Origin of the sequence: Pseudomonas sp. MB-090624 (assembly GCF_003205245.1) — a bacterium.
GTDB lineage: Bacteria > Pseudomonadota > Gammaproteobacteria > Pseudomonadales > Pseudomonadaceae > Aquipseudomonas > Aquipseudomonas juntendi.
This window is the reverse complement of record NZ_QJRK01000011.1, coordinates 52767-103769: the sequence shown is the minus strand read 5'-3', so window position 1 is coordinate 103769 and position 51003 is coordinate 52767. Positions and strand designations below refer to the sequence as shown.

The 51003-nt window shown below is 60.7% G+C and carries 73 protein-coding genes, 1 tRNA gene and 1 pseudogene (2 of these 75 running past the window's edge); 31 read left to right on the top strand and 44 right to left on the bottom strand.

What is annotated here, in order from left to right; translation table 11 throughout:
• The 4 genes from nhaA to DMX12_RS29455 form a co-directional block, all read right to left on the bottom strand.
• Nucleotides 1-845, bottom strand: partial view of a Na+/H+ antiporter NhaA gene (nhaA, locus tag DMX12_RS08540; protein WP_110677135.1) — the 5' portion only. It extends 517 nt beyond the left edge of the window; 845 of the gene's 1362 nt are visible here — the first part of the coding sequence; the start codon lies at nt 843-845; the stop codon falls past the left edge of the window.
• 176 nt (nt 846-1021) lie between these two features.
• Nucleotides 1022-1663, bottom strand: coding sequence for a 3-oxoacid CoA-transferase subunit B (locus tag DMX12_RS08535; RefSeq protein WP_110677133.1), 642 nt, complete (start codon nt 1661-1663; stop codon nt 1022-1024).
• An 8-nt stretch (nt 1664-1671) separates the two neighbouring features.
• Nucleotides 1672-2367, bottom strand: a complete 696-nt coding sequence (locus DMX12_RS08530; protein WP_009682100.1) for a 3-oxoacid CoA-transferase subunit A — start codon at nt 2365-2367, stop codon at nt 1672-1674.
• Nucleotides 2368-2580: 213 nt separating this feature from the next.
• On the bottom strand, nt 2581-2841 hold the full coding sequence (locus tag DMX12_RS29455; RefSeq protein WP_177411249.1) for a hypothetical protein: 261 nt from the start codon (nt 2839-2841) through the stop codon (nt 2581-2583).
• Here DMX12_RS29455 and DMX12_RS08525 point away from each other — a divergent pair.
• A complete protein-coding gene (locus DMX12_RS08525; protein WP_371928253.1) occupies nt 2735-4921 on the top strand; it encodes a methyl-accepting chemotaxis protein in 2187 nt (728 codons plus the stop codon). The two genes, DMX12_RS29455 and DMX12_RS08525, sit on opposite strands and share 107 nt — an antisense overlap.
• Before the next feature lie 25 nt (nt 4922-4946).
• Here the strand turns inward: DMX12_RS08525 and DMX12_RS08520 are convergent, their stop codons facing one another.
• Together DMX12_RS08520 and DMX12_RS08515 are read right to left on the bottom strand one after the other, a co-directional pair.
• The gene (locus DMX12_RS08520; RefSeq protein ID WP_110677129.1) at nt 4947-6164 is read right to left on the bottom strand and encodes an amidohydrolase family protein; all 1218 of its coding nucleotides are present in this window, start codon (nt 6162-6164) and stop codon (nt 4947-4949) included.
• A 206-nt stretch (nt 6165-6370) separates the two neighbouring features.
• Nucleotides 6371-6556: a hypothetical protein gene (locus DMX12_RS08515; protein WP_110677127.1), complete on the bottom strand. Its 186-nt coding sequence runs from the start codon at nt 6554-6556 to the stop codon at nt 6371-6373.
• 495 nt (nt 6557-7051) lie between these two features.
• Between DMX12_RS08515 and DMX12_RS08510 the strand changes: the two genes are divergently transcribed.
• Both DMX12_RS08510 and DMX12_RS08505 read left to right on the top strand, forming a co-directional pair.
• Nucleotides 7052-7405 carry an SH3 domain-containing protein gene (locus DMX12_RS08510; RefSeq protein WP_029885003.1) on the top strand — a complete coding sequence of 118 codons (354 nt, stop codon included), beginning with the start codon at nt 7052-7054 and terminating at the stop codon, nt 7403-7405.
• A gap of 410 nt (nt 7406-7815) precedes the next feature.
• Nucleotides 7816-8010 carry a hypothetical protein gene (locus DMX12_RS08505; protein ID WP_029885002.1) on the top strand — a complete coding sequence of 65 codons (195 nt, stop codon included), beginning with the start codon at nt 7816-7818 and terminating at the stop codon, nt 8008-8010.
• 130 nt (nt 8011-8140) lie between these two features.
• Here the strand turns inward: DMX12_RS08505 and DMX12_RS08500 are convergent, their stop codons facing one another.
• The gene (locus tag DMX12_RS08500) at nt 8141-9046 is read right to left on the bottom strand and encodes a LysR family transcriptional regulator (protein ID WP_110677125.1); all 906 of its coding nucleotides are present in this window, start codon (nt 9044-9046) and stop codon (nt 8141-8143) included.
• 98 nt (nt 9047-9144) lie between these two features.
• On the opposite strand from DMX12_RS08500, the gene DMX12_RS08495 reads away from it, so the two are divergent.
• On the top strand, nt 9145-9906 hold the full coding sequence (locus DMX12_RS08495; protein WP_110677123.1) for a TSUP family transporter: 762 nt from the start codon (nt 9145-9147) through the stop codon (nt 9904-9906).
• A 1-nt stretch (nt 9907) separates the two neighbouring features.
• Here DMX12_RS08495 and DMX12_RS08490 read toward each other — a convergent pair whose 3' ends face one another.
• From DMX12_RS08490 to DMX12_RS29450, 4 genes are all read right to left on the bottom strand, one after another.
• A complete protein-coding gene (locus DMX12_RS08490) occupies nt 9908-11329 on the bottom strand; it encodes a GGDEF domain-containing protein (protein ID WP_110677121.1) in 1422 nt (473 codons plus the stop codon).
• 134 nt (nt 11330-11463) lie between these two features.
• On the bottom strand, nt 11464-13296 hold the full coding sequence (locus DMX12_RS08485; RefSeq protein ID WP_029884999.1) for an SLC13 family permease: 1833 nt from the start codon (nt 13294-13296) through the stop codon (nt 11464-11466).
• Nucleotides 13297-13440: 144 nt separating this feature from the next.
• A complete protein-coding gene (locus DMX12_RS08480; RefSeq protein WP_009682112.1) occupies nt 13441-13833 on the bottom strand; it encodes a glycine zipper domain-containing protein in 393 nt (130 codons plus the stop codon).
• A gap of 77 nt (nt 13834-13910) precedes the next feature.
• On the bottom strand, nt 13911-14084 hold the full coding sequence (locus tag DMX12_RS29450; protein ID WP_177411252.1) for a hypothetical protein: 174 nt from the start codon (nt 14082-14084) through the stop codon (nt 13911-13913).
• Nucleotides 14085-14305: 221 nt separating this feature from the next.
• Here DMX12_RS29450 and DMX12_RS08475 point away from each other — a divergent pair, with 221 nt between their 5' ends.
• Complete coding sequence (locus DMX12_RS08475; RefSeq protein WP_110677119.1) at nt 14306-15466, top strand: GGDEF domain-containing protein; 1161 nt, start codon at nt 14306-14308, stop codon at nt 15464-15466.
• Between the two features lies 1 nt (nt 15467).
• Here DMX12_RS08475 and DMX12_RS08470 read toward each other — a convergent pair whose 3' ends face one another.
• Nucleotides 15468-15758: an RcnB family protein gene (locus tag DMX12_RS08470; RefSeq protein ID WP_009682115.1), complete on the bottom strand. Its 291-nt coding sequence runs from the start codon at nt 15756-15758 to the stop codon at nt 15468-15470.
• A 116-nt stretch (nt 15759-15874) separates the two neighbouring features.
• On the opposite strand from DMX12_RS08470, the gene DMX12_RS08465 reads away from it, so the two are divergent.
• Entirely contained in the window at nt 15875-16225 is a 351-nt protein-coding gene (locus tag DMX12_RS08465; RefSeq protein WP_110677117.1) for a hypothetical protein, read from the top strand.
• A 119-nt stretch (nt 16226-16344) separates the two neighbouring features.
• On the top strand, nt 16345-17166 hold the full coding sequence (locus tag DMX12_RS08460) for a bifunctional 2-polyprenyl-6-hydroxyphenol methylase/3-demethylubiquinol 3-O-methyltransferase UbiG (RefSeq protein WP_110677114.1): 822 nt from the start codon (nt 16345-16347) through the stop codon (nt 17164-17166).
• On the opposite strand, the gene DMX12_RS08455 is transcribed toward DMX12_RS08460, so the two are convergent.
• From DMX12_RS08455 to DMX12_RS08440, 4 genes are all read right to left on the bottom strand, one after another.
• Nucleotides 17167-17934: an SDR family oxidoreductase gene (locus tag DMX12_RS08455; RefSeq protein ID WP_054913018.1), complete on the bottom strand. Its 768-nt coding sequence runs from the start codon at nt 17932-17934 to the stop codon at nt 17167-17169.
• Nucleotides 17935-17967: 33 nt separating this feature from the next.
• A complete protein-coding gene (locus DMX12_RS08450; RefSeq protein ID WP_009682120.1) occupies nt 17968-19035 on the bottom strand; it encodes a phosphotransferase family protein in 1068 nt (355 codons plus the stop codon).
• A gap of 202 nt (nt 19036-19237) precedes the next feature.
• Nucleotides 19238-19555 carry an SCP2 sterol-binding domain-containing protein gene (locus tag DMX12_RS08445; protein WP_028633561.1) on the bottom strand — a complete coding sequence of 106 codons (318 nt, stop codon included), beginning with the start codon at nt 19553-19555 and terminating at the stop codon, nt 19238-19240.
• A 56-nt stretch (nt 19556-19611) separates the two neighbouring features.
• On the bottom strand, nt 19612-20322 hold the full coding sequence (locus DMX12_RS08440) for a histidine phosphatase family protein (protein WP_110677112.1): 711 nt from the start codon (nt 20320-20322) through the stop codon (nt 19612-19614).
• 196 nt (nt 20323-20518) lie between these two features.
• Between DMX12_RS08440 and sohB the strand changes: the two genes are divergently transcribed.
• Together sohB and DMX12_RS08430 are read left to right on the top strand one after the other, a co-directional pair.
• Nucleotides 20519-21544, top strand: a complete 1026-nt coding sequence (sohB, locus tag DMX12_RS08435) for a protease SohB (RefSeq protein ID WP_009682123.1) — start codon at nt 20519-20521, stop codon at nt 21542-21544.
• 153 nt (nt 21545-21697) lie between these two features.
• A tRNA-Cys gene (locus DMX12_RS08430) sits at nt 21698-21771 on the top strand.
• A 100-nt stretch (nt 21772-21871) separates the two neighbouring features.
• On the opposite strand, the gene DMX12_RS08425 is transcribed toward DMX12_RS08430, so the two are convergent.
• From DMX12_RS08425 to DMX12_RS08405, 5 genes are read right to left on the bottom strand one after another with little or no spacing between them, the layout of a single operon-like run.
• On the bottom strand, nt 21872-22921 hold the full coding sequence (locus DMX12_RS08425; RefSeq protein WP_110677110.1) for a site-specific integrase: 1050 nt from the start codon (nt 22919-22921) through the stop codon (nt 21872-21874).
• A gap of 1 nt (nt 22922) precedes the next feature.
• Nucleotides 22923-23168 (bottom strand): DUF4224 domain-containing protein, encoded by a 246-nt coding sequence (locus tag DMX12_RS08420; protein WP_110677108.1) that lies wholly within the window; start codon nt 23166-23168, stop codon nt 22923-22925.
• Nucleotides 23169-23207: 39 nt separating this feature from the next.
• The gene (locus DMX12_RS08415) at nt 23208-23708 is read right to left on the bottom strand and encodes a hypothetical protein (RefSeq protein ID WP_110677106.1); all 501 of its coding nucleotides are present in this window, start codon (nt 23706-23708) and stop codon (nt 23208-23210) included.
• A gap of 54 nt (nt 23709-23762) precedes the next feature.
• Nucleotides 23763-24683, bottom strand: a complete 921-nt coding sequence (locus tag DMX12_RS08410) for a DHHA1 domain-containing protein (protein ID WP_256598408.1) — start codon at nt 24681-24683, stop codon at nt 23763-23765.
• Between the two features lie 57 nt (nt 24684-24740).
• Complete coding sequence (locus DMX12_RS08405; RefSeq protein WP_110677104.1) at nt 24741-25238, bottom strand: hypothetical protein; 498 nt, start codon at nt 25236-25238, stop codon at nt 24741-24743.
• 68 nt (nt 25239-25306) lie between these two features.
• Here DMX12_RS08405 and DMX12_RS08400 point away from each other — a divergent pair, with 68 nt between their 5' ends.
• A complete protein-coding gene (locus DMX12_RS08400) occupies nt 25307-25492 on the top strand; it encodes a hypothetical protein (protein ID WP_110677102.1) in 186 nt (61 codons plus the stop codon).
• Between the two features lie 16 nt (nt 25493-25508).
• On the opposite strand, the gene DMX12_RS08395 is transcribed toward DMX12_RS08400, so the two are convergent.
• From DMX12_RS08395 to DMX12_RS29445, 6 genes are read right to left on the bottom strand one after another with little or no spacing between them, the layout of a single operon-like run.
• The gene (locus DMX12_RS08395; RefSeq protein WP_139137832.1) at nt 25509-25760 is read right to left on the bottom strand and encodes a hypothetical protein; all 252 of its coding nucleotides are present in this window, start codon (nt 25758-25760) and stop codon (nt 25509-25511) included.
• 52 nt (nt 25761-25812) lie between these two features.
• Nucleotides 25813-26088 carry a hypothetical protein gene (locus DMX12_RS08390; RefSeq protein WP_110677098.1) on the bottom strand — a complete coding sequence of 92 codons (276 nt, stop codon included), beginning with the start codon at nt 26086-26088 and terminating at the stop codon, nt 25813-25815.
• Complete coding sequence (locus DMX12_RS08385; RefSeq protein ID WP_110677096.1) at nt 26085-26477, bottom strand: DUF2591 domain-containing protein; 393 nt, start codon at nt 26475-26477, stop codon at nt 26085-26087. Before DMX12_RS08385 ends, DMX12_RS08390 begins: the two co-directional genes overlap by 4 nt.
• Nucleotides 26474-26785: a DUF551 domain-containing protein gene (locus tag DMX12_RS08380; protein ID WP_110677094.1), complete on the bottom strand. Its 312-nt coding sequence runs from the start codon at nt 26783-26785 to the stop codon at nt 26474-26476. The genes DMX12_RS08385 and DMX12_RS08380 overlap by 4 nt, the downstream gene beginning before the upstream one ends.
• Nucleotides 26782-26991 carry a hypothetical protein gene (locus DMX12_RS08375; RefSeq protein ID WP_110677092.1) on the bottom strand — a complete coding sequence of 70 codons (210 nt, stop codon included), beginning with the start codon at nt 26989-26991 and terminating at the stop codon, nt 26782-26784. The genes DMX12_RS08380 and DMX12_RS08375 overlap by 4 nt, the downstream gene beginning before the upstream one ends.
• Nucleotides 26988-27260, bottom strand: coding sequence for a hypothetical protein (locus tag DMX12_RS29445; protein ID WP_070085979.1), 273 nt, complete (start codon nt 27258-27260; stop codon nt 26988-26990). Before DMX12_RS29445 ends, DMX12_RS08375 begins: the two co-directional genes overlap by 4 nt.
• A 511-nt stretch (nt 27261-27771) precedes the next feature.
• Here DMX12_RS29445 and DMX12_RS29860 point away from each other — a divergent pair.
• From DMX12_RS29860 to DMX12_RS08350, 3 genes are all read left to right on the top strand, one after another.
• Complete coding sequence (locus DMX12_RS29860; protein ID WP_083281675.1) at nt 27772-28071, top strand: hypothetical protein; 300 nt, start codon at nt 27772-27774, stop codon at nt 28069-28071.
• Nucleotides 28072-28652: 581 nt separating this feature from the next.
• Nucleotides 28653-28910 carry a hypothetical protein gene (locus tag DMX12_RS29440; protein ID WP_110677086.1) on the top strand — a complete coding sequence of 86 codons (258 nt, stop codon included), beginning with the start codon at nt 28653-28655 and terminating at the stop codon, nt 28908-28910.
• A gap of 290 nt (nt 28911-29200) precedes the next feature.
• Nucleotides 29201-29482: a hypothetical protein gene (locus tag DMX12_RS08350; RefSeq protein ID WP_070085858.1), complete on the top strand. Its 282-nt coding sequence runs from the start codon at nt 29201-29203 to the stop codon at nt 29480-29482.
• Between the two features lie 3 nt (nt 29483-29485).
• Here DMX12_RS08350 and DMX12_RS08345 read toward each other — a convergent pair whose 3' ends face one another.
• Complete coding sequence (locus DMX12_RS08345; protein ID WP_146226819.1) at nt 29486-30151, bottom strand: hypothetical protein; 666 nt, start codon at nt 30149-30151, stop codon at nt 29486-29488.
• Between the two features lie 47 nt (nt 30152-30198).
• Between DMX12_RS08345 and DMX12_RS08340 the strand changes: the two genes are divergently transcribed.
• Complete coding sequence (locus tag DMX12_RS08340; RefSeq protein ID WP_110677082.1) at nt 30199-30633, top strand: hypothetical protein; 435 nt, start codon at nt 30199-30201, stop codon at nt 30631-30633.
• Here the strand turns inward: DMX12_RS08340 and DMX12_RS08335 are convergent.
• The 4 genes and pseudogenes from DMX12_RS08335 to DMX12_RS08320 form a co-directional block, all read right to left on the bottom strand.
• Nucleotides 30605-31527, bottom strand: a pseudogene (locus tag DMX12_RS08335) (DNA cytosine methyltransferase). The gene DMX12_RS08340 and the pseudogene DMX12_RS08335 sit on opposite strands and share 29 nt — an antisense overlap.
• A 17-nt stretch (nt 31528-31544) precedes the next feature.
• Entirely contained in the window at nt 31545-32417 is an 873-nt protein-coding gene (locus DMX12_RS08330) for a hypothetical protein (protein ID WP_256598407.1), read from the bottom strand.
• Nucleotides 32417-33196 carry a DUF2786 domain-containing protein gene (locus DMX12_RS08325; RefSeq protein WP_110677079.1) on the bottom strand — a complete coding sequence of 260 codons (780 nt, stop codon included), beginning with the start codon at nt 33194-33196 and terminating at the stop codon, nt 32417-32419. The genes DMX12_RS08330 and DMX12_RS08325 overlap by 1 nt, the downstream gene beginning before the upstream one ends.
• Nucleotides 33197-33279: 83 nt before the next feature.
• Nucleotides 33280-33693: a hypothetical protein gene (locus tag DMX12_RS08320; RefSeq protein ID WP_110677077.1), complete on the bottom strand. Its 414-nt coding sequence runs from the start codon at nt 33691-33693 to the stop codon at nt 33280-33282.
• A gap of 146 nt (nt 33694-33839) precedes the next feature.
• On the opposite strand from DMX12_RS08320, the gene DMX12_RS08315 reads away from it, so the two are divergent.
• A complete protein-coding gene (locus tag DMX12_RS08315) occupies nt 33840-34037 on the top strand; it encodes a hypothetical protein (RefSeq protein WP_110677075.1) in 198 nt (65 codons plus the stop codon).
• Nucleotides 34038-34139: 102 nt separating this feature from the next.
• Nucleotides 34140-34622 (top strand): hypothetical protein, encoded by a 483-nt coding sequence (locus tag DMX12_RS08310; protein WP_110677073.1) that lies wholly within the window; start codon nt 34140-34142, stop codon nt 34620-34622.
• On the opposite strand, the gene DMX12_RS08305 is transcribed toward DMX12_RS08310, so the two are convergent.
• The 10 genes from DMX12_RS08305 to DMX12_RS08260 all read right to left on the bottom strand — a co-directional run bounded on the left by DMX12_RS08305 (nt 34612) and on the right by DMX12_RS08260 (nt 38705).
• Nucleotides 34612-34989: a hypothetical protein gene (locus DMX12_RS08305; protein ID WP_110677071.1), complete on the bottom strand. Its 378-nt coding sequence runs from the start codon at nt 34987-34989 to the stop codon at nt 34612-34614. The two genes, DMX12_RS08310 and DMX12_RS08305, sit on opposite strands and share 11 nt — an antisense overlap.
• Nucleotides 34964-35329, bottom strand: a complete 366-nt coding sequence (locus DMX12_RS08300; protein ID WP_110677069.1) for a hypothetical protein — start codon at nt 35327-35329, stop codon at nt 34964-34966. The genes DMX12_RS08305 and DMX12_RS08300 overlap by 26 nt, the downstream gene beginning before the upstream one ends.
• Nucleotides 35330-35410: 81 nt before the next feature.
• Nucleotides 35411-35599: a hypothetical protein gene (locus DMX12_RS08295; protein ID WP_110677066.1), complete on the bottom strand. Its 189-nt coding sequence runs from the start codon at nt 35597-35599 to the stop codon at nt 35411-35413.
• A gap of 2 nt (nt 35600-35601) precedes the next feature.
• Nucleotides 35602-36114, bottom strand: a complete 513-nt coding sequence (locus tag DMX12_RS08290) for a single-stranded DNA-binding protein (protein WP_110677064.1) — start codon at nt 36112-36114, stop codon at nt 35602-35604.
• Entirely contained in the window at nt 36111-36449 is a 339-nt protein-coding gene (locus tag DMX12_RS08285; RefSeq protein ID WP_110677062.1) for a hypothetical protein, read from the bottom strand. The genes DMX12_RS08290 and DMX12_RS08285 overlap by 4 nt, the downstream gene beginning before the upstream one ends.
• A 17-nt stretch (nt 36450-36466) precedes the next feature.
• Nucleotides 36467-36850, bottom strand: a complete 384-nt coding sequence (locus tag DMX12_RS08280) for a response regulator transcription factor (protein ID WP_110677060.1) — start codon at nt 36848-36850, stop codon at nt 36467-36469.
• Between the two features lie 127 nt (nt 36851-36977).
• Complete coding sequence (locus DMX12_RS08275; RefSeq protein WP_110677058.1) at nt 36978-37283, bottom strand: hypothetical protein; 306 nt, start codon at nt 37281-37283, stop codon at nt 36978-36980.
• Between the two features lie 63 nt (nt 37284-37346).
• Nucleotides 37347-37652, bottom strand: coding sequence for a hypothetical protein (locus DMX12_RS08270; protein WP_110677056.1), 306 nt, complete (start codon nt 37650-37652; stop codon nt 37347-37349).
• A gap of 63 nt (nt 37653-37715) precedes the next feature.
• Complete coding sequence (gene csrA / locus DMX12_RS08265; protein ID WP_070085870.1) at nt 37716-37895, bottom strand: carbon storage regulator CsrA; 180 nt, start codon at nt 37893-37895, stop codon at nt 37716-37718.
• Nucleotides 37896-37922: 27 nt separating this feature from the next.
• On the bottom strand, nt 37923-38705 hold the full coding sequence (locus DMX12_RS08260; RefSeq protein WP_070085871.1) for a hypothetical protein: 783 nt from the start codon (nt 38703-38705) through the stop codon (nt 37923-37925).
• A gap of 714 nt (nt 38706-39419) precedes the next feature.
• On the opposite strand from DMX12_RS08260, the gene DMX12_RS08255 reads away from it, so the two are divergent.
• The 3 genes from DMX12_RS08255 to DMX12_RS08245 all read left to right on the top strand — a co-directional run bounded on the left by DMX12_RS08255 (nt 39420) and on the right by DMX12_RS08245 (nt 41927).
• Nucleotides 39420-39746, top strand: a complete 327-nt coding sequence (locus tag DMX12_RS08255; protein ID WP_110677054.1) for a DUF1654 domain-containing protein — start codon at nt 39420-39422, stop codon at nt 39744-39746.
• A gap of 295 nt (nt 39747-40041) precedes the next feature.
• On the top strand, nt 40042-40743 hold the full coding sequence (locus tag DMX12_RS08250; protein WP_110677052.1) for a hypothetical protein: 702 nt from the start codon (nt 40042-40044) through the stop codon (nt 40741-40743).
• Nucleotides 40740-41927: an ImmA/IrrE family metallo-endopeptidase gene (locus DMX12_RS08245; RefSeq protein ID WP_110677051.1), complete on the top strand. Its 1188-nt coding sequence runs from the start codon at nt 40740-40742 to the stop codon at nt 41925-41927. Before DMX12_RS08250 ends, DMX12_RS08245 begins: the two co-directional genes overlap by 4 nt.
• A 687-nt stretch (nt 41928-42614) precedes the next feature.
• Here the strand turns inward: DMX12_RS08245 and DMX12_RS08230 are convergent.
• On the bottom strand, nt 42615-43421 hold the full coding sequence (locus DMX12_RS08230) for a LexA family transcriptional regulator (protein WP_110677049.1): 807 nt from the start codon (nt 43419-43421) through the stop codon (nt 42615-42617).
• 104 nt (nt 43422-43525) lie between these two features.
• Here DMX12_RS08230 and DMX12_RS08225 point away from each other — a divergent pair, with 104 nt between their 5' ends.
• The 10 genes from DMX12_RS08225 to DMX12_RS08180 all read left to right on the top strand — a co-directional run bounded on the left by DMX12_RS08225 (nt 43526) and on the right by DMX12_RS08180 (nt 49824).
• Complete coding sequence (locus DMX12_RS08225; protein ID WP_110677047.1) at nt 43526-43750, top strand: helix-turn-helix transcriptional regulator; 225 nt, start codon at nt 43526-43528, stop codon at nt 43748-43750.
• Between the two features lie 216 nt (nt 43751-43966).
• Entirely contained in the window at nt 43967-44674 is a 708-nt protein-coding gene (locus tag DMX12_RS08220; protein WP_110677045.1) for a Rha family transcriptional regulator, read from the top strand.
• A gap of 1 nt (nt 44675) precedes the next feature.
• The gene (locus DMX12_RS08215) at nt 44676-45656 is read left to right on the top strand and encodes a hypothetical protein (RefSeq protein WP_054904005.1); all 981 of its coding nucleotides are present in this window, start codon (nt 44676-44678) and stop codon (nt 45654-45656) included.
• Nucleotides 45643-46422 (top strand): hypothetical protein, encoded by a 780-nt coding sequence (locus tag DMX12_RS08210; RefSeq protein WP_110677043.1) that lies wholly within the window; start codon nt 45643-45645, stop codon nt 46420-46422. Before DMX12_RS08215 ends, DMX12_RS08210 begins: the two co-directional genes overlap by 14 nt.
• Nucleotides 46423-46549: 127 nt before the next feature.
• Entirely contained in the window at nt 46550-46846 is a 297-nt protein-coding gene (locus tag DMX12_RS08205) for a DUF1364 domain-containing protein (protein ID WP_110677041.1), read from the top strand.
• Nucleotides 46843-47271, top strand: coding sequence for a VRR-NUC domain-containing protein (locus tag DMX12_RS08200; RefSeq protein WP_110677039.1), 429 nt, complete (start codon nt 46843-46845; stop codon nt 47269-47271). The genes DMX12_RS08205 and DMX12_RS08200 overlap by 4 nt, the downstream gene beginning before the upstream one ends.
• Nucleotides 47268-48566 (top strand): site-specific integrase, encoded by a 1299-nt coding sequence (locus DMX12_RS08195; protein WP_110677037.1) that lies wholly within the window; start codon nt 47268-47270, stop codon nt 48564-48566. The genes DMX12_RS08200 and DMX12_RS08195 overlap by 4 nt, the downstream gene beginning before the upstream one ends.
• Nucleotides 48563-48811 (top strand): hypothetical protein, encoded by a 249-nt coding sequence (locus tag DMX12_RS08190; protein ID WP_110677035.1) that lies wholly within the window; start codon nt 48563-48565, stop codon nt 48809-48811. The genes DMX12_RS08195 and DMX12_RS08190 overlap by 4 nt, the downstream gene beginning before the upstream one ends.
• Nucleotides 48808-49125 carry a hypothetical protein gene (locus DMX12_RS08185; RefSeq protein ID WP_054913610.1) on the top strand — a complete coding sequence of 106 codons (318 nt, stop codon included), beginning with the start codon at nt 48808-48810 and terminating at the stop codon, nt 49123-49125. Before DMX12_RS08190 ends, DMX12_RS08185 begins: the two co-directional genes overlap by 4 nt.
• Nucleotides 49126-49137: 12 nt before the next feature.
• Entirely contained in the window at nt 49138-49824 is a 687-nt protein-coding gene (locus DMX12_RS08180; RefSeq protein WP_054913609.1) for a hypothetical protein, read from the top strand.
• Between the two features lie 100 nt (nt 49825-49924).
• On the opposite strand, the gene DMX12_RS08175 is transcribed toward DMX12_RS08180, so the two are convergent.
• Nucleotides 49925-50326, bottom strand: a complete 402-nt coding sequence (locus DMX12_RS08175) for a hypothetical protein (protein WP_054913608.1) — start codon at nt 50324-50326, stop codon at nt 49925-49927.
• A 149-nt stretch (nt 50327-50475) separates the two neighbouring features.
• On the opposite strand from DMX12_RS08175, the gene DMX12_RS08170 reads away from it, so the two are divergent.
• Nucleotides 50476-50847: a hypothetical protein gene (locus DMX12_RS08170; RefSeq protein ID WP_054913607.1), complete on the top strand. Its 372-nt coding sequence runs from the start codon at nt 50476-50478 to the stop codon at nt 50845-50847.
• Nucleotides 50847-51003, top strand: the 5' portion of a protein-coding gene (locus DMX12_RS08165) for a hypothetical protein (RefSeq protein WP_110677033.1). 173 nt of this gene lie beyond the right edge of the window; the window shows 157 of its 330 coding nt (coding positions 1-157); it begins with the start codon at nt 50847-50849; its stop codon lies beyond the right edge, outside the window. The genes DMX12_RS08170 and DMX12_RS08165 overlap by 1 nt, the downstream gene beginning before the upstream one ends.

The following is a 51003-nucleotide window of genomic DNA, read 5'->3' as shown; positions in this document are numbered from 1 at the left end:
CGCTCTGGCGCTTTGGCGCGGCCCAGCAACTCGTTGGTGAAGCGGCTAATGGCGTCCAGAGGGCGCTCACGCATCGGCATGGCGGCTACCGGGGTCATCAGCCCGAGCACAACGCCGGCGAGGGTCGGGTGGGCACCGGTCAACAGGATGCCTAGCCAAACGATCGCACCGGGCACGATATAGGCGTAGGCCGATCCCACACCAATCTTCTGCAGCGCGATTACCATCAGCAGGCCGATCGCCGCGACGCCGAAACCGCTGTAGTCGAGGCCGCCCGAGTAGAAGACCGCGATGATCAGCACAGCGATAATGTCATCGATGATCGCCAGGGCAAGCAGAAACACACGTACGTTGGACGGAATCGACTTGCCCAGCAGGGCCAAGACGCCTACCGCAAAAGCGATATCGGTGGCCGTTGGCACTGCCCAACCCTGTTGGTCGGCTGGCGAATGAACGATACCGAGGTAGAGAAGCGCCGGTGCGGCTACGCCGCCGACCGCAGCGGCCATGGGCAGCATGGCCTGGCGCAGGCTGGCCAGGGCACCCTCGTGGATTTCGCGGCGGATCTCCATGCCCACCACCAGGAAAAAGATGGTCATCAGCCCATCATTGACCCAGAAATGCAGCGACTGCGCATACACGTGCGAGCCCACGCCGAACGTTATCGGGGCGTGCCACAGGGCTTCATAACTGTCGGCGGCAGGGGAATTTGCCCAGACAAGGGCGGCGATAGCGGCAACCAACAGCACGATGCCACTGACTGCTTCGATGTGCAAAAAGCGTTGAAGGCTGGCGAAGGCGCGCTCGGCCAGTTTCTGGGCGCGAGGCAAATCTGTTTTAGGCATAGGCGCAAGTACTCCCGCATGGCGGCCCGACCTGCGCTGTTCTTTAACCTGCCTCACTGCACCATGCAGCAGACACCCGGGCGCTAGTCTACCGAATAACCGCATTCAGATGAACCCGAATACGGTTATCGATCATTTGCCGCGAGGCTGCCTGTACAGCGGGCGCCTGCGCTCGATCACTGGATCAGTGGCACACCGCTGAGTTTCTGCAGTTCATCGAAGTCGATGTCTGCGCATATTTCGATCACTTTCAACCCATCAGCCGTAACTTCCAGCACTGCCAGGTCGGTGTAGATACGGCTGACGCAACCAATACCAGTCAGCGGGTAGGTGCATTCAGGCACCAGCTTGCTTTCGCCTGTCTTGGTCAGGTGGTCCATCATCACGAACACCTGGCGCGCGCCGGTGGCCAGGTCCATCGCGCCGCCCACCGCCGGGATCGAACCCTCGGCGCCGGTGTGCCAGTTGGCCAGGTCGCCCTTGACCGAAACCTGGAAGGCACCCAGTACCGCGATGTCCAGGTGGCCACCGCGCATCATCGAGAACGAGTCGGCATGGTGGAAGAAAGCGCCACCGGTCAACAGCGTCACGTGCTGCTTGCCGGCATTGATCAGGTCATCGTCTTCTTCGCCCGGGGCCGGGCTAGGGCCCATGCCCAGCAGGCCGTTTTCGCTGTGCAGGAATACTTCCTTGTCACCCAGGTAATTGGCCACCAGGGTCGGTGCGCCGATGCCGAGGTTTACGTAGGCACCTTCCTGAATGTCTGCGGCCACGCGCTGGGCCATCTCGGTACGGGAGAGCTTTTTGGTGATGGTCATGGCAGGCCTCATTCAGCGGTGGCAAGCGAAGCAGCGCTGGTGCCGGTGACGGCGACGACGCGCTGGACGAAGATACCCGGGGTGATGATGTGTTCCGGGTCCAGTTCACCCAGTTCGACAACCTGGTCGACCTGGGCGATGGCCGTCTTGGCGGCCATGGCCATGATCGGGCCAAAGTTGCGCGCCGCCTTGCGGTAGACCAGGTTGCCCCAACGGTCGCCTTTGTGCGCCTTGATCAGCGCAAAGTCGGCGTGCAGCGGCATTTCCAGCACGTACATGCGGCCGTCGATTTCACGGGTTTCCTTGCCTTCGGCCAGCAGCGTGCCGTAGCCGGTCGGCGAGAAGAACGCACCAATGCCCGAGCCCGCTGCGCGGATACGCTCGGCCAGGTTGCCCTGGGGTACCACCTCCAGTTCGATCTTGCCGGCGCGGTACAGTTCGTCGAACACGTACGAGTCGGACTGGCGCGGGAACGAGCAGATCACCTTGCGCACGCAGCCGGCCATCAGCAAGGCTGCCAGGCCGATCTCGCCGTTACCGGCGTTGTTGCTGATGATGGTGAGGTCGCGGGCGCCGGTGGCGATCAGGCCATCGATGAGCTCGGACGGCATGCCGGCAGTGCCGAAGCCACCGACCATGATGGTCGATCCGTCGGTGATCCCTTCCACCGCGCTGGCGATGGACTCGTACGTTTTATTGATCAAGGCGAGCTCCTGGTTGTTCCTGGAGTTGGAGTTGTCGGGCTGGCCGGCGCCTGTAAAGCGATTGGCCTGTCAGCATGTGCAATTGCTTGCTGACTTTGGCCATAGCGTGCCGCAAGACAGGGCTACAGTAGAGGGGGTTTGGCGGAATTCGTGCGATTATCGAACTGTTGTGCGATCTGCGAGCACCCCGAACGGCGGTGCAGTCGCGTGCGCTCAGGGGCTTGGCGCCTCCCTTTGCCCCTGCATGGTGCAATCCGCCACCAGACTGGCGTGTTTTTGCACCCTAAGCGGGCGGGATGCGGTGGTAAACCGTGATTCTACCCCGATGCCTCTATTGGCCTGCGACTTGCTATCAAATTGCCATTCGATGTCGCTTATGGTGAAGATAATGTCGCTTTCCAGTGCTTCTATGCAGTTGTCATCCCAAGAGAAGGGCTGGCTGCCCTGGTTTGGCAGAACCGGCAAGTTCAGCATGGGCTGGGCATGTCACTTGAACCGGGCAAATTATCCGCAAATCGAGCAAACCTTCGAGGCCATTGCCCAGACCCGCGTCCGTTTGCTGCAGGAGTGGGCGCACGAACAATGGGAGCACCTGGCCGAGCTGGCCGAGCAACTGGCCCCCGGCTTCGACCGGCTGTGCAGCGCGCAATTGCAGGACAAGCTGGCCCAGGCCGAGGACTTCTCCGAGCTGTTCGTCGTCGACCCCACTGGCAAGGTGCTTGCCTCGACCTGGCCGCAACGGGCAACAGCGCCCATCGAGCACACCCGTGCGCTGGCGCAGGGGCTGAAGGCGCCATTTTTGCACGGCCCCTATTGCGACCCGCTGACCTTGAGCATCGGCCCGTCCTCTTCGAGCTTTCACGATGAGGTAACCCTGATGTTCTACCAGCCTGTGAAGGTTACCGGCAACGTCGTGGGTTGCCTCTGTGGTCGCGTACCCAACGATGTGCTGGGCGATCTGATCCAGCGCGAGGCCGGGCATATTTACGCCGAATCGGGTGACAACTACCTGTTCATGGCGCAGTCGCGCTTCGACCCGACGATCCAGCCGGGTACGGCGTTGTCGCGCTCGCGTTTCGAGGATGCCACCTTCACCCACGGCGAGAACCTGAAAAACGGCGTTCACACCGCGTGGGGCACCGTGCAGGTGCAGCGCCATACCGAGCTGGAGCTGCGTTTCACCGACCCATCCACCCGCGAGCTGCACCCGGGGGTACGCGAAACCATCCGTTGCGGCGCCAATGTGTTCGTTACCTACCCCGGGTATTCCGACTACCGCCATGTGCCAGTGGTGGGCAAGGGCGTGACCTTCCAGCTGCCGGGCTCGCCGGACCGCTGGGGAATGATGTGCGAGGCAGACCTCGAGGAAGTGTACCGGCGCCGCTCGCTCAGTTATGGCTTGATGAAGCCCTACCTTGCGACGATGGTCGGCCTGTTCGGTTGCAACTACCTGGTGCAGCACTACGCGGGCCTGCCGCAGGGCCTGAACGAGGTGGTCGAAGCCTTGGCCATGCTCGCCGCCGCGGTGCTGTTCGGCATGCTCGGGCCGCGCCGTGTGGCGGCGCGCCTCAATGGCATGAGCAATGTGCTGCGGACCATCGCCGAGGGTGAGGGCAACCTGCGCCAGCGGCTGGATACCCACACGGTGGGTAACGATGAAAGCGGCGACATGGCCCGCTGGATCAACAGCTTCATCGACCGCCTGGATGCAGTGATAGGGCAGGTGGTCAAGGCCAGCCACACGGTGGGCGTCACCAACCAGATGATGCTGGGCCGTAGCCAGGATGCCAGCGTCACTTCGGCTGACGTGGCCGAGGCCGTGCATCAGATGATGATCATCATGGAAGAGCAGTTGGGCGAATTGCAGCAGGCCTCGGTCAGCGCCGAGCAGATGAAGCAGGCCATGGACGAAGTGGTCACCCGCGCCCGGGAGCAGTTCCAGGCGGTGCAGGCCGGTACGCAGTCGATCCGCGACGTGGTGGCGCGCTCGTCCTCCAGTGTGCAACGCCTTGACAGCCGCATGGTCGAGATCGACAACATCACCGGGTTGATCAGTGACATTACCAACCAGACCAACCTGTTGGCGCTCAATGCTGCGATCGAGGCGGCGCGCGCTGGCGAGCACGGCCGTGGTTTTGCCGTGGTGGCCGACGAGGTGCGCAGCCTGGCGGCGCGAACGGCGCGGGCTGCCGATGACATACGCACCATGGTCGAGAGCCTGCAGGGTGAGACCCGTCAGGCCGTGAGTTTCATGGAGCGGGGCGTGCAGGACGTGGACAGCAGCCTGCGCCTGGCCGAGGACGCCTCGTCCGAAAACGTGCAACTGCACCAGGCGGTGGAGGGTATGTTCGCGATCATCCAGCAGCTCAACCGGCGCAGCCTGGAATATGGCAAGACCATCGAGCAGGTCAACCAGTCTTCCCACGAGATGCGCCAGACTGCGGTGGTGTTGCAGAGCAGTGCGCAGAAGGTGCGGGTGGATGCCGGCAAGTTGCAGAAGCTGGTCGGGCAGTTCGAGACCAGCGAAGAGGGCAAACGGGCGGCTGCCGCTTGAGTGCCGAAGCCGGCCAGGGCTGTTGTCAGCGCCGCAGTTCGGCAGCGAACTGGCCAGCCTGCAGGTGCACCTGTGCAGGCCCGCCCCAGAACGCGCCGTGGCGGACGATCACCCGTTCATGAATGGCAGCCGCCACCGCGGCCGCCGCATTGGGCGCCCTCAACAACACGAAGCTGGCCTCGTTACCCAGGTGCAGGCCGTAATCCTGCTTGCCCATGACCGCAGCACTGGCCTCGGTCGCCATCTGCAGCGCCACCCGCAGCTCTTCGTCGGTGTTGAACCCCGAGCGGTAACCGACCAGCATCGCCCGCTGCAGCATGTCGCCATTGCCATACGGCCACCAGGCATCCTGGATGTTGTCGTTGCCGGTGAACACCTGCACACCCCCGGCGCGCAAGCGCAGCACCGGCGGAAAGGCACGGTCGCCCGGGGCATTGGTCATGATCGAGATACCTGCGCCCGCCAACGCTTCGGCGGTGTGGTCGACCACCGCGTCGGTGACGTCGCCCAGGCCGTAGGCGTGGCTGACCGCAACCAGGCCTTGCATGCCCAGGGCCTGGGTGCGCGCGGCAATGCGCTGAAGTTGGGCGATGCAGATATCGCCGGGTTCATGCAGGTGGATATCGACTTTAACGCCATGCCGCTCAGCGATGCCGAAGACGATATCCAGCTGGGCGTCAGCGTCGCCGTCCAAGGTGGTGGGGTCGATGCCGCCAACCACCTGAGCCCCTTCGCCGATAGCGGCCTCCATGACCTGGGCGGTGCCAGGGCTGGTGACCACGCCGGCCTGGGGGAAGGCCACCAGCTCGATGTCGAGCAGGTGTTTCCAGTTGTCTCGGGCTTCGAGCATGGCGTGCAGGTGACTCAGGCCCGTGGTGGCGTCCACGTCCACATGGCAACGCATGGCCAAGGTGCCGTACGCAGCTGCCTGACGCATCAGCGCGTCGGCGCGCTCGATGATGGGCGGTGCGCTTGCCAGCTCACGTTTTTCCACGGCCAGGCGCTCGCGCAGGCTGGCGACAGGTTGGTGCGGGCGCCAGCGATCACCCACGAAGCTCTTGTCCAGGTGAATGTGGCCATCAACGAAACCCGGCAATACCAGCAAGCCTTCCAGGTCGATCGTTTCGCGGGCCGGGGTGCCGGCGCGCTGCGCGCCAATGTGGCTGATGCGGCCGTTGCTGACGGCAATGTGCAGGGGCAGGCCATCGGCATCGATGGCATTGATGAACTCACGGTCGTTCATGGAACTGGCCTTTTCTACTGGGGCTTGGTGGCTTGCCACGGTAAGGCGGATGAGCGCTTGCCTCCAATTAATTAATAGGATCAAGGCCAGTGGAATTGTGGATGCGGGGCAGCGTCAGCCGGCCGCAGGGGATCGTTGTGCGGGCCCCCAGGCCGCGCTTTTCAGCCCGGCAGGCTTCACCGGCTGGGGGCACCGCGTGGGTATTCTTACTGCAAGGTGTTTGGTTTGAGGTCATCTGGCAACTGCTGCAGAGCCGCCTCCAGTTGCGCGATAGACTGGGCAAGTTGATCAGCTTCCTGGTGTTTGCCCGCACTTCTCAGGCGGTCCCGCTCAATGCGCAGGTTCAGCAGGTTTTTCTGCAGTTTCAGGGCTGAAGCGTTGAAAGGGTCCATGGGCTTCTCACACTGTGGGCTTCCGTGCCGTTGTAGGAAACATGGACCGTAGCAGCTCGAATTACCTCTAGAAACTGATGTTTCATACAGGAAAATCTGGTGTTCGCGGTATTTCCTACATTGAGCGGTAAATTTTCCTACAAGATGCATTTCTGTATATGTCGCCACGTGCCGTCTGGCATCCGGTATCCGCTGGGTTGGGCCGGTTCTCCCTCGGCAGGCCCACTGCGCAGGGCTCGATCAGCTTTGGAAATGTTATGTTGCACTTACCTTGCACAGCCAGCAGGTGCCGGGCCTTCAGCGACCTGCGCGGGACCTACCCCGGGCCGGTGCAACTTCTGCAAAACAGGGGCTGTCACAATGCTCTGCATGCCGCAGGAAACACCGTGGCATTTGGTATGTATCATTGCCGTTGTCGCCCCATACATGCGCCGATGACGGGCGGTATCTGCCGCCTGAGCCTGGCGCGAAGGTTTTCCGGCCAAGGAGAGGCCCATGCACTACGTCGTGATCGAATCCCACCGCAGTGAGTACCCGCGGCCTATCCGCTTTGCCAAAGGCACTTTGCTGGAGATTGGCCCGCGCTATGAAGGCGAGCCTGGCTGGCAGGACTGGTATTTGTGCAGTTGCACCGGCCAGGAGCCCGGCTGGGTGCCCGCGCAGCTGATTGAACGGCTCAGCGTTTGCCAGGGGCGGGCGCTCGATCATTACTGTGCGCACGAACTGGACGCCGACCCGGGGCAACTGGTGCAGATGGTGCGGCCGCTCAATGGGTGGCTGTGGTGTCGGCGCCATGGCAACGGCGAGCTGGGCTGGTTACCGGCAGAGAAGCTTCAGCAATTGGGCTGAGGGGCGCCCCAACGCTGCCACGTGTCGTGCGCTGCATCTGATACGCTTTTTTTGCACCAACCTGAATCTGTAACCGTATCAGCCCAGGCCCGACAATACGCCCATTCCCGCTTCACAACTGTCGAGGTTCCAATGGGCAAGCTGGCGCTGTTCCTGGGGGGTTTTCTGCTACTCACTATTCTGATCGGTCTACTTGGCACCATTCCGCCAAGCTGAGGGTGATCGGTTTTTTCTGCGCGGCCCGTCTACCTCAAGCTCGGGCCCAATTTCCTGGCAAATGGCCACTATTCCCTTCGTCAGCATCGCTGGACCAGCGGTCGCTGCATGGCATTTTCAAGCATTAATACCTCGTGTAGTCTCCCGCCGCCGCTCATTCGGGTCGGCCTTTTCCGCTGGGAGTCGACACATTAATGGAATGCAAGAAAGGCGCCTGCGCCGCGCTGGAGTGGCGTAGCCGTTTCCTCGCCGAGGGCACGTTGGATGAGCAGGGTTACGAGCAGGCGCTGCGCAATGCACAAGCGCTGGAGCAGGCTGGGGATATCAGCACGTCAGAGTGGATCGAGCTGGTAAAGCTGGCCAATGCGGCATTGCTGGGTGTGGGATAAGTCATTCTTTGCGTTGGGAAATCTGTCCACAAAAAACGTGGGTAGGTCTGTGGATAAAGTGCTGTAAGCCATGCCGGTGGCGGGCTCTGTTAAATTGAGCAGAAATTGAACAGCCTTTTCGAAGGGCTGTTCATGGCGCCCGGCCGGCCTGGCGCAGCGCTATCAGCAAGTCGCGCACCCGGGCGGGCAGCTCGCCAGCCGGGTATACCGCGTGCATCTGCGGGTCCTGGCCAGTGCTGGAGGTCAGGCGGTATGGCGCGCATACCCGCACCAGGCGCCCGGCCTTGACCTGCGCCTCGCCTACCCAGGCTGCCAGGCGCGCGATACCGGCACCCGCCAGGGCGCCGTGGTACACCGCAGTACCCGAGGCCAGGCGCAACCGCGGCCTGGGCCGCACGCTGGTGATCTGGCCATCGCGGCAAAAGTGCCAGGCTTTGAGGATGCGCGGTGCGGTATGCAGGATAAGCGAGTGGCCTTCCAGCTGTTCGGGATGCGCCGGCGTACCGGCCAAGGCCAGGTACGCCGGGCTCGCATACAAGTGCCGCTGGTAGGGCCAAAGCGGGTAGCCGATCAGTTCGCTGGACTGCGGGAAGGCGCCGCGTACTGCGAAATCCAACTTGCCCAGCAGTGGGTCGAGCGCTTCGTCGCTGTACTGCACATCCAGCGTGACTTGGGGGTGGCGACGGGAAAAATCCGCGAGCACCTGGGGCAACAGGTGTTCGGCCAACAGTTGCGGCACGGCGAAGCGGATCCAGCCTTGTGCGTTCCCGCTGAGCGCAGCCAGTTCGTCGGCTGCATCACGTTGCACATCCAGCAAGCGCTCGGCGTGCGGCAGCAAGCGTTCGCCCGCTGCGGTCAGGGTGACCGCATTGGCGTTGCGGTTCAGCAACTTGCTCCCGGCGTTGTCTTCCAGGGTTTGCACCGCGCGTGTAACCGCGCTGTGCGAACGCCCTAACGCCCGGGCCGCGGCGACAAAACTGCGCTTGTGCGCGACGCTGACGAACGCCTGAATTTCCCGCAGCATGTCCAATGCCATGCGCTGCTCCTTGTTGCAGTTTTCGCAATATGGCATTTCAACACAGCCACGCCCTTTTGGTTAGCCTTGCACCTGTACCCACTGCCTGGAACCGCGTCATGATGGATATCGCTGTACTTTCTGTATTCGCCTTTGCCGCCGGCCTGATCGATGCGGCCGTGGGCGGCGGCGGCTTGATCCAGATTCCCGCGTTGTTCAACGTGCTACCCACCGCGCAACCGGCGGCATTGCTAGGCAGCAACAAGCTGGCTTCGGTGTGTGGCACGGCCTTCGCAGCGCGTTCGTTCATCCGCAAGGTCACGTTGGACTGGGGCTTGATCGTGCCCGCGGCGGTCAGCGCCTTTGTCATGTCGTTCGCCGGTGCTGCCACGGTGTCGCTGCTGCCACCGGGGGTAATGCGCCCGGCGGTGTTGGTGCTGATCGTGCTGATGGCGGTGTACACGTTCTGCAAGAAAGACTTCGGCACCCTGCACAAACCGGCCCTGATCGGCCGCAAGGAGCAATGCCTGGCAGTGCTGATCGGTGGGGCGATCGGTTTCTACGATGGCCTGTTCGGCCCTGGCACCGGCAGCTTCCTGATCTTCCTGTTCATCCGCTTCTTCGCCCTGGATTTCCTGCACGCATCGGCCTCGGCCAAAGTCGTGAACATTGCCACCAACCTGGCGGCGCTGGTGTTTTTCGTGCCGTCGGGCAACGTGCTGTACGCCATTGCCCTGCCCATGGCCCTGTGCAATATCCTTGGCGCGTTGACTGGCACCTGGCTGGCCGTGCGCAAGGGCGCGGGCTTCGTTCGCGGGCTGTTCCTGGTGCTGTTGTGCGTGCTGGTCGCCAAGCTGTCGTGGGATGTGTTCGTCGGCTGACTCACACCACCTGGCGCTGCGGGTCGGCATGCTCCACACAGTTGCGGCCGTGGGCCTTGGCCCGGTACAGCGCCTGGTCGGCGCTGGCCAGCAGCAGGTCCAGGCTGGGTGACGGCATGTGCGCTTCGCAGCCGGCCACGCCAATGCTGACCGTAATTTGCAGGCATTTGTCGCCCTGGACCACGTGCAGGTCCTGCACGGCACGGCGCAGCCGTTCGGCGGCGAACGTGGCCCGCTCGGGCGCAAGGCCTGGCATCACCACGACGAACTCCTCGCCGCCCAGGCGGGCAAACAGTTCATTGTTGTGCAACTGGTCTTGCAGGGCGCCGGCGAACTGGCGCAACACCTGGTCGCCCACGGCATGGCCATGGGCGTCGTTGATCGACTTGAAATGGTCGATGTCCAGCATCATCAGGGTCAGTGGCAGTGCCTGGGCCTGCTGCCGGCTGTCCAGCAGCGCGTTCGCGCGGCGGGTGAAGGCGCTGCGGGAGAGCGCGCCGGTGAGGTGGTCGATGGTGGCCTGGTGGGCCAGGCGGGCCATGAGGCTGCGGTTGGCCTGGCTGACGCAGGCCACCACCAGCGGCCCGAGCACCAGCATGGCAATGCCCAGGCGCGCGGACAACAGTGTCGTCACCCCCGGCGCACTTTGCGGCACGCTGAAATGCATGAGGTTTTGTGCCACGGCCACGATCAGCGTACTCCCAGCGGTAAGCGCCAGCAGCGACACCAGAAACGGCGAGTAGGTCCAGGCACACCACAGCAGTGCGGCGATGGGGAAGGCGATGGCGCCAGGGCCGCCGAAGGCAATGCTGAACGCCAGTGAGGCCAGCAGCCCCAGCAGCGGTGCCAGCCGTACAGGCTGCGCGCCACCGCGTATAAGGGCTCGCATCGAGGGTGCAGTGAGCAGCACGGGCAGGATCAGCACGCTGGTCGAGAACTGTTCGCTGAACCACGCCCGCCAGGTGGCGCCAAGGGACTGTTCAAACCAGGGCGCGGCCATGGCTGCTGCCATGCTGGCCGCGACCACGGCGCCGGCGGCACAGGCGGCGAACACGCTGAGTACACCCTGGGGGGTGCGCAAGCGCCGGTGCACACGGGGCAGGCGCGATAGCAGCAGCCAGAGAGTGACCACGAGACCCAGGTTGCACAGGTTGAACCACAGTGCGGGCAGCCAGGCGCTTCCGCACAGCAGGTCGGCGCCGACCATGGCCAGCCACACCAGGCTGAAGCCGGCCAGCGTGGCTTGGCGCGGGTGCCGCAGCAACACGCCGGCCAGTACCGCATTCACAGGCCAGAACAATGACAGGGACTCGATCGGGCGCGCAAGAATGCCGCCCAAGGTAAGGCCGAAGGTCAGGCATATCAGAGCAACGTAAGGCAACAGGCGCGATGGGGCTGGGAAAACCATGGGCTCGACCGGCAAGCGGAGACGAAATCCAGGACAACGCCTTGTAGCACCTGGGACTTTGCTCGGCAGTGTGTTTCGTCATGGCAGTTGATGTCAATCTGCCGCGGCCGGTCGTAATAATGCCAAATTGCCGCTAATGCTTGGCGTTTTTACTGCAGGCCGAAGAACCACGGCACCATCAGCACGGTGACCAGCATCACCAGCACGGTGAACGGCACACCGATCTTGACGAAATCGGCGAAGCGGTATTGGCCCGGGCCCAGCACCAAGGTGTTGACCGGCGAAGACACCGGCGTCATGAACGCCGCCGATGCAGCCAGCGCCACGGTCATGGCAAACGGGTAGGGCGACATGCCCAACTGCGCCGCCGTGCTGACCGCAACGGGTGCCATCAGCACGGCCGTGGCGGTGTTGGAGATGAACAGGCCGATCACCGCGGTAACCGCAAACAGGCAGGCCAGAATGGCACTGGGGCCGGCTCCGCCCAGCACGCTGACCAGGCCGCCCACGGCCAGGTCGATGCCGCCGGTTTTCTGCAGTGCCTGGGCAAATGGCAGCATGCCCACGATCAGCACCAGGCTTTGCCAGTGGATGGCGCGGTAGGCGCTGTTCATGTCGATGCAACGGCCTGCGCCCATCAGCAGGCAGCCGATCAGCGCGGCGATGACATTAGGTACCACGCCGCTGACCATCAGCCCCACCATGACTGCCAGGCTCAGCAACGCCTGCGGTGCGCGAGTGCGGGCTGGTGCTACCTGGTCGATCTCTGCAGGCAGGCTCAGTACCAGGAAGTCCTTGGGTTTGCCCTGCAGCAGGCGCACAGCCTTCCACGGGCCGACCACCAGCAGGGTGTCGCCAAGGCGCAGCTTTTCTTCTACCAACTGGTCTTCAATCGCCGCTTGCTCGCGGCGCAGGCCGACCACGTTGAGGTCATAGCGGGTACGGAACGCCAGTTCAAGGATGCTTTTACCGATCAGCTGCGAGCCAGGCGGCAGCGACACCTCGGCCATGCCCAGTTCCTGGGATTGGTCGATGAAATAAGCCGCCTTGAAGTGCAGGGGCTCCAGTTGCATGGTCTGGCACAGGCTACGCAGGTTGTCATGGTTGGCGAACAGGTCGAGCAGCAGCACGTCGCCCTGGTGCAGCACCGTGTTGGAATCGGCGGTGATGACCCGGGTGGTGAACTTGTGCTGGCGCTCGATACCGATCACGTTGGCGCCATGCCGCGTACGCAGTTCCAGTTCGCCAAGGGTATGGCCGATCAGCGGTGAGTGTGGGCGAATACGCAGGCGCCGCTCTCGCCCGTTGAGCTTGTAGTCCAGTACCAGGTCCAGCAGGGTGCGGCGGCTTTCCACGCGGCCGTCCTTGCGCACTTCGCCATTGAGCCAGTTGCGGGTCAGCAGCATGTAGCCGACACCCAGCACCAGCACCACCAGGCCGAAGGGGGTGAAACTGAAGAAGCTGAAGCCGGCGTGGCCATGGCGTACCAGCTCGCTGTGCACCACTACGTTGGGTGGCGTGGCGACCAGGCTGAGCATGCCGCTGATCAGGCCGGCGAAGGCCAGCGGCATCATCAGGCGGCTGGGCGAGAGCTGCAGGCGCGCGGCAATGCTCAGCACCACCGGGATGAAAATGGCGACCACGCCTGTGGAACTCATGATAGAGCCCAGGCCGGCTACTGCCACCATCAGCAGCACCAGCAGGCGCGCCTCGCTGTTGCCGGCCCGCTCGCTCATCCACTCGCCAATGCGGTAGGCAATGCCGGTGCGGACCAAGCCCTCGCCGATCACGAACAAGGCAGCGATCAGCACCACATTGGGGTCGCTGAAGCCGGCCAGTGCCTGCTCCACGCTGAGGATGCCCAGCAGCGGCAGGGCAAGGATCACCATCAGCGCAACCACGTCCATGCGTGGGCGGTTGATGACGAACAGGACAATGACGATGGCCAGCAGGCCAAGCACCCAAAGCAACTCTTGGTTCATGGGGAGGGGGTGTTCCTTCACACAGGGGCACGTTAGACAGTAGCAGTCAGTGTGCCAGCTTGCGGTGAAGGGGGTGTTGATGTACTGCAGGGTTTAAGGCCGCTGCTGCCGATCGGCGTCAGCGGCCCCGTCCAGCTCGGCTGGTCAGTGACGGTGCCGGCGGTGCTTCTTGCCGCCACGGTCGTCGTCGCCCAGATGGTTGCCCAAGGCGCCCCCGGCGGCGCCACCCAGGCCTGCGCCTACGGTCGAGCCGGTCTGCCCGCCAACTGCACCGCCCAGCAATGAGCCGCCCGCCGAGCCCAGGCCGCCGCCCAGCGCCGCTTCGGTACGGTTGCCCTTGCGAGCCCCTACCGCACTGCCTGCTGCGCCGCCAACGCCAGCACCAATGGCTGCGCCGGTCTTGCCGCCTAATTGCTGACCAACCACATTACCCAGTACGCCACCCAGGCCACCGCCGATGGCGGCAGTACCATCACCGGCGAAAGCGCCTTGGCACAGCAGCAGGCCAAGGGCAACGGAAGGCAGAGTCAGACGCATGATATGAACCTCGAAAATTTCACCAGGTTAAGGTGCCGCCTGAACGGCGGCGAGCCGGGGCTGTAGCCGCTTCGGCGTTAGTAGCGGTCGCCGCGGTATTGACGGTCGTCATCGTCGCGGTCATGCCGGTGGTGGCGATGGTCACGGTCGCGATTACGCCAGCCATCGTCGTCATGGTAGCGATGGCTGTGGCAACCTGCAGTCAGCAGTACAACAGCAACCAGCGAAAGGCTTGCAAGACGGTTTGTCACGAGATAGGTCCTTGATCCACTAAGGTTTACCGCACACTTTCTGAGACCCGGATCGATCCATTTGGTTTCCTGGGCGGGCAAAAATTTGTGCTATCCACGATCTTCCACGTGCTTCTCGGTTGCTGTTCTGTCCCGTACGGTCATGGCCGGGCGCCCGTGGCGGCTCTAGACTGCACGGTAAGCCGCAGCCAAGACGGCATTCTGCCACTCAGTGAATCATGATGATCGCGCATACCCCTACCTTGTTCGCCGCTGTTGCTTTGGTTGCCACCATCCTGGCGTTCTGCCTGTTGCTGGTCGGGCACGGCAACCGCCGCGACAACCTGATGCTCACCGGTTGCGGGTTGCTGGTGCACGCGCTGGCTTACGTCTGCTACACCCTTTACGCCCAGGCCCCCTTGTGGCTCAGCTACAGGCTGGGCAACAGCCTGCTTTCGCTGGCGCTGGCCTTCTATACGGCCAGCTTGTTCCGTGTGCGCGAGCGGGTAGTGCCCTGGCGGGTCATTTTCATCATCCCGGCGTTCATGCTGGTGGGGTTGATGCTGCTGCTCGATACCCTGGAGCCGCGCATGTTGCTGGCGACCCTGGTGCTGATGTTGCAATGTGCGCTGATCCTTTATTGGGCATGGCGCCATGGCGAACGACCGGGCAAAGCGCACCTGCTGCTGGAGATCGGTGCGCTGATCAGCCTGGTGGGCCTGGGCATGCGGGTGGTTGCGGTGGCCAATGGCACGGCTGTGGAAATGCGCTATGACACCAGCAACCTGAAACAGAGCATCTCGGTAGCCATTGGCACCGTGACGGTGATGATGTATTCGATCGGGCTGGTGCTGATGGCCAAGGAGCGCAGTGAATCGCGCCTGCAGCACCTGGCCTTGCATGATGTGCTCACCGGTACCCTCAACCGTCGGGCGATTCTCGAGCGCTTTGCCAGCGAACTGGACCGCGCCCGTGGGCAGCAGGTGAGCCTTGCGGTGGCGATGATCGATATCGACCATTTCAAGCGCATCAACGACTTGTATGGGCACTTGGCCGGTGACGAAGTGTTGTGCCATTGCGTACGCCAGTTGCAGCAACGCCTGCGCCAGGGCGATAGCCTCGGGCGTTACGGTGGAGAGGAGTTTCTGTTGCTGCTGCCTGCTACCGACCGCGCCGGGGCCCTGGCTGCCGTGCAAGGGCTGCGCGAGGCCATTGCGCGCAGCCCGGCCCGGTTTGCCGGTGACCACATCGAGCTACGTTTCAGCGTTGGCCTGTGGTGCGGTGTGCCGGGGAGCAAAGACAGCACCGCCAGCCTGTTGGCGCAGGCCGATGCGGCGCTTTACCAGGCCAAGGCCGCCGGGCGCGACACCGTGCACATGGTGGCGCTGGACGCAGCGGGTTGAATCAGGACGCAGGCTGAATGGCCAGCACCACGCCGTTGGTAATCTGTATCAGCACATAGTGATCGCCCATGCGCACCCAGTGGCTTTCCTTCTCAGGTTGTGGCAGGCCCTTGGCTTTCCAGTTCTTGATGGCTTCCTCGTCACGCTTGTACTGGTCTGGCGCTTTGTCACCGACCTTCAGCTCGCGGTTGTGGGTTTCCGGGGCGGTGACGCTTTCTTCGCTCGAGGGGGCAGCGGTGGCAGCCAACGGCAGGCAGGGCAGGGCGGCGAACAGTAGATAGTGCAGTTTCATGGCAATGTCCTTATGACGGCTTGTATTGTCTGCGACAGCGGAATACGCGTGACAATTCACTCGCGCTGCGTGCCAATGCTAGAGTCGCTTCTTTTTCAAACCCCCGAGGATGGAACATGCGTGCGATTCTGCCGATGGCTGCGGCGCTGATGCTGGTTGGTTGTGCTGCTGCGACCATGGACACTGCCCGCGGCGGCAGGCCGACGGCGCAGCTCGACTCGCAGAAGGCGCCAGAGCTGGTGGCCCAGTGCATTCAGTACAGCTGGCAGGAAGAGAGGGTGTTCGGTGACGATGCCAGTGGCTACCTGCAACCGCGCAAGCAGGGCGGCTTGACGGTGTATACCCGTGAAGCCGAAGCGTTCGTGGACGTGTACCCGCAGGCCGGTGGCACGCGGGTCGACTACTACGCGCAGAAGCACGACGGCGTGGCGCTGCAGCGCCGGGCAGCGGCAGCGACCTGCTTGTAAGGGTATTTGGCTACCCTTTGGCGGACAGAGACAGCTGGTTTACATTTTTTTGCAAGGTAGTTCTGTCGGCCAGTGAGCGCGGCGTCTAGCATCAACTGCTCGCATTCAAGGAAGACACCATGGACCATTCCCTGCAACTCAACCGTGCCAGTTGGGATGAACGCGCCCCGCTGCATGCTGCCTCGAAGGACTACGCAATCGAACAGCTCGTCCGCGACCGCGACCGGCTGTCCGACACCGTGCGTTTTGATTTGCCATTGTTGGGCGATATCGACGGCCTTGATGTGATCCACCTGCAGTGCCACATCGGCACCGACACCCTCTCCCTGGCCCGCCTTGGCGCACAGGTGTGCGGGTTGGACTATTCTGCCGCTTCGTTGGCCGAGGCCAGGGTGTTGGCAGCACGCTGCAGAACGTCTATCGAGTATGTCGAGTCTGATGTTTACGCGGCTGACAAGGCGCTGCCAGGGCGCACCTTCGATCTGGTCTACACCGGGATTGGCGCGCTCTGCTGGCTGCCTCGCATCGAGCCCTGGGCCCGTACCGTCGCGGCCTTGCTGAAACCGGGCGGGCGGCTGTTCCTGCGCGATGGCCACCCCATGCTGATGGCTGTCAACGAGGACCACCAGGACCGCTTGCAGCTCGAATATCCCTATTTCGAGCAGCATGAGCCAACGGTGTGGCATAGCGACCAGACTTACGTCGAAACCGATCAGCGGCTGGCCCACAGCGAAACCCACGAATGGAACCACGGTCTTGGCGAGGTGATCAGTGCCTTGCTGAGCCACGGCCTGCACCTGACCACGCTGGTCGAGCACCAGAGCATCCCCTGGGAGGCGCTGCCAGGGCAGATGATCAAGGGCGACGACGGCGAGTATCGCCTTCGCGAACAGCCCGCACGCCTGCCCCTGAGCTATACCCTGGTGGCGGTCAAAGCCTGATCAGGACAGGAAACCACCGTCGACGTTCAGCGCGGTGCCGGTGGTATAGCTGGAGGCATCGCTGGCCAGGTAGAGCACCGCGCCGGCCATCTCCTTGGGGTCGGCCACGCGTTTGAGGGGGATCTGCTGCAAGGCCGCGTTGAGAATGGCATCGTTCTTCACCAGCGCCGAGGCGAACTTGGTGTCCGTCAGGCCCGGCAGCAGGGCGTTGCAGCGGATACCGAACTGGGCGCACTCCTTGGCGAACACTTTGGTCATGTTGATGACCGCTGCCTTGGTTACCGAATAGATACCCTGGAACAGGCCTGGCGAAACCCCGTTGATCGAGGCCACGTTGATGATGCTGCCGCCGCCATGCTCGCGCATCAGCTTGCCGGCCTCGACCGACATGAAGAAGTAACCGCGGATGTTGACGTCCACGGTTTTCTGAAAGGCGCCCGGGTCGGTGTCCAGCACGTTGCAGAATTGCGGGTTGGTGGCGGCGTTGTTGACCAGCACGTCCAGGCGCCCGAACTGCTCGCGGATGCCGGCAAACACGTGCTGGATCTGCTCCAGTTCACCGATGTGGCAGGCCACCGCCGTAGCCTTGCCACCTGCAGCGGTGATGGCGTCCGCCACTTGCTGGCAGCCCTCCAGCTTGCGGCTGGAAACGATCACGTGGGCACCTTGCTGCGCCAGCAAGTGCGCAATGGCCTCGCCAATGCCACGGCTAGCGCCGGAAACGAAGGCAATCTTGCCATCGAGGTCGAACAGGTGGGTCTTGGGCATGCTGTTTTCCTTGTGATCCGTGGTGGGCGGGGCTCAAAGGCTGGACTTGGCGATGACCTGCAGGGTCATCTGTTCCAGCAAGCGGTTCATGTGGATGAACTGGGCGAAGCGCTTGTCCTGGGTCTGGCCGTGGTAGTAGCGGTAGTAGATCTGCTGGACGATGCCGGCCAGGCGGAACAGGCCGTAGCAGTAGTAGAAATCGAAGTTTTCCAGGCGAATTCCGGCCCGCTCGGCGTAGTAGTCAACGAACTGCCGACGGCTGAGCATCCCTGGTGCATTGCTGGGTTGGCGGCGCATGAGTTGCACTGGGGCCGGGTCACCGGCTTCGATCCAGTAGGCGAGGCTGTTGCCCAGGTCCATCAAAGGGTCACCCAGGGTGGCCATTTCCCAATCCAGTACACCGATGATGCGCATAGGGTTGTCCGCGTCGAGGATCACGTTGTCGAAGCGGTAATCGTTGTGCACGATGCCGGGCCGCGGGTGGTCGGCGGGCATTTTCTCGTGCAGCCAGGCGGTCACGTGTTGCCAGTGCGGCGCATCCGGTGTCAGGGCCTTCTCGTAACGGTTGGTCCAGCCTTCTACCTGGCGCTGCACGTAGCCTTCCGGCTTGCCCAGGTCGGCCAGGCCGCAGGCGCTGTAGTCCACCTGGTGCAGTTCGACCAGCCGATCGATGAAGCTTTTGCACAAGGTTTCGGTGCGCTCGGCATCCAGCTTGAGTTCAGCCGGAATGTCCGAGCGCAGGATGACGCCCTTGACCCGTTCCATCACATAGAATTCGCTGCCGATCAGGCTGGTGTCGGTGCAGTGTACGTAGGCCTTTGGGCAGTACGGGAAGCCGCTGTTCAGTTGGTTGAGGATGCGGAACTCGCGGCCCATGTCGTGGGCGGACTTGGCCTTCTGGCCGAACGGCGGGCGGCGCAGCACCAGGTCGCGACCAGGGTAGCTGACCAGGTAGGTGAGGTTGGAAGCGCCGCCCGGAAACTGGCTGATGCTGGGCTGGCCATCAAGGCCGGCGATGTTGGCCTTCAGATAAGGATCGATGACGCCCGCGTCGAGCTCTTCGCCGGGGCGTGCCTGGGTGGACTGGTCGGTGAGCGTCATGCGTTTTCCTTATTCTCGATCGCAGGAACTATTGGCTAATCTAATGGCCTGCCCGTTATGGAACAAGCGTCCCAGGTGCGTAATAGGTGGGGGTGTTGCTGTACGATCAGCTGCCTTGATGCAGCCATTGATGGGTGGTGCAGGCAAAAAAAAACCGAAGCCGGTCAGGCTTCGGTTTTCGATCATGCGCTGTTCCCGGCCTTCAGGATGGGAACAGTTCGCTCAACTTCATCGACAACATCATGTCGCCTTCTACGCGCAGCTTGCCGCCCATGAAGGCCTGCATGCCGTCGGTTTCGCCACTGACGATGCCCTTCAGGGTTTCGCTGTCCATCACCAGGGTGCAGTTGGCATCCGGGTTTTCACCTTCCTGCAGTGCGCAGGTGCCGTCCTTGACGATCAGTGCGTAGTGCTTGTCTTCATCGGTGATGTTGAAGCCGAACACCAGGTCCAGGCCGGCGGCAGCGGATGGGTTGAACTTCTCTTGCATCTTTTTGACGGCATCAGCTACGGAGGTCATGGCGCATTCCTTATTGAGTGATTTACACGTCCCCGCAGGGACATAACTAGCCGGCTTTATCGGTAAGTGACAAGCTCCGGCGCCCTCAACAGCTGCACATGGGCCTGGCTGTTGAAGGAAGCCAACGCCACGTCGCGGCCGCGAAACTTCAGCTGGCTGAGCGACGTGTTGATGATCTGCCAGTTCAGCGCGAACGCCTGGCTGGGGGTGATACGGGTCACCAGGTGGAGCAGGGCAGCAATGGTGCCCCCCGAGGTGAAGATAGCGATGTTGTCGCCGCTGCCGGCTGCATCCAGCACGCGTTGCAGGCCGGCGTGCACACGGCCGGTGAAGGCCTGCCAGGTTTCCAGGTCATCGTCGCCGTGCTCGCCATCGTGCCAGCGCTGCACCATCAGTGCGAACAGGCGCTGGAACTCGCTGCGGTGCTCGGCACCGTTGCGCAGCACCTGCAGCGCATCGGGCTCTGCCGGCAGCAGCCCAGGCAGCATGGCCCGGATAACACCGTCGGCATCGAACTCGTTGAACGCCACGTCGGTCTCTACAGCGGGTACCGGGCAACCCGTGGTGTGCAAGGCCTGCAGCGCCAGGCGCGCGGTGTCCTGCTGGCGGCGCAGGTCCCCAGCTACGCAGCGGTCCAGCCGCACGCCGAGTTGGGCCAGGTGTTCGCCCAGCGCCAGGCTCTGACGTTCGCCCACTGGCGAAAGTACGTCGTAGTCAGCGGCACCGAAAGAGGCTTGGCCGTGTCGGATCAGGTAGAGGTTGCCCACGGAAGGTTCCGGCCTGTAGGAGGTTGCTGCGAGGTTAGGACGCGGCACTGAGGCTGTCAACGAAAAACATACAAGCGTTTGAAAAGGTTGTTTGAAAGATGTTGCCAGCGTTTGCGTACGCTGGCAGCACGCCAGATGCACCGGTATGCTTGCAACAGTTACGCGCCGTGATGGCGCTGGTATTTAAGGAGTCAACGTGGAGTTTCTTGCCGAATACGCAAGCTTTCTCGCCAAAACCGCCACCCTGGTCATCGCCATTCTGGTGGTGTTATCGGCCATCGCCGGGCTGCGTGGCAAAGGGCGGCGCAAATCGGGTGGACAGTTGCAGGTCACCCGTCTGAACGAGTTCTACAAGGACCTGCGCGAGCGCCTGGAATCCGGCTTGCTCGACAAGGCCCAGCTAAAGGCGCTGCGCAAGCAGCAGGCCAAGGCGGAGAAACAACAGAAGAAGGGCAAAGGCAAGGCCGACGAGCAGGGCCGCGTGTTCGTCCTGGACTTCGATGGCGACATCAAGGCCTCGGCCACTGAAAGCCTGCGCAATGAAATCACTGCGCTGCTGACCCTCGCCACCGCACGCGATGAAGTGGTACTGCGCCTGGAAAGCGGCGGTGGTCTGGTGCACAGCTACGGTCTGGCCGCCTCCCAGCTGGCGCGCATTCGCCAGGCAGGCATCCCGCTGACCGTGTGCATCGACAAGGTGGCTGCCAGCGGTGGTTACATGATGGCCTGTATCGGCGACAAGATCGTCAGTGCGCCATTCGCCGTACTGGGTTCGATCGGCGTGGTGGCGCAATTGCCCAACGTCAATCGCTTGCTGAAGAAACACGACATCGATTTCGAGGTGCTGACCGCTGGCGAATACAAGCGCACCTTGACCGTATTCGGCGAAAACACCGAGAAAGGCCGGGAGAAGTTCCAGGAAGACCTCGACATCACCCACCAGTTGTTCAAGGACTTCGTTGCCCGCTATCGCCCGCAATTGCACATTGACGAAGTGGCTACCGGTGAAGTGTGGCTAGGTGTGGCGGCCCTGAACCGCCAGTTGGTGGATACCTTGCAGACCAGCGACGAGTACCTGAGCGAACGTGCCCGCAACGCCAACCTGTTCCACCTGCACTATGCCGAGCGTAAAAGCCTGCAGGAGCGAATCGGCGTGGCAGCCAGTGGCGCGGTAGAGAACACCTTGGTGGGTTTGTGGAGTAAACTCGGCCGCCTGCGCTAACACCTTGAACCCGTTGAAATTTTTTTTCGTTGAGGGGGTTGCAAGGTTAAAAGAATGAAGACATAATGGCGCCCATCGAAACGCAGCGAATTTTGAAAAAGGTTCAGTGTTTCAAGGGGATAGCAAAGCGCAAGCTGCTATGTCCGACTTTGAGGCCGAGTAGCAAAGTGGTTATGCTCCGGATTGCAAATCCGTCTACGCCGGTTCGATTCCGACCTCGGCCTCCACCATTCGAAAGCCCCGCAGATTAACGTCTGCGGGGTTTTTATTTGCGCGCTAGAAAATACCGAAGTCCCAAAACTATTTGATGCCAGTCCCAAAACTTCATCATTTGGAAGGCTTGGCGATGGCTCCGACTCGACGGTAAACGCGCTCGGTAATTCCCTCTTTCGAGTGGCCGAGCAGTACGCTTGCATCGCTCAGGTCGTTTATCTCCGAGGCTGCCTTCGGTCGGATGTCGCGGAACTGGAATTGGGCGATTCGATTGGCCAGGTCCGGTTTCTTCTCGACCTCGGCTTTCACCCTTGCGTCCTCGCGGGCGTCTGCCCATCGATTGCGCAACATTGGCCAACTCATGCGCTTGCCGTGCTCGTTGACGATGAAGAACGGCGATAGGTGGTCGCTGGTCCTGCGCATGATCCGCTCGAGCAGCAGGCCCAGGCTGTTCTTCACTCCATCCACTTCCAGCACGATCCTCAATCGCTTGCCGGTCTTGCCCTGGCTGACCAGCAGGTAGATTCCCTCCACATCGTCTTTCCGCATGGACAGTACGTCCGATGGCCGTTGGCCCGTCAGGTACGCCAAGTCCATCGCATCCTTCAGCTCCGGTGGAGCCTCCTCGTACACCGCCTCCCACACCGTTTCGTTGGCGTAGAAGTCGCGCGGTTTCTCCTTGTTCTTCCTTACGCCTAGGCATGGGTTATCCCGGGTGGTCAGCCCCCATTCCCTCGCAGTGTTGAAGACGTGGGAGAGCAGGGCGATTTCCCTGTTTGCCCTGGTCTTCGCCGACCGCGAGTCTCGGTATTGCGCGATCATGGCTGGGGTGATGGCGTCGATCGGAGCCGAGTCGAACACAGTGCGCAGCTGCTTGAGCTCGTAGATGTTGTCCTTTTGGGTCCTGGCGGCCTTGCCCGGGATGATCTTCAGCAGGTACTCGTCGAAGATCCCCTTCATGGTGGTCAGTTCTTTCGGTACCGACTTGGCCTCGAGCTCCGCCCACTTCAGCTTGGCCTTCACCAAGTCATTGCCGAGGAAGATGTCCTTGCCCGACTTGTCCCGGTAGTACAGGGCCTCCCACACCTTTCCATTGGGTTTTTGTCTCTTGCGGCGATACATGCCTGGTGGCAGGTCGCGATTCTCGGTCTTCCGTGGGCGCATTTCACTTCACTCGGGAAAAATCAGGGGTCCAGGCGGGCTCTGGTGGAGGCGCTGTTGCGACCGGCACGGTGTCGATCACCATGCCGCTGAGCTTCTGGCGGGCGTACTGGCGGCCCACCAGTGGCCGGCCGCCGCGGCTCTCGACGAAGTGCCAGCCTTTTTCTGTGAGCCAGCGGCGCTGCCACGCCCGGGGTTTGTAACCGGTGATCGCCACCAGCTCTTCGTCCGAAAGGATCTCGGTTTCCATGGGATGGTCTCCACGCCGCCGGTGGCGGCAGGTCGGTGTTTAAGTGGTCGCCTTGGCGGCTTTTGCGTGGCCGACGCAAACCCGTAGTGGTTCACCGCGTTCGTCGAGGTCGGCGTGGCACATGAAGCCCTTGCGGTCGTGCGCCATGAACTCTGCGTCGCTGGTGGTGATGGGCGACTGATTGGCGATGGATCCCAGGCGATAGGCGCAGCCTTGGCATGCGCCGGCCGGGTCGCACTTGCTTGCGATCTGCACGCCTTGGCAGGCTCCGAGGATGGTCGGCAAGTTCACACTGTCGAACTTGTCGGGGTGAACGCCGCACTCATGGATGAGGACCATGTCACTCATCTCTGCACAATTGGCAGCAACAGAGTTGGCCATGCCAATAAACTGAGCAAACATCTCGGCGAGCTTCGCCGCACCGTGCTCTCGCCATAGGGCTTTCACCATGGTGCGGCGCATATCCAGGCCATGCTGGCTGATACCGGCGATGATCAGCGCGTCCGCTGGCGACATGCTGTAGTCGGTGTTTTCGGGCATAGGTCATCCTCGCCCGGCGGTCGCTACCACCGGGCTTTGTTGGCGTCGCGTTGATTACTTGGTGAGTTCGTGGCCGAACGGCACGCGGAAACCGGAGGCGTTTCGGTGGCCGCCACCGCCGTACTGTTTAGCGATCTCCGACACATCCAGCCCCTCGTCGGTGCTGCGCAGGCTGAATACGCGGCCATCTGGCGTATCCCAGTAGCACGCGGCGAACGCTTCGCCTTGAGCCATCAGGTGCCCGGCGTCACTGGTGAGCGTGTACGGCAGGCTGGCCACGGGCACATCGTGACCGCCGATGACCAGGCGGCGCTTCATCACGGCAACCAGCTCGGCAATATCCTTGTGGTGCTTGCGCTCGATCGCGGCGCCGTCCGAGCGGAGGGTTTCCACATCGGCCGCCATCAGCTTGTCCCAGACTTCGAAGTCGTATGGGTAGCTGAACAGGTTCGCCTGGATTTCGCGGGTGCCGTCCAGCTTGAACAGCCAGAGGTCGCGGTCCTCGATGTGGCGCAGCAGCATGGGCGGCTCTTGCCCGGGGAAGAAGTGGTCCCAGGCCAGCATGGCGCCGCTGCGGTTCATATCGAAGCAGCAGGCGATGGCCGGTGCGTTCTGCATTTGCATGAAGCTGTGAGCGCTTTCCCAGCCCAGCGCGACCGTGCCGTCGGCGTGCCGGCCATCGAGCCGAACGCCTGCATGGAAGGGCGGGAACTTGCCCAGGTCCTCGGCCGCCGACTTGTGATGATCCAGGATGATGATGCTGTGGGCCTTCCAGCTCATCCTCGCCATGACTTCGTACTTGTAGCTGAAGTCGACGATGATAACGTCCTTGCCCTCAACGTCTGGCGGCTCTTGGCCGTAGACACCGGCGACAAACTCGACCTGGTCGCCCAGGGCTTTGCGGACAACCCAGGCGGCACCGAAGCCGTCAGCACAGTTGCCGTGGTAGATGCACATCGTTTTGCGTTCAGACATAGAGTTTCCTTACCCGCACGGCAGATGGCGGGCATTTGATTAATGGCAGGGTGACGGTTAGGCAGGAATTTTTTCAAGAGCCGCGTCGGCGACCTTGATCGCGGCCTGGGAGTTGTTGACGTAGGCCGGGTCGAATCCGCCGGCGTAGTGGATAACACGCTGGCAGGCGTCTAGCTCTTTGCGCGCCAGGCGCAGGGCATGGACCAGCTCTTCTTGCTGCGCGCCTTCGGCCCGACCGATATCCCAGAACTGCTGCCCCCAGTGATTGAGCGGTGTCGGGTTGGTGTTCTGCTTTCCGCACGCCAAGGAGCCCACGATCACGTCGCAAAGGCCGCGCTTGTAGGCGTTGTCACCATCGAGGCTCAGGCCGCCGCGCCGGCGTAGGGTGTTCACGACCTCATCGACGTCGAGGCCGCGGTCTTTGAGGACGATATCCAGGTCTGGCTTGCCTGCCGTGTAGATCACCAGCGCCAGTTTGGCGCCTGGCTGCAGGTTCTCGCTGATCATCACCAGCGCATCGTTGGCGAGCTGGTGGAATCGGTTGGTTGCGGACATAGGTAATCCTCGCGCGCGCATGTCGGTGGGCTCATGTGGTTTAATCGGGGTTCAAGAGGAGGAGCGATATGGCCAAGGAAACAAGAAAGCCGTGGGGCTATGCAGCAGTCACCCTGATATCAACTGGCGTCGGGTTCGCTTTCAGTGGGCAGATGACAGGCCAGCCTGCCTTTATCTACAGCGGTCTTGGCATGGCCATACCTGGAGTTTTGCTGGCCGTGACGCACTTCTGGTCGGCACGCCGGCGGGCTTGAGTTGTAGGGGAAGGGGTTAATAGTCGAAGTCGTATTCGGCGAAGCAGGGCGCGCATAGAGGGCGCTGGCCGCGCTGCGCCCAAGCCGAGGTCTTGAGTAGCCAGCGGCTCTTGTCGACGAATCGGCCACAGTCGCGACAATGGGTATGATTTTCCTCGGCCTTAAGCTGCGCGAACTGGGCGATGCGCTGGCGCTCATCCTCGGCTAGCAGCTGCCGGAAGTGCTCTTGCTCTTCCTTCTCCGTCATGTGCGGGTAGATCTTGCTCATGTCAGTCATCGCGGCCCCCTGCAGATCAGGTAGACCATGTAGGCGAGGGCGCTCATTGAGCGGCCTCTTTGGCCATGAGCTTGTCAACGACCGCATCAGCCATCGCGCAGAACAGGGGCATTCTCCCCTCGTTCCAGATAGCCAGCGGTGACCTGGTTCCAATGGGGTTGCGAACGAATCGGTAGCGCTTGGCATCCTTGCGCAGAGCCTCGTTCTCTGCGAGTAGCTCATTTACGCCCTCAGCCAGGAACCTGTGTTGTTCGTCGCAGCAGAATCGACGGTCGTTCATCACCCGCTCAGCCAGCGCTTTCAATGCTTCTCGGTTCACGGCATAAGCTCCTTCGGCACCTGGACGGTATCGCCGAGCTTGTGTGCGACAATGGCCCGGCACGCCGCCGGCAATGGAAAATCAGCCCCTTGGGCAACGTCTTTGCCGTTTTCGGTTATCCAGGCTGCCCAGTAGTCCCAATCTTTCTGCGGGCAGTGCAGGCTGACGTTGTGCTTCTGCAGTAGCGGTCCGCCCACCGCCCAGTCTTCCCACGGGTTGAAGCGCTTGGCTTGCTCGGTCACGGTGTAGCGGTGGCGGGCAAACACCCGCCAGGAGGTGTTGTAGTGCGGGGGCTCGAGTTCCAGCTCCAGGCCTTCGGCCATGCCTACTGCCCACCCAAGCGCCTCGCCGACCAGGTCTGCCGCCTTCACTTCGATCAGGTCGGTCATGGTTGGGTGCCCGGCGGTGAAGGCATTGGTTGCCAGTGAGTGACCTCATCACCCGATCCGGCATCGATAAGCGGTCTCCAGTATTCATCGAAGTCGTCGTGCGGCTCGAGCGAATACCAGCCGGTAAATGGTGTTCCCTCTTCAGGCTGCTCGTCATCATCGGTATTGAGCAGCTTCTCGTTCAGCCATTCCGCTGCGAACACGTAGGTCTTGTCGGTTCGGCTGCGGTAGACCGCAACGATGAACGTGGTGTCCGAGTTGACTGGGGTTTCCGGCAGCCTGTCGCTGCATTTTGTCCATTCGCTCACAGCTGATACCTCTCATCAATCCAGCGCCCAGGCGCCAGTGCGGGTGTAGGTTCGGGTTGTGTTTCGTGCGGGGAGAGCAGGCGCTGGTTGCCGACCTGCAGCTTGCACGGTTTCGTCTCGCGCCCTACAAACATGCCCACACAGAAGGTCTGCGCCAGGATGGCTACGACGGCAAACGTGTAGAAGAAAAGCTGGGATCGCTTCATGGCGTCACCACCCGGCGACCCCACCAGCATGATGGCCCGTCGTCGGTGTCGTAGATGGCCAGGCAGAACCAGCCTTCACCATCTGGCTTGCTGGGTTCCCAGTAGCTGCAATCGGGGTCGCCAGACTCGAAGTAGCGTTCTGCGATGTCCTCCGATGCGTCGGTTTCCAGTTCGACTCGGACCACCTCCAGCCCCTGCTGGGCGACCCAAGCCTTGCTTTTTTCGACGTCGACCTCGTCGAAATCGGGCAGCTCAGGGTGCTGAAACATCCCGTATTCGTCACGGCGCACAACTGCGGGCTTGATCAGGCTCTGGCGGTCGAGGCGTTCGATCTCCGCAAGAATCAGTGCACCAGCTTTCACCAGGTCGCGCCGGCGATCTGCGCTTGGCTTGAATGTCTCCGGCGCCCACGGCCAATCTGTGCTCATGGTGCGAGGCTGACCTGCCAGACGTGCGTACACGCTCGCCGCCCTGGCCAGTTCGCCACTGGTGTTACCGTCATCGCGATACAGCGAATAGCCTTTGTTGCTTACCTGCCGCTGGCGCTCGAGCACGACATCCTGTGCCGCGCGGTTGAGGGTGATTCCACTTTTCTCGGACACGGTTATTCCTTGGCCGCCATATCGCGGCAGTAAGTTGTACAAATTATTGAATCTGTAGAGGATTTTTGGCCGCTGGTCCGATTCAGTTCACAGTTCAGCCTTTGCCAGTTGTGCAGCTGCACCGCTTCGCTATGGTGGTCTTTGCCATTCACAAAAGACTTCGGTCGTAGGAGGCGACATGCGAATTCGTGGAGATGTTTACTGGCGGTGGGCGGATCCCACACTCCACCATCGGGAGCATGACGAAACTCTCGATGACGGCACGTTTATTGATGTTCAGGTACGACTGTCGCGAACCGGCAGCACGCAGATGTTCATCGGTGTGTATGCCCCGGGCGGCTCTGCGCTCCATGAAGAGGCTTTCGATTCTCGCCCAGGTGAGTCGATGACTCGTGCGATGGCGTGGGGAGTAGGGCGGGCTCGGAAAATCGCAGTTGACGGTGTGTCTGCAGCAAGAACGACGGTGTCATCCGGGTGAGATGTTACAAGCGTTGGCCCGAAGCGACGGACCAACCCGCCCCGTCACCTGACAGGCCCTTCGTACACTGGGATAGGGCCTCGGTAGAACTTGGGATCGTAATGGCGCCCAGGCTGCGTGGCAAAAAACCTGCCGCCTTGCTTCCCGTCTCGGCGTTGGGCGAGGTACGCCACTGGCTCCTTCGACGGTGTTTCTTCCAGCGCTTTCAGTATCCGTACCGCTGCTGCGCTTCCTTCCGGTAGTTCCTCCAGCGCTGCTTCCAGCACGTCGAGCGGTACGGTGATCAGCTTATCTTTACTACCTATCAGCACTCCGTAGTTACGTCTCCCTTGCCTTCATAGGCTAGCTCAGCCTACCGAAATAGAGGCTCCTGCAGCCAATATCATTCCGAACTGGCCGCCATATCGCGGCAGTGAATAGAGGGGAGAGGGGTTACAGCTGGGTGGATTACAGGGGGCGGTCATCGCTTGTGCGAGAACCGATTTCGCTCAATCCAAATGGAATGATTGACGGAGTTGTTTGTCCATTGGGTATAAGACTACGAAAGGCTGTTGCTTTGCACATTCTTAGGATGGCTGACCATGCCGGACATTGAAAAAAGGTACCGTGCGTACAAGCTGCTGCGGGAGCTCGACTCCCTGACCTCCTCAACAATGAAGGAGGTCGCCTACGGCAGGCTTGGCGGCGCGGGCTGGAAGGCTGCTTGCGAAGCACATCGGGCGGCGTTCGAGCGCTGGATTGCCTATGCGGAGTCTGTCGATACCCCAGTAGAGGCTGAAGCCTTTCAAAGTGGGGCTCGTGCAAGAGATCGTCTCGCTGTAGGACCACTATCTAAGTAGTGATCTCCTCGGAGTCCACCACAGATCACTTAGCGATCAATTCATATATGCACGCCCGACCCGATGAAGGGGCGTTGGCGATGGTGTGCCTATTTGCGCCCGAACAAGGCCTCCAGTACAAGGGGCAGTGCACTCTACGCGGCGTGTGCATACCCAGCCTAACCCTTCCTGAGCGCCCCAGTTCTGCTGGGCCGTATGTAAGTATTGTAAAAGTTCATTTTTTTTAGAAAAAATAGACGACCTGCTCTATCTTGACTCCATGGACAGCTACTGCCATTGGAGAGGTGGTCATGCGTCAACGCGGAGACGTTTATTGGGACTGGGTGAATCCAAATCTTCACTTCAGGAATCTGGACGAGCGCTTACCTTGTGGGGCGCTGATCAACATCCAGGCCAGGCTGTCGCCTGATCGCAAAACGCAGGTGTTTTTCGGTATCTATGGTGAACGAGGGGTGCTGCTTGTCGAGGAGCAGCACTTAGATTGCCAAGGGCAAACCATGACTGCGGCGATGGTTTGGGCATTGCAGCGTGCGACGAGCTGGGTGGAGCAGAACGCGGCGAGCCGGGCGTGAAGCTCAGATGCGACAAGCCACTTCGCTCGGCTCTGCGCTGGCGGATAGGGGCTCGATAAGTTTCATCAGATCGGCTATCGCGGCGTCATACCATGCGTAGCTGGCGCTCTCGCTCAGCTCGTCTTGGAATGCCTCCAGCACGGCTGCGCGGGTTTCGGCTGTCCACCCTGCAATCGCACCCAGCAGCGCATCCCGCTCGGCCAGCTGGGCGCGCAGCCTGCCAGCCTCGGCGCCAATCCCGTCACGCTCGTCGTTGAGGTCTCGAATGATCTGTGAGAGCTGATCAACAGTGCCTGTGTCAGGCATAGGCCCCAGGCCAACAATCGGCAGCCCAGTCTCCGCCGCATCCCTCTCTGCCTCTTCTTTGGTCCACCAGAAGGCAGTACCAACCATACAGGCTATTGGCTCGGGGTGGGGCTGCGTGGCTGCCATGGCTTGGATGATGTTCAGCAGATCATGGCGCTCAAGTTCATCGCAGTCGCCCAGGCACAGACGATCGCCAACGTCGCGTGTGCACTGCGCATCATCCTCGGTCAACTCTTCGGAGCTGCCAACCCAGCCGCAACGGCGGCATTGGGCGGGGTAGTAACGTCCAACCAGCGGCTCCGAGCCTATGTATGGGGGCACGCTGACCATCTCTGTGTTGCTGGATCGGTTTTCTGTGTGCATGGGGATACCTCGGCGATATATTCCGTTTTTTGAATTGGGAGGTCCGAATGTTCCTTGAGAAGCCGAATCAGGTCGATCACAAGGTCATGACAAGGTGGGCAATCATCCCTGGGCTCGCGCTTGCAATTGTCCTAGCTTTGATCGCCCTCTTAGCGCCACTCGGCGGCTGGTTTGGGGTTCTGATGCCTGATGGGCGAAGCGTGCCTGATTGGTTCATGCGTAGTGGTGCTGTTACTGCGGTATTTGCTTTCGCGGCACAGGAGCAAGCTGCAAACGCTATAGAGCTCATGTCGCCGCGCGGTCTTGGATCGACTGAAATTAATCAGTTGCGCCTGATTTTCATCAGGCCGCTATTTTGGATTAAAAAATTTATCTTTTGGCTGGCGATCGCCGGTTCACTAATTTGGGCTTACGGAGACTTGGTTATGGTAAAGGTCCAGCCAACTACTGTAATCATGCAGCTTTCAACAGCGCTTCGATAACCCGCTGGCCCGCCAACGGCGGTACCGCGTTGCCAGCCATGTGCATGGTCAGCCGGTGGCTGTCCGGCCGAAGGGTGTCTGCCGGAAACGACATGGCGGCCAGGGCCTCGCTGGCGCTGAGCATCCGCATCCGGTCGCCGTCGACCAAGGCCCAGCGGTCCAGGGTGGTGATGGTGCCGATCGGCCGGTTGATGTCGCGGCCGGTGGTGCCGGAGCCTTTGCCGTAGTAGGGCATGATGAACCGTTCGCCGAAGCGCTGGCGCCCGTTGCGCACCCTGTCGAGAGTGGCCTGGGCCCGGCCCGGCTTGTCGATGGGCGACCACCGCCCGCCGTCGAAGTCGAGGAAGCTGGCTGCCGGCACATGCCGCTCTCGCGGAAGCTGCAGCATCAGCGGAGCCTTGCTGCGAGTCAGCACCATGAACAGTCTCACTCGATGCTGAGGTACGCCGAGGTCGGCGCAGTCCACGATGTGCGGTGCCGCCTGATACCCCAGTGCCTGCACCGCTTGAAGCCAGGCAGGGTAGAGCACCCAGCGGTGAACTCCGGCACGTTCTCGATCACCGCCGCTTGTGGCCGGTGAAACTCCAGCGCCGATACCGGGGCCCAGGCCGTCGAGCGCGATGCGTCGTGCTCCGGGTTGCCCGACTTCTTGCCGCGGGCCTTGGCGTGGCCCTGGCAGCAGGGCGATGCAAGCAGGACGTCGTGTGCAGGCACCTGCTCCCACCGGGCCTGGTGCAGGTCCTGGCAGACGTGCTGCGTGTCGGGGTGGTTGGCGCTGTGCCATTCAACGGCCACCGGCCAGTGGTTTGCCGCCCAGAGAACCTGGACGCCTGCGGCGCGCGCGCCGGTGCTCCATCCGCCAAGGCCGGCGAACAGGTCGATTGCTGTTGTCATTGGTTTTCCGTAGCGGTTCAGTCGCCGCACATGCAGTCGATGAGGTCTTCGTCTTCGGCGAAGTCTAGGTCCAGCGGCATCTGGCGTCCCAGCTGGTCAGCCATCCAGGCCATTGCTTTGTAGTTGGGTCGGTCGCGGCGGAAAACCTGGCCGGTGCGCTCTTCCGCCTCGATCCACCAGCGGGCCGCTTCAGGGTTCTCGATGATTGCCCGGATGATCTTTTCGGGTGACTTGAGGAAGCAGAGATCGCAGTTGCCTAGGTCGGAGTCAATACCGAGGTCGAACAGTTGGCGCGCCCAGAAGCCGTTCACGTCGGCCTTCAGCACGCCCGCGTGATACATGGGTGTCACGTTCTCCCACCGGTTACCGCCTTTTTCGTTCGCCGCCATCATGCGGTGGTAACGCCGGGGTTCATCCGCCCGGATACCAATAACCGCGTCCCATGAGGTCAGGCCGACCACATCTCGCATGTACCAGGTGCTGGCCTTGATCTTCATCCGGTCCGTGCACATCCGGTTGACCGGGTTCGGCAGTATGGGCGGCTCGCCCTTTTTCTCGCGCCGATAGTCAGTGTAGTACTGCAGCATCAGGTCGAAGGGCTCACCGTTGCGGCTGGCCGTATCGTGGCTGACTACTTTCCAGCTCAGGCCCTGGCCATACACTCCGTCGAACTCCAGCCAGGTGATTGGCACGTTCCAGTGGCGCTGGCACTCCCGAATGAAGTCGAGCGTCTCGTCCCGCTCTTTGCCGGTGTTCTGGAAGGTGACGTGAACCTCTTCGGGCAGCTGGCCGCCGTGCGCTTCGAGGATGTGGTACAGCATGTACCCGGAACTGCGTCCGCCACTGAAGCCGATCTGCGCCGGCCCAGTGATCTGGTAGGGGTTCATCATCATGAGCTTCCCAGCCTGAACTGTTCCTCGCCACCATGCGCCATGGCTGGGTTGAGCTGAACGCGCTGCCCCGCGAGCATTCCTGCAATCTGAGCCGCCATGTCGAGCTCTACGGGCCCGGACTTGCGCTGCTTGCCAATCTCGCGGCCGCCCAGGTACTGCTCGATCAGCGCTTTGTCCTGGCTTTCCACCTGAACCAGGTCGTGCCCACTAGTGCACTGCTCGATGGCTGGATCTTCTTCACCCTGCGGCACCAGCTCATGGATCTTGCCGTGCACCACTGAAACCCACGCGATTGCGAAGTGATCGCCGGCTGTCTCGGGGGAGTAGGCGCTGCGGCGCTTGCCACTCCTGACCAAGGCCACGTAGTCGCGGCGAGCCTGCGTCAGCTTGGTGAGCAAGGTCTCGTAGGCATACATCGCGATCTGCGGGGCCGGCATCACACCTACGAACAAGGCCCGCTCAACCATTCGCCCGGACGACTCGCACCAGTGCTTATAAGAGAGCGGTCGGCACCCGAACACCCTGGCCACGATGCCGCTTAGGTGTCGATCCCAGGTTGGCCGGCGGTTCGCCCTGGACTTCTCCGACTGGACTTCATCCACATCGCTCAGGCGGACATCCAGTTCGGTGAGGCGGTACTCGCGCATCAGCGCTTGTGCCTGGCGCATTGCCGTGGCGGCTTCGTTTTCGTTCGAGCTTTTGGAAAGGGCCAGGCAACGCTTGATCTTGCGGATGACCCGCTCGAGCTTGCTTTCGTCGTGCTGCTGTTCGGTCATGTCGTTGTCCTTGCGTGCAGGCGCCGCCCTCGCCGGGTCGGCGTTATCGTTGAATAGGGGAAGGCGCTGGCGGGCAGCGCGGGTCAGGCGGCGCGCACCTTGAAGGTCAGCATTGCTGTGGCGTCGTCGTTGAAGCACTCGGCCAGCTCTTGATAGGCCCGGTATTTGGCTTGGCTGCGGGTCGCTGCCCACACGCGCTGCACGTAGTGGCGCGCATCGCCCAGCATGTACCGAACGTCATCCCAGTCGTACATGCCATTGGTGAGAACTTCCCACTGCTTGAGCGGCAGCGTGTCGGCCATCTCGCCGTACCGCATTTCCCAGGTGGGATGGTAGTTTCGGATGCGCTTCTTCGGATCGCTGTCGAGGATGACGCCGATGTAGTGCCCGCGATCGGCCATGATCACGCCTGGCTCACCGTTGGCAATCACGCGGCGCCCGATCTCGGCCGGCACGTCGTAATGGCGGCGAACGTAGTCGCAGTTGTAGTTACTCATGGCTTTCTCCATGCATGAGCCGCCCTCCGTGGCCGGATGCGGCATGGTGGTTTGCAATTTAATGCGAAAAAAAGATGAGCCGATTTGGCGGCGCTTTCCGAATGAGGTATTACAAGTGGGCGGCATAGAGCCGCAGGAGAACCAAAATGCAGAACTACGACACTGCCCAAGGCTTACTGGCTGAACGCAACGAAGCACTTGAGGCCCTAGACACATACTTCGAAGAGCACTGGCCTTTTGGAGAAGACACTTATGCAGAGCTGCAGCGGCTTCAGTCCCTGGCAGACGCCGCGACAGAAATATTCATGTCGTACTGCTACCGCTGGAAAAAGTCCTCTCCTTGATTACGGGAGTAGGTAACAGACGATCGCCATAGGTAGCATGGTGGCAATTTGGGTTGGGATGGGGTATTACGGGTGTCCGGCATGGGGTCGACAGGGGGATCTATGGATTTTTACGACAAAGGCGATATCCAAAATTCGCTCCAGACTATCGAGCAGATCATCAACTCGGGAATCTTTGATCCAAAGAATACGAGATCACCTTTCTTCCGACCGTCCTTTGTTGCTCTACTGATCTCGCTGCGTGATCTGATGTACAAAACCGAAAAGTATGCAACCCGCATCGATTTCACAGATGACGTTGACCAAAGAGACAAGGTTCCGGATGTAAGCGGATTGATCAAGTTTGTAAGGGATGCTCTCTGCCACCCTGACAGTGACAATCATTATTTGGATAATGGTGCAAAGGCGAGCTTTAACGTTATTTTTGGTTCTGGTTGCCTCGCTCAGATCGGTGATTGTCGGCAGGAGTCAGTCCATGCAGATGACATTTGTTTCTTCTTCGGGATGCATCGCATATACCTGAAGCGGCACATTATTCGAGCAGCGGAGGAGGCGAGGGATAAGCTGGGGCCGCTTATGGTCTAAATGTTTCAGTCGGGCAATTGATGACTAGCAAGCCTGTATCATCCGGATCATCGCCAAGCTCCAGGCCAGGGGTGCGCAGCTCGCGGCTCAGTCGGAACTGGTCGAGCTTGCGCACCACAGAAGGGCTCAATTCAATCGTGTGGCGCGGAGGTTTGAGCAGTTTCGCAGCTTTGTCTCTGGTCAGCTCATGCAGGCGATGAATCATCAGCGTCATCGCCTCGCCTTGCTCCTCAATCCCGGCCCACTCCATCAGTTCCAGCAGGGCCTGTTTAGTCCCTGGTCGAACCTTCAAGCGCAGGTCTTCTTCCTGCAGCCGCTCGGCCTTCGCGCGCCGGCGCTCGTCACGCTGCTGCTGCGTCAGAGCCATCATCGCCTCCATTGCGCACAAAGCGGGTGCCCGGGGCGTACTCCAGCAGGTCGCACACCCGGTTGATGATCTTGAGCGCTGCGTCGAAAACCTTGGCGTCGTCCGGCTCGCGGGCCAGGCGCTTCATGTTCGGCTGATGCTCCAGGCAGACCTTGTCGACCAGCCGCCAGGCGAGCCTGCGCAGGTGGTCGGCGCTGTCGTGCATGCTTAGGCTCAGGGCGAAGGCCAGGGCCACATCATCAGGCCGGTACTGGCCGCCGCTGCGGGTGTTGTAAAGCTTCTTGACCGGCCGATTCAGCCAGGCCGGCAGGGTTACCACTCCAGAAGGTGCTTTCTGCATGTCTGTGCTCCGATAGGCCGCTGGGCGGCAGGTGGAACTGTTCTTGCCTCCGGCGCTGGCGGACCATGTTGTTGATCCGCCTCATGCCGCGCGCGCCGCGTCGATTTGCTCGGTGAGTTCGAACAGCTGCTGGGTCAGGTTCTCGATGGTGGCAGCGCCGCGCACACGTTCGGCGCGGCTCCACTGGCAGCTGCGGTTGAACAGCAGTTGCAGGTTCTGCTCCAGTTCCTTCCGGCGCTGGAGCATGTCGAGGATGGTTGCGAGCGGCATGGCTATGCACCTGCGAGATGGTGAAGCGGGGCGAACGGGATATCGTCGTCGAAGTTTTCATAGTCAGGCGGTGCCGACTGCTGGTTCTGCTGCGGCGCCTGGCGCTGCTGCTGGCGAGGCTGCTGCCGTTGCTGTTGAGACTGGCGCTGCTGGCCGCCGCTCTGGTTATCCGGCCTGCCACCCAGCAGCTGCATGGTGCCGTTGATGTCGACATGCACCTCGGTGCTGTACCGCTTGATGCCGTCCTTTTCCCATTCGCGGGTCTTGAGCTTTCCTTCGATGTAGCACTGCGAACCTTTGCGCAGATACTCGCCGGCGATCTCGGCAACCTTGCCGAACAGCACCACGCGGTGCCATTCGGTCTTCTCGACCCTCTGGCCGGTCTGCCTGTCGTTCCACGATTCGCTGGTGGCCAGGCTCAGGTTGGTGACCGCATTGCCGTTGGGCAGGTAGCGGACCTCGGGGTCCTGGCCGCAGGTGCCGACCAGGATGACCTTGTTGACCCCGCGGCTCATGACGACGCCGCTCCGGCCAGTAGGACAAGGCACAGGCCTAACAGTGCAGCCCAGCGCGTTGCGCTTTCACCGACCTGTTTGACCTTGACGGCCGCAATCACCGGCAAGGTCTTGGCGTCGATAGCGCGCTCCAAGCTCTGGGCGTAGCGAACGGCTGATGGATAGTCTTTATTGCGTCCATACACGCGTTCGTTGGCGGCCGAGACGATAGCCCAGCCGTTCCCGCTCGCCGTGACATAGAAGCGTGACTTGCTGCGGAAGGCCTCGGTGGCTGTGATCACTTCCTGGCGGAGGGCGGTGAGTTCGCCCTGACTTTTCTGGATGGCTGCTTGCATGAGTTGATCCTCAGTGGTCAGGCGTGGAGCTCGAAGGCCTCGGCCTTGCGAACGATTCGAACTTGGGCAGTGCGCCGCTCGGGCGCGCGGCGGTCGCGGCGCATCGGGTCGCTGTCGTTGATCGCCGCATGCATAGCGATGAGGCAGGCGAAGAAGATGCAGAGTGGGCTGATGATCTGTTGGCGCATGGCCTTGGTGACCGCCTCGATGCGCCGACCGGCTTCCAGCTTGAAGAGCGCGGCCTCAATGCGGTTGGCCACGGTGCCCGGGCTGACCGCCATCTGGCGGGCAATTTCCTTGGTGGTGAGGCCTTGAGCCACCCACAGCAGAGCTTCAAGCTCACGGGGAGCCAGCGCTTTGCCGAGCTGGCCAATCCATGAGCCGCAAGTGATCGTTTCCATGAAATGTCCTCGGTGGGCTGCATTGGCCGTGACGCTCGCTGCCGCGTACCTCCCAGACCAGGGGAGGGCGAACGTCACGACCGATGCGGCCTGGTGATGGGGAACCTGGTGAACCGGGCAGTTAACGTCAGGCTGACGTGGCGCTGGTTGTCTCTTCCTGAGCGTCGGCAGTGCATGCTTTGCCACAGAGCGGGCAGTAATTGGCGACCACCGAAACAGTCTTGTTCACGCGCTTCATGCCGCCGGCCTTTTTCGGCGCCATGTAGTGGCCAGTGACTTCTACGCAGAATCGGCGAGTTGCCCTTCCGGTCTCGATGTCGAGTGAAAGGTTGTGGCCCTCTGCGCGCATGTAGAAAGGCCCTGATCCTGGCGCCTCCTCAGCGAGCTGGTCCGTAACCAGCTTCACGGCATCGCTGATGCAGCTGCAGCTCATCGTCTTGCCCTCCAGGGCGGTTGATTTCCCGTCTGGCCCTGTCGCCAAGGCCAGCCAGTGAAATCAGATCACCGCAGTAAGCGTTCTCGTGCCATCGGCATGCTGCGTGGTGATGTTCATGCCGACGTGATGCGATGCACTTCGCTGAATCGCCACGGCGGCCTTGCTGAAGCGCTCATCGAAAGCACCTTCACCATCAGGCAGATGGGAGGTGCAGGTCAGGCGGGAGCAGTCTTCGCCGTTCGGGCCTTCACCATCGTGGGCGATGTTGAAACTGGCGATCAGTGCAATGCCGTGCTCACGGCAAACGCCGATGATCTTCTGCATCAGCGGGCTGATTTGCTGGTCGTAGATTTCTTCTTTGTTCACGGTGATGCCCTCGGATTGATTTCCCTTCTGGCCCTGTTGCCAAGGCCAGCCAGTGAAATCGGTTCAGGCGGCCGCATCGGCTTTTAAATCGATACGCTCCTGAATCTCCTGCCTGTGCACCGACACATCCTTCGGTGCTTCAATGCCTAGGCGTACCTGGCCACCCTTCACCTGCATCACCGTCACGCGGATGGTGTCGTTGATCACGATGGTTTCGCCCACTTTGCGGGTGAGTATCAGCATGGTCCTGCTCCTTGGTTGGTGTTTTTGTCAGTCGTCAAAGCCGTAACTGAATTCGTCTGCATCGCAGTCGATGAGAAGTACGGCGTTGCCGAAATAGAGCGAGGCCAGCATGCGTTCCCATTTCGAGCGAATCCGCATGTTCACGGCTATCCGTTTATCGTCCAGCTTCGCACTGAGGACTTCGGCCACCTGGAGAATTTGGCGATGCGGGTCATCTGTCTTGCGCGAGCCGACGATGTGAAGGTGCAGCGAGTTTTTCAAGCTGTAGATCCCCCGAGGCTCAGTGCGCCAGGAAGACAGGGCGCGACTATCTTCTGGTTCTGGATCAAAGCCTATGTAGAGGAACTCCGACCGCCCGCTCATTGTTTCTTCGATGCGAATCTCGGGGTTGTTCCAGTGTTCCTCGGCGGCTTTCTCGCGGTGCTCGCTTACGAACTCATCCAGCAACTCTTTGAGCGACACTTCACCGCTCAGCAGTCCTTCACCGTCCATCACCTCTGCGATTGCTTTCTCAGCCTGGTCCAGCACGGTGGACTGCAGCGCAGCGGCTTCCCATCGCTCGCGAAGGGCGTTTGCAACTAGAGCGTTGTAACGCTGCAGCTCGAACATGTCGGTGACGTTGGCAGGGAGCGCTGCCTTGATGGCCTCCTGTACGGATTTACCGAAGTCGCCATATGAACGGAAAGTGTCTTTCACCACATCCTTGAACATGCTTTCGACGCCTTGGTCGATTAGTTCGCGCGCACGATCCGACTGGGCGTAGATACTGACGCGCTCGACAAGCAGCTGCTGAAGGGTTTGTTGAGTCATTGGGTGATCCATCCATGTTTGGTTGATTTCCCGTCTGGCCCTCGTGAGAAGGCCAGCCAGTGAAACCTTGCTCGAGCTCCACCACCGATGGCTTCACCCGATCCTTTGTCTGGCCTTGAGCTTCCCTGGTCACCTAGCTTTGATCGGCCTTGGCAGGGTGGTCATGGGGTTAGGTATTCGCTACACGACAGCCTGCTGCAGCTCGGCGGCCTACTGGGTAGGGCAGCTCGTCGTGGGTTGCCGGTCCGTTTTCCGGCTGGGCTCACTACTTCATTTGCAGATTCCTCCTGTAGTTTTTGATCCGCGCCATGCTCGTCGCCGGGTTTCCCCACCACTGCCTGCTGCAGCTACTGGCTACGCATCAGGTGGCTCGCATGGTTTGGCGTCCTCCATGTGGGAGTCCGGCAGCTATCCAGAGGCTGCGTGGCCGACGACTTAGCTTGTCCCGACCCAGGTAATGGCCTGGGTGCGTCGAGGTGGTCACGTCTGGTTGTATAAAGAGCGGTGGCTTTGGTGGCCTCGGCAGTCCCTGGCGAGTGACTGCGTGTTGATGCAAATATCACGCATCGTGTTTTTTATGTCAACACGTTTTGTGATTTGTTTTTGCTTGTGGGTGTGTTGAGGATTTTCCCTAGGAGGCGGGTTCACGCTTCACGAGGCGTGATGTATGCTCATTGCAATATCTGGATGGATATACAGTAAAGGAGATGGCTTATGTCCAAGCAGAAAAAGACGGCACCACAGGGACGCCAAGAGATGACCGGGGTAGAGCGGCTCGGGCTGCGGGTTTCGTCGATGATCAATCACCCCATTGCACAGTCTCAGCGCTGGGTGACAATCCATCGCCTGGACACGGATGGAGACATTGAGTGGGAGGAGGTGGTGGGGTTGCTGGCTGAAACGCCGGAGCTGGACCTGACGTTTAACGACGACGAGAGCGTGACGGTGCGGTGGGAGGCGCAGAGCGCTGAAGATCGGGACGACCTGGTGGTGGCCCAAGACTGGGAAGAGGAGAAGGCTGAGGAGGAGGCGCCTTTCTGACGTCCAAAGAAAAGCCCGCACTGCCATGCGGGCTAACGAAGGGAAGCGGATGAGCCTTCGCGATGCAGGGTAGGGCGTGAAAAAACCGTGAAGGTATGAAAAGCCCCCCGAGGCGGGCTCTCTGATGGAGGGCAAAGGACGATGGATGGCCAAGCATGGAGAAGCCCCAGGCGGGCCTAGTGGACTGGGCTAGCGGAGAAATAAAACGATGGTGGTGAACTATGCATCGTCATGCTACGATCTCTTAACGGAGAAAATAATGCAATAAATCCAGATTGCGGAGATTGCTCAAAATATGAACAAATCAGAGATTCAGGCAGAGGTGGAGAGCCTGTTGGTTGCTCACTTTCCCCGTGAGTTTTGGGTCAGAGCATCGGATGTGCTGCATTCGGCGTACGGCATGAGTCATGACGTTCTGGTTAACGTTTTGAATATACATCGACACGAGCTACCGCGAGCGCTGGCTCAGGCTCGACACTACAAATTGAGTTCCAGCCTGAGGGAGGTTGCAGACGCCAGCAACCTGGAGGTCTTGGACCTTAAAGCTGACCATTCCGGGGAAAATTACGTTGCTCTTCGCTCAGGCCCGCTTCAGCTTGGGCGGATCGGGGTCAATCAGGGCAGTGGCATTCCGCGAGGAGCAAAACACCGAGCGTTAATTGCTGCATTGAATGCGAGACTTGAGGGCGTAACCCATGACTTGTTTTCACCAACTGTACATATGCTTCCGTCGCAAACACTTGGGTTGCTGTTGGTGAATGTTAATCCAAAGGCAAATCTTGATCAGGGCAGTATGGTTGATTTGCAGGTCGGGGTACCATTCTCCGATTTGTCGGGCTGGCATTATCTTCAATCTTGTTCGAAAATTATTTCCTGCTATCCAGCGATGGATGATGCAGTGAGCCGTACCGTGAAAAAACAATCTGACAAGGCCGTGATTAAAATTAAAGAAGCAATTAAAGAAATTGAAGAAGCGGTAACCAGAGAGCGGTCATGAGAGTCGGAATTTCAGGCTTTGTTCCAGAGCGGCTTACGCAGGCTCGGGTATTCTCGTCCATGACGAAAATTGAGCTGAGTCAGCGCATTGGAAAGTCATCGTCATCAATCTCTAGGTGGGAGAATGGTGACAGCTCTCCAGAGTCGGAAGCACTTGAGTCTTTGTCGTTTGTTTTGGGTTTTCCAGTCGCTTGGTTTACGCGTCCGATTTATCAGAGACCTGAATCTACGGTTTTTTATAGAACACTATCGAGCACGAGCGGAGACCTTCGCGGAAAGGCCGGAACCAAAATGTCTTGGCTTCAGGAAACGGCAGCCTACCTATCCCAGTGGCTGGACTGGCCAGAGTTAAACTTACCTGCAGTTAATGTTTCGGATCATCGAGAGCTTGATGGTTTAGATATTGCTGCAGCAGCCTTGAAATGCCGAGAGCTTTGGGATCTTGGGATAGCGCCCATCGAGGACTTGAGCATGGCTATTGAGGGGGCAGGTATAATTTGCGCCCATGTCAAACAGGGCAACACAAAGATGGATGGGCTGTCCCAGTGGGATGAATCACAGAATCGTCCCTTCATTCTTCTGTCTATAGATAAATGCAATTACTATAGGTCTCGATTCGATTTGGCTCATGAATTGGGTCATGTGGTTTTGCATAGAGATATCAAAACCTTTGATTTGTTGCACCTTAAGGAAATTGAAAAGCAAGCAAACTATTTTGCAAGCTGCTTGCTTATGCCAGAAGAATTGCTGTCTGTCGAGTTGCCGAGATATCCATCATTGGAGAATCTTCTCACTCTGAAAAAGCGCTGGGGGGTTTCGGTTGCAGCAATAATTTATCGGTCTGAGAAATTAGGGCTCATCACAGAGCAAGAAGCTCTTCGGCTCAGGAAAAGCTACTCGGCACGTAGCTGGTCTAAAGGTGAGCCTTTTGATTCTGAGCGTGCCGTTGAAGTTGTTCGGTTGATGCCTAGGGCTGTCGAGGCTGTTCTGGATGCCAATATAAAATGTAAAACTGATATTGTGAGAGATCTCTTAATGCCTGCTGGAGACATAGAGCAACTCTGTGGGCTATCTTCGGGATACTTATCCGGCCATTTGAAACCGGTTTCCGATCCGGTGCCCGTGCTCAAGGGTGGGCTGGGACAGTCGCATGGCGCAACAGTTATCGAGTTTAGGCGAAAGTAACGCTCAGCGAAAATAAGTAGGCGAAGGGGTTCACTCCTTCGCCCTTTCAATCCGCCCCACCTTCACGTCATCCCAATACCCCACCAACCGATCTTCCCTAGCCTGGATTACCAGGCAGATCCTGATCACTGCCTGGGCGTCATGTTCGCTCCCGGCCTGGCTCAGCCATACCGCTATCTGCATTAGCTCGACTGCTGACCTTTCAGGTCATTGGCCAAGTCTTTGAGCCGCCGTGCAGTTGCTGGTTTGGTAAGGGTCATGGTAGGGGCTCAGCCTATCGGCAAGCTTCTGCGCCGACGTAATCGGCGATAGAGCCGGACACAATGGGACCCATTCGAGGATCAGGCTTGGAGGACTTCATCTGCTCCAGGGTTTCGCCGGTACCAAGATACTTAACTGTGCGATCTGCGCAATTGTAGAGACGGCGAGAATAGGAGGTGCCGCTTGATCCGACGCGCTTCGTTGTGATCGTGCGCTCGTTGCCAGAGGTGTCTCTGTCCAAGACCGTGTAGGTGGCCTTGGAGTCGGATGGCACGTGCAGAGATGCTGCAGCGCCAACCGCGGGGATCAATGCAAAGCCAAGTACAGCCAAAATCATTCGCGACATAAAATTCCCTTTCAAGTGGAGCGTGCAACAGAGCTGCATGCTCGTTAACTCCTGGCTAATGCTCGTGTGTAGCGGACGGTTCATACCAGGTGGGCATTCCACACCAGCAGCACACGGGCCTGAATATAGGTCATGTCCCGCCGAATCAGCCGATCCTTGTGCCTAGCATTGTCCGAAATCATTTCGTAATGCTCCTCATCAGCGACTTGCAGCCGCTTGATGTAGAGAAGGTCGTCCCACACGAATAGGTAGATACCGTCGCCCACGAATTCGCGGACGTTGATGTTCACAATCAGCGGGTCTCGATGCTTGATCGTGGGCTCCATCGATTGGCCCCAGCCGGTGACCACCTTCAGGTGGTAGTGCTCCTCGAACTCGACGCCGATATCCCGCAGGTGACTGGGGCTGACGCGAATGTCCTTGAGCATTTCCGGATAGTCATGCGGGGCCTGGCCGCCACCCATGGCGCCACGCACGTCGTAGTGAGCAATCCACACCTCATCGCCCACGAGGCCTGGACGAATGAAGTCAGCCGCGACGACACTGCTGGCGCTCGGCTCCTCAGCCGCAGCAAGGAGGCGCTGACGGGCTTCTTCAGGAATGCCTTTGCCGCTCTTTGCGAGCATCTGCCTGACAAGATCAGTCGTACTCCGGGCTGGCGCCGAAATCTCGGTCACTGCCGCAGAACTCAGGAGCAGCTCGGATTGGTCGACTCCAAGGGCCGCTGCCATAGCGGCAATATCCGCCAGCGTTGGCTCTCGCGTACCGGCTTCATAGTTTCCGACGCGTGACTGCGATTTCCAGCCGCAAGCATCTGCCAGCTGGGCCTGGGACATTCCCGTCGCTTTTCTCAAGCGCTTAATGCGCTGGCTCAGTGATTCATTCATGCGCGGGATTTCATCACGAAATGAAATACACGGCTTTCACTTATTGTGATTGATATTAACACGATGCGTGTTTATCCTGAGTGCTAGTCATTGAGGAACCCCGAATGAACAACGTTCGCAAGATCCGGGTAGCTGCGGGGATTAGTCAAGCCCGGTTATGCCGGGAGCTCCGCTGGAACCAGTCGCGTTTGGCCAACTACGAGGCCGGGCGACGGTGCGTCGGCCTGGATGCGGCCCGGAAGATAGTTGCTGCGCTGAACGGGCTGGGCGCCGAGTGCAGCCTTGACGATGTCTTCCCGCCAGCGGCTCGCGACCCAGAGGCAGCCTGACGTCTGAATGATTACTGATCTGGCACTGAGCCAGTAGATGACCGAAACACCTGCTGATCCATCCAGTACCTGAATCGCAGGCATAAAAAAACCGGGTGGCAGCCCGGCTTCTTCAATAACTCTTCGAGGTCGATTATGCACTCCGCAATCGATGCGAGCAATACCAGCCCTGTCGCGTCAGTTGTTGGCGATTCGTCAAAGCTAGCGCGTCAGGTCATGTCCACCCGCGAGATCGCGCAACTGGCTGGCAAGAGCCACGATAACGTGCTGCGTGATGCGCGCCGCCTCGTCGTAGAGGGTGTCCTCAAATCTGAGGAGACCCTTTATATCCATCCGCAGAACGGCCAGTCCTACCCTGAGTTCCTGCTGGGCCAGCGCGACACATTGGTCTTGGTTTCAGGCTACAGCGCCCAACTGCGCGCCAAGATCATTGACCGTTGGCAGGAGCTGGAGGGGCGGGTGGTGGCCCAGGTGCAAATCCCCCAAACCTTCGCCGAGGCGTTGCGGTTGGCTGCCGATCAGGCAGAGCAGAACCTTCAGCTTCAGCAGGTCATCCAAAAACAAGCCCCGAAGGTCGCGGCCATCCAGCGTTTGGCTGCTGCTTGCGGGGCTATCTGCATCACCGATGCCGCCAAGCAACTGCAGGTCGCCCCCTCCAAGCTCTTTGGCTGGCTGGAAGAGAACCGCTGGATCTACCGCCGACATGGTTCCAAACGCTGGATCGCTTACCAGCCCCGCATCACTTCTGGCCTTCTCAAACACAAGGTCACTTCCTTGCGAACGGATCCAGAGACCGGAGGTGATCGAGCGGCGTTTGATGTACTGGTAACCACCAAGGGCTTGGCGCGCCTGGCGGAACTGGGCGCCGGAGGCTCGGTGCCCGCTGCCGGCCAATCCCTCGGCCGCTCATCGGAGCGCATCTGATATGCAATTCACTGTGACCATCAACCAGGTCAAGGCCTTGGAATGGGGGCTTAACTCCCAGCAGGCGCTGCTCTTCGCGTTTGTGTACGGCTGCCCAAGCTGGGCGAAGGCGACCAAGACGGATGACGGAATCTACTTTGTCCTGAGTAAGGCCAAGATCGTCGAAGAGCTGCCACTGCTCACCGACAAACCCGACACGGCTTACCGCATGCTGAAAGTGCTCGAACAGGCCGGCCTGATCGAGTTGTCCAGCACCTCAAGCGTTACGCTGCTGCGCCTTACGGAGAGGGCAGCTGAGTGGAACAAAAAGGAAGATGGATCGGAAAAATATCCGACCATGAAGGCCGGCGCCCGAGGTCGGAAAAAAATCCGATCAACCTCGGAAAAAAATCCGAGCAAGGTCGGAAATAAATCCGAGCGAGGGTCGGAAAAATTTCCGACAAATCAAGATACCAGTAATCAAGATACCAATCAGGATACCAGTCACAGTTCGCAGGAAGGTTCGGACGAGCCGAACCAGCCTGCCGGGAAAGTGGTCGCCTTTATCCCGGCCGGTGGCGAAGAGCCGCGTTGCGAAATCCCAGCCGATATGCCGGGCCCGAAAGACCAGTCCTGCAAAACCTTCAAGGCCTGGGCCAACTACGCGATGGCCTACCGCAACCGCTACAAGGCCTGGCCGGTGTGGAACGCGAAAGCCGGCGGGCAGATGGGGCAGTTGATTGACCGACTTGGCATTGAGGTTGCCCACCACGTTGCCGCGTTCTTCCTGCGCATCAACGACGCCAAGTTGATCAACGGCTGCCACAACCTAGGCGACCTCTTGACCAAATGCGAGGCCTACCACACCCAGTGGGTCACCAACCGCCAGATGAACGCCACTACGGCGCGGCAGCAGGAGCAGACCCAGGCGAACATCAACGCGGCTCATGAGGCGGCCGAAGCTATCCGCAGCCAGGGAGGGCAGCGCAATGCTTTCCTGTGAGCAAATTGCGGAACTGGCCGGCGCCATTTGCGCTACCGCTGAAGCTATGGGCCAAACCATCAGCGCTGGCGGCGCTCAAGTCATCGCCGAAGATCTGGCGGCGCATGAGCCCCAGGTGATCGTTGGCGCGCTGCGGGCATGTCGTCGGGAGCCGGCCGGGCGCCTGTCGCTGGGCATGGTGCTCAAGCACATCCACGCCGCCGACGGCAGGCCGGGCAAGGACGAGGCGTGGTCGATTGCGTTATCCGCGAGTGACGAGCATGAAACCGTGGTGATGACTGCCGAAATTCGCCAAGCCATGACCGCTTCAAATCCGATTCTGGAGGCTGGTGACAAGGTAGGTGCTCGCATGGCGTTCATGAGTGCCTACGAGCGCCTGGTCAGCTTCGCCCGCGCTGAGGATAGGCCCACGGCCTGGGAGGTCTCGTTGGGTTTCGATGCTGCTCGCAGGGTGGCCGCAATCGAATCAGCGGTGCGCGCCCAGCTGATCACCCATGAGGCTGGCACCAAGTACTTGGCCGATCTTCGTATCGCGCCCGTTACGGCGGACGGCCAGGCCATCGCCGGCCTACTGACGGGAGAGGTTCGTACCCAGCCAAGCGCGGCGATGCGCGAGAAGCTGGCAGAGGTCCGCTTGATCCTGACTGCATCGAAAGCGCGCAAAGACCAAGAGCGCGCCAAGGACAACCAGCGTCGGCGCGTCTCCACATACCTCCGTAAACGCCAGGCCCGCTCGGTAATCGCCGAGATGGACAGGGCGCAATGAAACGGGTCTGGAGCGTACTCATTCCCGGCCGGAGGCCGTTCTCCATGGTGCTGATGGACGGACCGCAAGACCAGGCCGGAGCGCTGCGCGAGGCCCAATTGATATGGCCGATGTGTGAGGTTGAAGCATGAGGCAGAGCAAGTTGACCAAAGCCGCGCGCGGCCGTGAGTGCCAGGTGCGCATTCCCGGCGTGTGCAACGGCAACCCCGAGACCACCGTCTTGGCGCACTACCGCCTGGCGGGCACCTGCGGCGTTGGCAAGAAACCGCACGACCTGCAAGGCGCCTGGTGCTGCAGCGCTTGTCACGACGCGTGCGACGGACGCAGCCGGGCAGTGGATCGCGACACCGCACGCCTGTACCACGCCGAGGGCGTCATGCGCACCCAAGTGGTGCTGCTCAATGAGGGGGTGCTGATCGCATGAATTCGCCTGTCATTCGCCCGTTCAGGGCCAAGCCGACTCGCGCCAAGCCCGTCGACCGGGAAGGGCAGGAGCAGGCCGCGCTGATGCAGGAGCTGCAGCTGCGCTACCCGCAGGTCTACAAGCTGATCTACCACGTGCCGAACGGTGGTCACCGCGTCAAGGCCGTCGCCGCCAAGCTGAAGGGTCAGGGCGTCAAGGCCGGCGTGCCTGACCTGGTGCTGCCCATGGCGCGCGGTGGCTACTTCGGCCTGTACGTCGAGTTCAAGGCCATGCCGCCCTTCGATGCCCCGGTCTCGCCCAGCCAGGACGCCTACCTGCAGGCGCTGGCCGACCAGGGTTATCTGGCCATCGTGTGCCGGGGGAGCATTGACGCCGTTGAGGCCATTCGTGCCTACCTGCTGCTGCCTGTCACGGTAGCCGCATGAGCGCGACCCGAGAGGTGAAGCTGAGCGAGGCTGAGGTGCGCCGGCAGGCTACCGACAAGTCAGTGCGCGATCTGCGCGACCCACGGCACCCCGGCCTGTATTTGCGGTTCTGGAGCAACCGCGAGCGTGGCACTTGGCACCTGGTGCGCGGCAAGAAGTGGGTGCCGGTCGCCCGCTGGCCTGACCTGACCGTGGCGGCGGTGATTGCCGAGCTGCCCGCGCTGCGTCAGCGCCTGCTGCGCGACCCGGCCACGGCGCCGGTGGTTTCCGGCATGGCCACCGTAGGCCAGTTGCTCGACTGGTACGGTGACCGCATGGCCCGCGACCGCTCGCTGTCGGCGAAGCGCAAGGCCGGGGCCAAGTCCGCCATTGCCCAGCACCTGAAACCGCGCCTGGATGACCTGGCCGTCGCCGACTTGAATGCCGACGCCTTGGACAAGCGGCTGATGTGGCCGTGCCAGGCCGAGGTGTCGCTGTCCTACCTGCGGCAGATGTTTGCGCTGCTGCTGACCGCCTTCCGCCAGGCCCTGCAACTGCGCCTGATCGATCGCAACCCGATGGCCGGGATGCGCTTTAGCGACTTCACCAAGGCCCGGATCCTGCCCAAGGCCGCCCGCCTGCGCGACGTGCAGCTGCCGGAGCTGATGCAGCAGCTGGCCCAGGCCGTCGAGCAGAACCCGGGCGACGCCATGCTGGCCTTGATGATGCTGGCCCACGGCACCCGGATCGGCGAGACCCGCATGGCCCGCTGGAGCGAGATCAGTCTGGCCGCTGCCGAGTGGTTCATCCCGGCCGCCAACACGAAGACCCGCACCGAGCACCGCCTACCACTGACCGACCAGGTGCAGGCGCTGCTGGTCCGGTACCGGGCGATTCAGCAAGCCCAGGGCTACGAGGGTGTTTACCTGTTCCCGAACCGCCGCCGGCTGCCGCTGAGCGAGACCCAGGCCAGCATGGTGTTCACCCGCCTGGGGCAGGGCGAGTGGACAAGCCACGATCTGCGCAAGGTGTCCCGCACCACCTGGACCGACCTCGGCATCGACGGCCACATCGGCGAGATGCTGCTGAACCACACGCTGGGCAAGATCGCCAGCACCTACATCAACACCCAGGCTATGCAGCAGCGCCGGGCAGCCCTGGAGAAGTGGCACGCCTGGTTAGACGGCATCGGCTTCGGTGCCATCCACGGCCTTACCAAGGCCTTAACCGGAATTTCACAGAATTCGGCCCAGCCAGCGGAACACAAGGCGTCCAGCGACCTTACCGCATTTGTAATTAGCGAGGATTCGAAATGAGAAATTCGGAGCACGGCGCCGTCGCTTTCCTCTACGGCCTGGAAGGTCGCGACATTGGGCAGGTGATCATTGATGAGTGGTTCGGGGTAGATCTGGGCGAGGAAGTGACCGATGAGCCACGGCCTGTGGGTTTGTTTGGCCTGGAGCACCTCGAAAAGCCGATTGTGACTGGCAGTGCTGTAGTGCCGCGCAGCCGTGCGGCCAAGCCTTGGCTCAAAGCCAAAAAGGGGCGTGTCCGCCAATGAGAAAGAGCCATGGCCCGGCTTTCAAGAAGGCCGTGATCGAGCTGGACAAGTGCCCTTTGTGCCGTGGGAGAGCGGTCACTCAGGGCCTGTTTCACGAACTGCCATGCGACCACTGCCATGCCTCGGGCTTTGTGGCGGCCGCAACCGGCGAGGCCCTGGCCCTGGATGAGCTGGTGACCCAGCTCAGCATGAGGCTCCGGGCCACGCTACAGCAGATCGAGCAGTTGAAGAACCCTCAGGCATCCGGGCCTGAGGCGACATATCAGGGGAGCAACCAGCGCGGCGCTGGCGGCACCAATTACACCGGGGATTGAGGGGGAAGGACCATGAAAGTAATCAGCGCTCGCCAAGCATGGCACGACGCACTACACGAAGATCGCCCATCGGCCCTGGCCGTTGCGGCAGAGGCCGCCACTCTCGGCAGGAAGGGCGGGCCAGGTGAGATCAAGGTAATGGTGATGCTGGAAAACCATGACGGCAAAGAGGTTGCCAAAGTCTACGAAATTCGCACCGAGGGCGTGCACGAAACTCGCTCAGGGCGCCGCCTTACTGATGCTCGCTGCGCTCACATGCTTGCAGCTGGCCTGGTGCTGGTGGCCATCGATTCGCTGCCGAAGTCGCTGCGCCACCTGGGCAACTTCATGTACTCGCCGGTTGCAACTGGAAACGACCTCAGCATCGCCCATGGTTTGGTTTGGCTCGGCAGCGGGCTTGAATCGCTGACTGATCGCAAGAAGCAGCGGGCTTACTGGATGGCGATGGCTGCTCTGCAGTCCCACAAGATGCTCGTGAACGGAGGCGAGGGAATGGGTCCAGGCGCCGTGTGCATGCTCGTTGAAGATCGTACAGGCGAGAAGATGAACCCGCAGAACTGGGCCCGGGATTGGCAGGTGATCTGGGATGCGCTTTGCAGTCACGTCGACAAGCTCGATAAACAGGCACTCAAGCCAGTTGCCGCGGTGGTTCAGCGCCTCCGTGATCGTGGCGAAAACCAGAGCGAGAAAGCCGCTTGACGTTTTGAGGAGCGTTCTGGCACTATTTCGCCATCGTGATAATTTCGCCTTTGGCGAAAAGTTAAAGAAACCCGGCGCCCTCGCCGGGTTTTTTGTTGTCTTACTCCGGCTCCTTTTTCGGACTAGGGAATAGCGGTGGTTGCGCAAGGAACCATTCCATCTCCTCAATTGGAACTTCGTGGACGATCTTTTTTAACGGGGTCACGGTAATGCCAGTTCTCTTGGGCTCCTCGTCAAGCGTCATTACCTTTTCCAGATACGCAATCGCTGAGCCCGCCTGATACTGAAAAGACCCAATATCAGACAGCTCAAACCCGTCTTCGTGAACAGCTTTGTTACGCGTGCTGGCAACCATTCGGATCGAGTAGATCACGTCGGAAGGCAACAGATGTTCTAAGGAAGAGCACTTCTCGTGAAGGCCGCGGCCATGTGCACCCAGCGAAGTCAGCATGGACTCGAGCTTTTTGCTAGCGGAGAGGATCGTTTCTAACTGCGTACTCATCAGATAGGCCTTTGAGATCAGCGCCTAAGGCTGAAGTGCCTTAGGAAACTCTCCAAATTGCCATCAGTGTTCAAGTTGGTCAATCTCGCTAGCTACAGCCCTCTCTGATCCCGCCCGGCCGGGACTTTTCTAGATTATTTGGAGCATTCATGGATCCGACCGACCTCGGCCCAGGCACAGCCACCTGGCTGGGCGGAACGGGCACTGTGTTGCTGGGTGGCTTTCTCTGGCTGCGCAAGTGGCTATCCAGGGATGCCACCGACAGGGCGATGGACACCGCCGACATCGGTGTAGTCCGGCGCTTAAACGAACTGCTCGACATTGAGCGCGAGGCCCGGAAAGAAGCTGAGGCCCGCGCCGACCAATTCGCCAAGGAGCGAAACGACCTCGCGGCTACTGTTGGCCGAATGGAGGGAAAGATCGAGGCTTTGACCAGTCAGGTGGCGAGCCTGACAGAGCGGGTGACATTGCAGAGCGATGAGATCGCCCGCCTGCGCCTCAAGCTTGGAGGTACATCGTGATGGACAGATGCGCACTGGAGTTCATTGCTCGCCGTTGGTGGCGGCGTGCAGAGGTCTGGATCATCGCCACTCTGCTGGTCGCCGGCGGTGCAGTACTAGGTTGGCAATCCGCTTATTGGGCCATGGTCAGCACTCAGGCCAGCCAGGTTGCCGAGA

Coding starts and splice junctions, on each gene's coding strand:
- DMX12_RS08210 (WP_110677043.1), top strand. CDS start 45,643: ATGCTTTCCTGTGAGCAAATTGCGGAACTGGCCGGCGCCATTTGCGCT.
- DMX12_RS08475 (WP_110677119.1), top strand. CDS start 14,306: ATGATCGCGCATACCCCTACCTTGTTCGCCGCTGTTGCTTTGGTTGCC.
- DMX12_RS08340 (WP_110677082.1), top strand. CDS start 30,199: ATGTTCCTTGAGAAGCCGAATCAGGTCGATCACAAGGTCATGACAAGG.
- DMX12_RS08225 (WP_110677047.1), top strand. CDS start 43,526: ATGAACAACGTTCGCAAGATCCGGGTAGCTGCGGGGATTAGTCAAGCC.
- DMX12_RS08405 (WP_110677104.1), bottom strand. CDS start 25,238: ATGTCCGCAACCAACCGATTCCACCAGCTCGCCAACGATGCGCTGGTG.
- DMX12_RS08485 (WP_029884999.1), bottom strand. CDS start 13,296: ATGAACCAAGAGTTGCTTTGGGTGCTTGGCCTGCTGGCCATCGTCATT.
- DMX12_RS08515 (WP_110677127.1), bottom strand. CDS start 6,556: ATGGACCCTTTCAACGCTTCAGCCCTGAAACTGCAGAAAAACCTGCTG.
- DMX12_RS08195 (WP_110677037.1), top strand. CDS start 47,268: ATGAGCGCGACCCGAGAGGTGAAGCTGAGCGAGGCTGAGGTGCGCCGG.
- DMX12_RS08470 (WP_009682115.1), bottom strand. CDS start 15,758: ATGAAACTGCACTATCTACTGTTCGCCGCCCTGCCCTGCCTGCCGTTG.
- DMX12_RS08320 (WP_110677077.1), bottom strand. CDS start 33,693: ATGAGTAACTACAACTGCGACTACGTTCGCCGCCATTACGACGTGCCG.
- DMX12_RS08445 (WP_028633561.1), bottom strand. CDS start 19,555: ATGACCTCCGTAGCTGATGCCGTCAAAAAGATGCAAGAGAAGTTCAAC.
- DMX12_RS08275 (WP_110677058.1), bottom strand. CDS start 37,283: ATGAGCTGCAGCTGCATCAGCGATGCCGTGAAGCTGGTTACGGACCAG.
- DMX12_RS08175 (WP_054913608.1), bottom strand. CDS start 50,326: ATGAGTACGCAGTTAGAAACGATCCTCTCCGCTAGCAAAAAGCTCGAG.
- DMX12_RS08510 (WP_029885003.1), top strand. CDS start 7,052: ATGCACTACGTCGTGATCGAATCCCACCGCAGTGAGTACCCGCGGCCT.
- DMX12_RS08415 (WP_110677106.1), bottom strand. CDS start 23,708: ATGCCCGAAAACACCGACTACAGCATGTCGCCAGCGGACGCGCTGATC.
- DMX12_RS08425 (WP_110677110.1), bottom strand. CDS start 22,921: ATGCGCCCACGGAAGACCGAGAATCGCGACCTGCCACCAGGCATGTAT.
- DMX12_RS08180 (WP_054913609.1), top strand. CDS start 49,138: ATGAAAGTAATCAGCGCTCGCCAAGCATGGCACGACGCACTACACGAA.
- csrA (WP_070085870.1), bottom strand. CDS start 37,895: ATGCTGATACTCACCCGCAAAGTGGGCGAAACCATCGTGATCAACGAC.
- DMX12_RS08450 (WP_009682120.1), bottom strand. CDS start 19,035: ATGACGCTCACCGACCAGTCCACCCAGGCACGCCCCGGCGAAGAGCTC.
- DMX12_RS29860 (WP_083281675.1), top strand. CDS start 27,772: ATGCGAATTCGTGGAGATGTTTACTGGCGGTGGGCGGATCCCACACTC.
- DMX12_RS08220 (WP_110677045.1), top strand. CDS start 43,967: ATGTCCACCCGCGAGATCGCGCAACTGGCTGGCAAGAGCCACGATAAC.
- DMX12_RS08350 (WP_070085858.1), top strand. CDS start 29,201: ATGCGTCAACGCGGAGACGTTTATTGGGACTGGGTGAATCCAAATCTT.
- DMX12_RS08345 (WP_146226819.1), bottom strand. CDS start 30,151: ATGCACACAGAAAACCGATCCAGCAACACAGAGATGGTCAGCGTGCCC.
- DMX12_RS08260 (WP_070085871.1), bottom strand. CDS start 38,705: ATGACTCAACAAACCCTTCAGCAGCTGCTTGTCGAGCGCGTCAGTATC.
- DMX12_RS08185 (WP_054913610.1), top strand. CDS start 48,808: ATGAGAAAGAGCCATGGCCCGGCTTTCAAGAAGGCCGTGATCGAGCTG.
- DMX12_RS08295 (WP_110677066.1), bottom strand. CDS start 35,599: ATGCCGCTCGCAACCATCCTCGACATGCTCCAGCGCCGGAAGGAACTG.
- DMX12_RS08505 (WP_029885002.1), top strand. CDS start 7,816: ATGGAATGCAAGAAAGGCGCCTGCGCCGCGCTGGAGTGGCGTAGCCGT.
- DMX12_RS08215 (WP_054904005.1), top strand. CDS start 44,676: ATGCAATTCACTGTGACCATCAACCAGGTCAAGGCCTTGGAATGGGGG.
- DMX12_RS29440 (WP_110677086.1), top strand. CDS start 28,653: ATGCCGGACATTGAAAAAAGGTACCGTGCGTACAAGCTGCTGCGGGAG.
- DMX12_RS08520 (WP_110677129.1), bottom strand. CDS start 6,164: ATGAACGACCGTGAGTTCATCAATGCCATCGATGCCGATGGCCTGCCC.
- DMX12_RS08535 (WP_110677133.1), bottom strand. CDS start 1,663: ATGACCATCACCAAAAAGCTCTCCCGTACCGAGATGGCCCAGCGCGTG.
- DMX12_RS29455 (WP_177411249.1), bottom strand. CDS start 2,841: ATGCTGAACTTGCCGGTTCTGCCAAACCAGGGCAGCCAGCCCTTCTCT.
- DMX12_RS08230 (WP_110677049.1), bottom strand. CDS start 43,421: ATGAATGAATCACTGAGCCAGCGCATTAAGCGCTTGAGAAAAGCGACG.
- DMX12_RS08420 (WP_110677108.1), bottom strand. CDS start 23,168: ATGGAAACCGAGATCCTTTCGGACGAAGAGCTGGTGGCGATCACCGGT.
- DMX12_RS08495 (WP_110677123.1), top strand. CDS start 9,145: ATGATGGATATCGCTGTACTTTCTGTATTCGCCTTTGCCGCCGGCCTG.
- DMX12_RS08255 (WP_110677054.1), top strand. CDS start 39,420: ATGTCCAAGCAGAAAAAGACGGCACCACAGGGACGCCAAGAGATGACC.
- DMX12_RS29445 (WP_070085979.1), bottom strand. CDS start 27,260: ATGTTTCAGCACCCTGAGCTGCCCGATTTCGACGAGGTCGACGTCGAA.
- DMX12_RS08310 (WP_110677073.1), top strand. CDS start 34,140: ATGGATTTTTACGACAAAGGCGATATCCAAAATTCGCTCCAGACTATC.
- DMX12_RS08465 (WP_110677117.1), top strand. CDS start 15,875: ATGCGTGCGATTCTGCCGATGGCTGCGGCGCTGATGCTGGTTGGTTGT.
- DMX12_RS08395 (WP_139137832.1), bottom strand. CDS start 25,760: ATGAGCAAGATCTACCCGCACATGACGGAGAAGGAAGAGCAAGAGCAC.
- DMX12_RS08500 (WP_110677125.1), bottom strand. CDS start 9,046: ATGGCATTGGACATGCTGCGGGAAATTCAGGCGTTCGTCAGCGTCGCG.
- DMX12_RS08285 (WP_110677062.1), bottom strand. CDS start 36,449: ATGCAAGCAGCCATCCAGAAAAGTCAGGGCGAACTCACCGCCCTCCGC.
- DMX12_RS08290 (WP_110677064.1), bottom strand. CDS start 36,114: ATGAGCCGCGGGGTCAACAAGGTCATCCTGGTCGGCACCTGCGGCCAG.
- DMX12_RS08250 (WP_110677052.1), top strand. CDS start 40,042: ATGAACAAATCAGAGATTCAGGCAGAGGTGGAGAGCCTGTTGGTTGCT.
- DMX12_RS08200 (WP_110677039.1), top strand. CDS start 46,843: ATGAATTCGCCTGTCATTCGCCCGTTCAGGGCCAAGCCGACTCGCGCC.
- DMX12_RS08170 (WP_054913607.1), top strand. CDS start 50,476: ATGGATCCGACCGACCTCGGCCCAGGCACAGCCACCTGGCTGGGCGGA.
- DMX12_RS08400 (WP_110677102.1), top strand. CDS start 25,307: ATGGCCAAGGAAACAAGAAAGCCGTGGGGCTATGCAGCAGTCACCCTG.
- DMX12_RS08330 (WP_256598407.1), bottom strand. CDS start 32,417: ATGATGAACCCCTACCAGATCACTGGGCCGGCGCAGATCGGCTTCAGT.
- DMX12_RS08280 (WP_110677060.1), bottom strand. CDS start 36,850: ATGGAAACGATCACTTGCGGCTCATGGATTGGCCAGCTCGGCAAAGCG.
- DMX12_RS08375 (WP_110677092.1), bottom strand. CDS start 26,991: ATGAAGCGATCCCAGCTTTTCTTCTACACGTTTGCCGTCGTAGCCATC.
- DMX12_RS08385 (WP_110677096.1), bottom strand. CDS start 26,477: ATGACCGACCTGATCGAAGTGAAGGCGGCAGACCTGGTCGGCGAGGCG.
- DMX12_RS08525 (WP_371928253.1), top strand. CDS start 2,735: ATGTCGCTTATGGTGAAGATAATGTCGCTTTCCAGTGCTTCTATGCAG.
- DMX12_RS08455 (WP_054913018.1), bottom strand. CDS start 17,934: ATGCCCAAGACCCACCTGTTCGACCTCGATGGCAAGATTGCCTTCGTT.
- DMX12_RS08300 (WP_110677069.1), bottom strand. CDS start 35,329: ATGCAGAAAGCACCTTCTGGAGTGGTAACCCTGCCGGCCTGGCTGAAT.
- DMX12_RS08305 (WP_110677071.1), bottom strand. CDS start 34,989: ATGGCTCTGACGCAGCAGCAGCGTGACGAGCGCCGGCGCGCGAAGGCC.
- DMX12_RS08205 (WP_110677041.1), top strand. CDS start 46,550: ATGAGGCAGAGCAAGTTGACCAAAGCCGCGCGCGGCCGTGAGTGCCAG.
- DMX12_RS08410 (WP_256598408.1), bottom strand. CDS start 24,683: ATGTCTGAACGCAAAACGATGTGCATCTACCACGGCAACTGTGCTGAC.
- DMX12_RS08315 (WP_110677075.1), top strand. CDS start 33,840: ATGCAGAACTACGACACTGCCCAAGGCTTACTGGCTGAACGCAACGAA.
- DMX12_RS08245 (WP_110677051.1), top strand. CDS start 40,740: ATGAGAGTCGGAATTTCAGGCTTTGTTCCAGAGCGGCTTACGCAGGCT.
- DMX12_RS08325 (WP_110677079.1), bottom strand. CDS start 33,196: ATGACCGAACAGCAGCACGACGAAAGCAAGCTCGAGCGGGTCATCCGC.
- DMX12_RS08480 (WP_009682112.1), bottom strand. CDS start 13,833: ATGCGTCTGACTCTGCCTTCCGTTGCCCTTGGCCTGCTGCTGTGCCAA.
- DMX12_RS08460 (WP_110677114.1), top strand. CDS start 16,345: ATGGACCATTCCCTGCAACTCAACCGTGCCAGTTGGGATGAACGCGCC.
- DMX12_RS08190 (WP_110677035.1), top strand. CDS start 48,563: ATGAGAAATTCGGAGCACGGCGCCGTCGCTTTCCTCTACGGCCTGGAA.